The following is a 57,671-nucleotide window of genomic DNA, read 5'->3' on the forward strand; positions in this document are numbered from 1 at the left end:
AGGCAGTTATCAACCGTGAGAACGCAAACAGAGTTCCTACTGAGGAAGAAGTGCTGTTTCCGCAGGCTGACCTTGCAAAGTTCCTTGCAGTGCGTACTCTTTCCTCCGATGAGTGGGAGGATATGGCGTATCCGATGTTTGAGCGTGGGTATCTTGAAAAGCATAAGCCCAGCGACAAGGCGGCTTTCGGCTATCATCTGAGTGAGCCTGCGTTCTATGACCTTGCCCAGCGTTTCCATTATGGTGAGGATATTCGCCGTGAGCTTGCCCTCGGACTGTTAGAGGGCGGTACTGCTTCTGACATTGAGTTTGTCTTTGAGGACGGCAAGATTTCGGACAGAGTGTACTACTATGCTGAGAACCTCCGTCATTCCCTGCATTTAGAGAGGACTGAGGACGGATATAATTGCAGTTTCGGCGGTATGGAGCGTTTTGTTTCCTTTGAGGAGATCGGCCAGGCTTTCATAGACCGTATCCATGAGGAATTTGACGATCTCGCTTTATGGTGGGTGCGTGACGATATGCTCGATGCGATTCCCGATATGTCCGATGAAAAGATCGCTGACCTTCTGACTGCATTTGACGGTGCGGCTCTGCACGGTTGGGAGAACGGCGATAATATCCCGAAGCTCAACCGTATCAAGAAGGCTCTCCATGATATTCTCGGTGATGAAGCACTGACCGAAAAGGCTTTTGCTATCATCGCAAAGGAAAAGTATCATGTGAGCTTTGATGCAGAAACACCCGAAAAACAGCCGGATAGCCTCTCTTTCCATTTCGGTAAGGATAAGGGCGATGAATGGGTTAGCGAAAGCGACATCGTTCACGATTTTGCCCTTGCACACCCTGATTGCAGTTTTGCCCTCGGCAATGCTGTCCTTGAATACCTTGATGAGAAGCAGCATTCAGAGCGTACTATCCCTGATCTGAAAGCAGGCTGGTACAAAAAGACTGATTTCAGCATTACTGCTGTCATCGGCGGTGAGGAGTTCAACTATGACGGCCGCTTTGATATTGGCGACGGCAAGGGTACGGGCGGCGGTTCGCTGATCGACCATATCCGCACATACAATGAGGGTATCCTCGGTTATACGCAGCACCCGTTCAATCAGCCGGAGTATAAGGAGAGGGCGCAGAGAATGCTTGACATTTTCGTTCCTTTCCTTGAAGCACACTCTGAGCTGACTGCTGAGGAACAGCGTATTTTCGACGATTTCAAGGCGCAGCACCCGATCCGCACCTACGATAATGTGGAAAAGGCACAAGGGACTTTCAAAATCTATCAGCTTCCCGGTGGTGAGAAGTATCACGGCATTCGCTTTGAGGGTATGGAACAACTCAAAAAGGACGGTGTACAGCTCAACAAGGACGATTATGAGCTTATGTATGAGGGTGAGGTCGGAGAGTTCAGGGGCAATGCTACGCTTGAAGCACTTTTCACTCAGTTTAATAATGACCGTCCCGATGATTTCTTCGGACACTCTCTTTCTGTTTCTGATGTTATCGTCATTTCCGCTGACGGCAAGGATACAGCATATTTCTGTGACAGTTTCGGTTTTACGGAAATGCCTGAGTTTTTCAAGGAGAAGGAGCTTGTGCAGGAAAAGTCCGAAACAGCCAAAGTATCCGATCTCGCTGTTGGTGATATTATCATGTATGACGGCGCTCGCCGTGAGGTCGAGAAGATCAGCGATAAGAGTATTTCGCTGAAAGACCTTGACGCTCCCGATTATGGCGGTATTCTGCTCGGCACTTCTGATGTACTTGCCTACGACGGCTGGCAGCAAGATATGGAGGAAAAGGGCTTTGAGATCATCAGCAAAGGCGGACAGCAGGCTGAAAAGGCTGAACCCGAAGATAAAGGTCCGGTATCGCTCCGCAAGGCAGGCGATTTTTACGAGATGCACGGCAAAAATGCTGAGATCGGTGTGGAAGTCCTCGGACTGCAAATGCACTCAAAAAACGGGCAGCCTATGGTCGGATTTCCGGCTGAGGATAAAGACGAATACTCCAAAAAGCTCAGTGATGCAGGATATTCCGTCCTGATCGAACAGGCTTTTGAGCTGAATCCTCCGAAGCGTGAGCCTGAAAAGCTCCAGACTTTACAGCAGGTCGTTGATAAGTTCTTCGGCACTGACTGCGAATCTGCGGAGACAGAGCGCGGCACATGGAAACTTGCTATCGCTGACGGCGATAAAGTCGGTGAGCTGTTTTATGACGGTGATCCCGTCTGCGGTATCTATAACCGTAGCGATAAAATGGAGATCGAGCCGTACCGTGAGCTGACTACATTTCCGGCGCTCCTGCGTACTGCGATGCTTGAACATAATCCCGACAAACCTGTGGAGATCATGGACTTTCAGCGTACTTTTGAGACTCCGCTTGATAAGGCAAAGTTCTTAATTAACGACTTCTGCGAAGCAGAGTACCGTGAGAGTGCTGATTTTGATGATCTGCACAATGTCGGTCTGGTGTTTACCACTCTGACCGACGATGAGCTGCCTATTCAGGTGACGGCTGACCTTGTGGACTTCAAGATCACCTACGAGTTTGACGGCGAAGTTTACAATACGGAGCAGTATGACAGCATTGAGGATATGATCGAGAACGGTCTGACTGGACTTGATTTCTCTGACCTCATTTCCGTTCCCGATGAAGCTTAATTGCTTCTTTTGCGAGTGTAAAAGCTTCTTGGAACTGACCATTAATAAACGCCACTTTTGAATTAGATATAAACTCAATGAGTCTTTCATTTTGTATATCTGACATTTTATCACTCCATTCTCTTCTGGACTGTTTACGAATCATTATACGAAATGAACCATATCATATGGATAATATTGCTCATTTTTCAAATCGTCATCTATAAAACCAAGTCTTTTTGCAATAGCACCAGCTTCAAAACACCAATATCCATAATACTGATATTTATTCACCAGTTCATGTGTACCATACCAAGCACTATCTACAGAGCCTTTATACCATCCTCTCAAATATTTTAGAAAAGCATCTCTATCTTCATCGTTAATGCTTTTTACTAACTTTTTGTATGGACGAGGAAAGGATATTTTCGATGTATCAAACTCACTTTTATTTCCAATGAGGATAAAATCTAATAATGAATCATATGTTTCAGATTTCCTCAATTTATTTTTTATTATATTCAACTTACCATCGTCCAAATTCAGAAGATATGCTAAAGAAGCAAAAATAATATTGCTCTCGTATACTGAATCATCCCACGCTTCACCAAACAAATCTAAAGAAGATTCAAATTCTTTTTTTATTTCTTCAATTGAATCACCTTTTGAATACTTAGCGATTATTATCCCGATTTTTTTTTGTAAAATGTAATCTTTTACAAAAAGTATCTTGTCATTTAAGTATTTTCCAGCAGCAATACCCTCTTCAAATCTTTTGATTCCTTCTGACATTTTCAAAATATACTCATCAAAATACTCTTTTGATTTAATTGTATCTCGCATAATATTCTCCTTAATATCAAAAATTCTTGATGTAAATAATTGTCTACTTTAATGACTTAACACTAGTTGTAACATTTACTAAACCGTTATCGTTACTTACATTTACTCTGAACAATTCCTTAACAGTATCACCAGTTGCAAGTCCTTCGATTATGTCATCTGGGTCATCGACTATTTTTCCTATATTATTTTTTATCCATTTATCACCCATTTGCGGACCGCTCTTTTTGGTGTTACCTAACTGCGAAGAACCATACTTTGCCTCTGCTATGATAAATTTAGGATCTCCATTTGGATCCTTATTCTTATATACGCCATCTATACCATGATGAATTTTATCGTCCAGTGATTCAACACCATTATGCATTTTCTCAAATCCCTTGCTGTCATAGTGTTCATCCATCTTCATTTCACCATAGTTGCCTTTTTGTTTTTTTGTTTCCAGTTCTATTTCACCAGATTCGACTTTCTTTACACAGTCATTGTTATGAACCCAAATCTTGCAATTGCCAACAAAGTATGTATGGTAATCCTCAACTTTGAAGTTATAAACAGTTATAGGCTTCTCGCACTGCTCAATATCATGTGTTTCAACGATAAGATCTTTACCGTCAACACTTATGAGTTTATCACCTACGAAAAGACCTTCTGCCTTGATAAATCCTCTGCCTTGTACATAGAATGGGTGATTGTCAGTAGTTACTATCTTCTCACCGTTTATTGTAAGATGAACAAGCTTGTATACCTTACGTTCAAATGCTTCAAGAATGGTTTTCTCACCGACTTCAAATGACTCAGGATCAGCAGCTAAGACCTTATCACCAGCTCTAAGCTTTTCAATTGCAAGTAAACCAGCAGTTGTAAGAATCAATGTACCAGCAACAAAGCATGCCATATCTGAGAAGCAGCACCTGAGAACGAAGATACCAAGCTAACACCCATCTGGAACTTGTTGTATACATCGCTCTGGTGCATTTTGTTGTTCAGTTCTGTAATAGGATTGTTAGGATCTATCATTCCAAGTCCCAATGAAACCATGTCGAAACCATCCATACTATTGGAAATGGCTCCGCTGATTTTAGAGGTTGTCTGTATTGCGTTTCCTAATTTAGAACCGCAGGTTATGAATTTGCCAGCGATTCCACCTACGCCGCCCAAGGCACCACCCATTATGGCACCATCTAATGCGCCTTGGGCAAATCCTTCTAGGAATGACCCTCCGGTTAGCATACTGGTAATTCCGCCGATCAAGCCGCCGGTCAAAGCACCTTTTAAGGCTCCGATAAGAATACCAGTGCCTATACCCTGTAAGCCAGGAACGCAAAGGCAGACAACAGCCGCTACGATTTCAATTACAAGCACAATCTCTTTCCAGTGATCTTTACACCACTGACCGACCTTCTTTAAGCCTTCGCAGAACTTTTCCCAGTCGGTCTTCTCACAGTCAGGCTTAAGATAAGAGTATTGTTTGTAAAAGTTTATCTAACTTCTACCGTATCCACCAGGCATGCAGCACACACAAGGCATACCGCTTACACAACATGACATGAGGGTACATATAGTACAAAGGTTGTTGCAGAACTTTCCGCCGGTCGGCATATCCATTCCATATCCGGCACCTCTGTCCATGTACCACTGGCGTCCGCTCTTGATGGCCTCATATGCCTGTCGGTACTCCTGATTGCCCGGGTCAAGCTCCATGGCGCGCTTTATCATCTCCATGGCCCTTATCTGATTGCCAAGTCCGGCGTTGCACACACCACTGTAATAATGCCATCTGGCATCGTGGTTATCTATCTGATTGAGGACGTTCTTCGCCTCCTCATAGCTTCCGCTGTTCATGTAGTTCTTCGCAGCCTGAAAATATCTGGAATCCTTATCATTTGGATCGTAGTCATTCTGTCTCTGATATCCTCCAAAGCCAAATGGGCCAAATCCTCCAAAACCGCCAAATGGATCATCATACTGTCCGTAGCCTCCTGACGAACCGCCATAAGAGCTCCCACCATAAGATCTACCAGATCCATAACCGCCGCCGTAGCCCTGCGAGCTTCCGGTTCCATATCCACCAGCACCACCGTAACTTGCACGGTCGGCCTCACCACTCACAATGGACTTGTACGCCTGCTGTATCTCCTTGAACTTTTCCTCAGCCTCATCCTTGTGGGGATTGTTGATATTTGCATCCGGATGATACTTGCGGCTCAGCCTTCTATATGCTTTTTTCACTTCTTCTTCGCTGGCACCTCTTTTGAGTTCCAGTACCTCGTAAGGATCCTTCATAATCTGTTCCCTATCCTTTTCACCAAACCATTTATAATCGTCTTTGACTAGGCCTAGTGCTATAATCAAGTAATCTTCTATTTGATGACGTTTTATTTATCTGCATTTTCACCATCTGTATTTTTATCTTCTGCGCATCCACATCTTCTGTTCGTAGTTGCATAATACGCTTCCCATATCCCTGAGTATATTATATTCCTGAGTATTCCTACATTCTCAATAATAGGAAGCATCTCATACTCTTTTGCAAGTGGTGCCACCATCATCATCAGAACATCCTTCGTCCACTCTGCAAGTTCCTGCCATTTGCCCTGATCTATTGGGTTATCCACACCCACTGATTGTACCTCAACACCCAGCTCATGCGCAAGTCTACACACGAATGGATTGTAGTTTCCGGCACCTATATCCTTCTCTATATCGTCATACGCGTCCATTATGTAGACAAATTTGCCCAGATAATAGCCTATGGTGCGGAGATATGATTCCCACTCATCATGTTTCGGGGCACATATCTCTGCCATTATATTGCCAAAATGCCCCGACAATGCATCCATGTCATCAGATCCTGCCTCCTCCAGCTCGCTTATCGCCTTGAGGTTATCCACTATGCTGCGAATCTTCTGTGAATACTCTTCCTTGAGTCTCCTGCCATTTTTCCCGGCGAGCAGCACATCTGCATAAAGCTTCCGGGTAAACATATGCTCATCGTCCCAGTCATCTATACATTTATAATAGGTAAGGATCACGTTCATGTCAGCAACATAGTCTGTGTACTCATTCTGTACATAAGTATGCTTTGATGCCGGGTGTGCGATGCACCTTCGGCTGCCCGAAAACTTCTCCGGTTCATATAGCCCTGTCAGAAGAAGTACCAGAAATGTCATGTCGTAGCTGAGGCTGATCTGTCCTCTGGCACCATATCTGTCCTTCAGCGATTTGCACAGGCCGCAATAATACTTACGGTATTCATCATATTCTTTCATCTTAAGCTCAGGCTGGTTCACCACTATATATCCAAACATCTCTCAATCTCCACACTGTATTCCAATATACGACTTTATCAGTCTGCGCTGTTACTATGACTTCTTCACAAATCTGTTGCCGCACTTAGGGCATCTGATCTCTATCTTGCCCTTTCCTCTTGGCACTCTGATCATCTGCTGGCATTTGCTACAGACAAATATCTTGTATTCCTTGCCGGCTTCCTTCTGTTTCTTCGCGCGCTTGAATATATTTCTCACGCCCGCGGTATGCTCCATGAACCATCTGTTCTGCGCCGCGCGCTTGTCATAGTTCTTGGACATGATCCTGACATATCCATATATGAACATGAGAAGTCCAAGGAAATAAAATATCCCTGTCTTGATAAATGCATCCAGCACCATAAATATCAATCCGCCCCAGGTAAGGAATGATGACAACTGATCATTGCCATACCTGGATCTCATAAATCTTATAAATTTGTCTTTCATAATTCACCATTCTCCTCGCAAATTCTTACATTGTCTCCAGCTTCTCTGCAGATTCCTGGAGCTGTCTGTAGGCTTCCTTCATCCTGCCCATCTCCACGTCATCTACATGATTCATGTCAGTTCGTGTCACAAGCTTCTTCAGATACTCGCAGTCGCTCTTGATCCGTTTCATCTCCTTCTTGTCGAGCTGTGCGCCCCTGGTCTCAAGAAGATTCTCTACCTTATATACATACGACTCGGCCTCGTTCATAATGTCTTTGAACTCCTTGGCTCCAGCCACGTCATCCTCGTACTTCTTCGCATCCTCCCTTGCTCTGCGGATCTCCTCCTCCGAAAGGTTGGTGCTGGATGTGATCACTATATGCTGTTCCACACCCCTGCCAAGATCCTTAGCTGAAACCTTGAGGATACCATTTGCATCCATGTCAAATGTGACCTCGATCTGAGGAACGCCCGCCATGGCTCTCTTGATACCACTGAGTCTGAAGTTGCCTAGCAGCTTGTTGTCCCTTGTGAAATGCCTCTCGCCCTGGTATACCTTGATCTCGACATCCCTTTGGAAATTGCCCGCCGTGGTAAATATCTTTGATGCCCTGGTCGGAATGGCTGAATTTCTCGGAATGATGACATTTGCCACGCCTCCAAGGGTCTCAATGGACAGCGAAAGAGGTGTCACATCCATGAGGAGAATGTCATTCACCTTGTTCGACACGGTGAGCTCGCCGCTGAGCTTGCTTCCCTGGACCGCCGCACCCATGGCAACGCACTCGTCCGGGTTCATATTCTTGGATGGCTCCCTGCCGGTTATGGCACGAACCTTATCCACAACCGCCGGTATACGGGTGGAGCCACCCACCAGCAGCACTTTGTCTATCTGATTTCTCGTTATGCCCGCATCGGATAATGCCTGGTTTACAGGTCCCGCCGTTCTCTCCACCAGATCATAGGTTAGCTCGTTGAACTGTTCCCTTGTTATAGTCATATCCAGATGCACCGGCTGATTCTTCACTGTCGATATAAATGGCAGATTGATGTGAGCAGTCTGCGCGAATGAGAGCTCCTTCTTGGCATTCTCACAGGCTTCCCTCACTCTCTGGGATGCCGTGATATCCTTCGCCAGATTGACCTTTGTCTCCTTTTTAAAGGTCTTGATGACGTAGTCCAGCAGCCTCTCATCAAAATCATCTCCGCCTAGATGATTGTCTCCCGCGGTGGCAAGAACCTCTATGACGCTGTCCCCTATCTCTATAACAGACACGTCAAATGTTCCTCCGCCCAGATCGTATACAAGTATCTTCTGCGCCTGTCCATTGTCAAGACCATAGGCGAGAGCCGCCGATGTAGGCTCATTTATGATTCGAAGCACATTCAGTCCCGCTATTCTTCCGGCGTCCTTTGTGGCCTGTCTCTGGCTGTCGTCAAAGTAAGCCGGAACTGTTATGACTGCATCAGATACCGGTCCGCCCAGATAACTCTCAGCATCGCTCTTCAGCTTTGCAAGTATGATGGCGGATATCTCCTGCGGCGAATAGTCCTTGCCGTCTATCCTCTTTCTGTATGTTGTTCCCATCGCTCTCTTGATGGATGTGATAGTTCTGTCCACATTCACAGTCATCTGTCTCCTGGCAGCCTCACCCACCAGTCTCTCTCCATTCTTTGTGATGGCTACTATGGAAGGTGTGGTCCTGCCGCCCTCCGAATTCGGTATGACAGTTGGCTGATCGCCCTCAAGCACTGCCACACAGCTGTTTGTTGTTCCCAGGTCTATTCCTACTACTCTGCTCATATATGTCAACCTCTCTGTTATGGTATTCTGATCCACTCATGGGGACGGAGGGGACAGGTACCTCCGTCCCCATCTATCGTATATAATAACCATCACTTATGAACATAATTTGGACAAAAAATAAAGTAAGTATAAAGTTCGGTTAAGAGAGTATAAAAAAAGGGGACGGAGGTTTCTGACCCCTCCGTCCCCGGACTTAATATTCTACTTTGATGCTTTCTCTGCCTTGATAACCGCCTGGAATTCCTTTATATCCTTTGCGATCTCTCCGCTTAATGCCAGCAGGCAGATAAGGTTCGGAATCGCCATGAGCGCATTCGCTATATCTGAGAAGTTCCATACAAGATCCAGTGATATCGTCGCGCCTACGTATACAACGAGCGAGAACACTATCCTGTATATCATATTGTACTTGTGCGACTTGAACAGGTACTCGAACGCCTTCTCTCCGTGATACTCCCATCCAAGGATCGTGGAGAATGCGAAGAGCACAATTCCTATAGTTACGAGCCAGCCTCCCACCTTGCCAAGTGCAGAGCCAAATGACAGTATCGTGAGAGCTGCACCTTTTATAACAGTTGAGCAGGCAAATGTTCCATCCTCAGCAAATGTATAATGGTTTCCGGCTGCATCAGTCCATGTACCGGTAAGACTTCCTATGGCTGCCTGACTCTCCTCCACCGCAAGCTCACTTGCAAGCTTTGTATTCTCATCCTTGTTGAGTTCGTCGGATGGAAGAACTGAAAGCGTCAGGGTATTTGACGAATTGGATGTATCTGTCAGAATGAGCTGGTCATCTGTGAATTCATATGTATAATCCGTCGTGGTAGTCTTGTTATCAGAATCAACAGCCTCCACAGTAACCGCCGTTCCGCTCACCTGATAGCTGCCCTTTGTACTGTTCTCAGTAATACCAAGCACACCCGATGATGCAATACAGAGACCTGTGATGGTGCAGACTACTATAGTATCCCAGAATGTACCTGTCATATTGATGTAACCCTGACGGACAGGATTGTCTGTTGTGGCAGCCGCCGCCGTGATGGCCGCAGAGCCCATTCCAGCTTCATTTGAGAATACTCCTCTGGCAACACCGAATCTCATGGCGTTCATCATAGCTACTGTGATCGTACCACACAGACCGCCACCGACTGCCTTGACTGAGAATGCCATCTTGAATATCATGGCAACTCCTGCCGGAAGATTCTGGATATTGACGATTATTACAATAAGTCCGGCTACAACATAGAATATCGCCATCAAAGGAACAACAACTGATGACACCTTAGATATGGTCTTGATTCCTCCAACTATTATAAGAAGGGCAAAAACCGTAAGTATGATTCCTGTAACATATGTAGGCACGCTGAATGTACTGCTAAGAGATTCAGATATGGAATTGGCCTGTGTCATATTTCCTATTCCAAATGAGGCGATGACTGCAAAGAGTGCGAACAGCCAGCCCAGCACTGCGCCGAACTTCTTATGCTTGAATGCTTTCTTCATAGTGTACATAGGACCGCCGCTCATCTCGCCCTTGGCATTCACCTCACGGTACTTGATAGCAAGCATACACTCTGAGAACTTGGATGTCAGTCCAAATGCTGCGGATATCCACATCCACACCAGTGCCCCCGGACCTCCCGATACCATGGCCGTTGCAACACCAACGATATTTCCCGTTCCTATGGTTGCAGCAAGCGCGGTGGTCAGTGCCGAAAATGGTGACACGTCTCCGGTTCCTCTGCTCTTTGTCCTTGCCTCCTTGCTAAGTGTACTCTTCAGCGCATAGCCGAGATTCCTCCAGGGAAGAAACCCTGTTCTGATCGTCAGAAATATTCCCGTTCCAACCAGAAGCACCAGCATGACCGGTCCCCAGACAAATCCGTCCACCGCCGACACGATCTCATTTAACTTTTCCATACAACCGCCTCCTCTTTCCAGGTTATCCATACCATCCGACCCGGCACTCCCCTCATTTTTTGTCCCGAATCAGTTTATATACCCGTAAATTTACTTTATTTTTGCCACAAAGTCCAGAGTATTGTGGTGTTATGGTTATTTTCCTTTATTAATTAAGTTATGCGAGCGGTTGGCGAAATATTATGCGGTGTGGTGGTCATTTAAAATGCACCGTTATCGGACATATCTCCGCCTTGGTTCCAACCCGCATATCTGGGCCAAACACGCCGACTCCTGATGTCACTATGTTGTGCATGCCGTCAACATTCAGGTAACCGCAGGAATTTTCCCACATCATCGCCACAAGGATGTTGCCTGGGAACATTTGTCCATCATGGGTGTGTCCACACAGATCCATATCCACACCTGCCGACGACAGCTCCTCCAGCTCCTTTGGCTCATGATCAAGGACTATGATAGGTTTTGATTTGTCCATATTTTCCGTGATCTCGTCCGCGGATGCTCTTTCTGTAACTCCATTTCCCGGTCTATGGGCATCGCGGCGGCCATAGATGTATATGGAATCGTTTATCAGCACTCCCTCGTCGCGAAGAAGTGTGATTCCCGCCTTCTCCATAAACTCGTCCATCTCCGGGCTGCTGGTCTTCTCCTTCTGTCCGCCAAATGTAAATCCGGCAAGCACCTGCTCCTGTATATCGTGGTTGCCATAGCAGGCATACACTCCATACTTTGATTTGATCCCCCGGAGTATTTTCTCAAGCTCCTCCGGCTGGTCAACGGCTTCCCATTCGTTGTCAAATATATCACCCGCTATCAGCACCAGATCTGCGTCCTGCTTATTTATGGAATTCACTATTCTTTGAACCTGCCTGACGCCTATGTTGTATCCAAGATGAAGATCTGCAACCAGCACTATCTTCATGGAATCCATCTTCTGACCATTCTCATCCTGTGCTTCCTTATTGATGGTCACATCATAAGGCGTCACCCGCACAAGTCTCGCATTTACCACTCCCCAGAATGATATACACATGATAAGTGTTGCGCACGCACAGCCCACTATCCTGCGTACCCTCGGCACGCATATCTTATCTTTGCTCACTCTGAATACATGAAGCAGAAGGAATCTTCCAAGCTCAGCTATCACTATGAAAAATATCATATACAGCAGAACGCCCAGCCAGTAATTGCCCACCAGCTTCATGCCACGTCTGAACCTTCCCTGTGGCAGGAAGAATGCGATCACCAGCGCCGACGCCAGAAATGCGTATAGCACTATCGGGACTATCCAGCCCTTCTTGCCTTTGAGTTTCGGGAAATATGCCTGTACCCAACCCTTTATTCTCCAGAACAAATATATATTTAACGCTATGTAAAAAGGCGCAATAAAAATTGCTATCATCTTTTTTCTCCTTTGTTTTTCTGACTGGCCAATATACATATTGACGGCAGTCCTTTGTACGATTTATTCATACAATAATATACTCCCAACACCACACATACACAAACTTAATAAATCGTAATTCCACCGTCATCCCCTAATATCCAAATATATTTAAAGAAAGTACAAAATTTTCCTAAATCACATAAAAATAGCCCGAAAGATACAAAATCTTTAAGATTTGTACCTTTCGGGCCGTATTCTCTTGATCAGGGATAATTTTTTCCAAAATGCCTGTTTTAAACCCTAATATTATATCCCTTAGTCGTTCTTCTTCACTCCGAGAGTTACCTTCTCGCCGTTGATGTTCCACTCCTTAGAGTAACCATCAACTGAACCGGTGATGATCTCTGTTGCCATAACGTCGCCGATGATGGCATCTGCATTTGATGAAATGATGTCTTTTGCCTTCTGGCTTCCGTCTGCGTATACAGTGATCTTGTCCATAACCTCGAATCCAGCCTCTTTTCTCATAGTCTGAACCTTGGATACTATCTCACGGACAAATCCTTCCTCAAGAAGCTCCTCTGACAGATTTGTGTCGATGACTACTGTCACACCGCCGTCTGCCTCAGATACGAAACCGTCCATCTGAGCCATGTCGATCAGAAGATCAGCCTCAGTGAGTACGATCTCCTCTCCGTCTGCCTCAAACTTCAGAGCGCCCTCTGCCTTGAGCTCTGCCATGGCTGCGTTGCCATCCAGTGCTGACAGATGCTCCTTGATCTTGCCAAGGTGCTTGCCGTACTTAGGTCCGACTGTACGAAGCTGTGGCTTGAAGCTGTATGTTGTGTAAGCGCTTACATCATCATCGAACTCAACATTCTTCACGTTCAGCTCATCCTCGATGATAGCCTTCTCCTCGCCGAAAAGCTTCTTGTCAGCCTTGACATACATCTTGCCGATTGGCTGTCTGTTCTTGATATTTGCTGTATTTCTTGCTGCACGTCCCAGAACTACGATCTTCAGGATCTCGTCCATAGCAACCTCAAGCTCTGGATCGATCATCTTCTCATCCACCTCAGGGAATGAGCACAGATGAACTGAGAGAGGTGCATCCTTGTCTATATTTCTAACCAGATTCTGGTAAATATCCTCTGCCATGAATGGGAGCATAGGAGCTACTGTCTGTGCGATCGTAACGAGCGCTGTGTAAAGTGTCATGTAAGCATTTACCTTGTCCTGCTCCATGCCCTTTGCCCAGTATCTCTCACGTCCACGACGGACATACCAGTTACTCATGTCATCCACGAACTCCTCGAGAACTCTTGTTGTCTCAGGAATCTTGTATGCGCCAAGGTTTGCGTCAACTGCCTTGACTGTTGAGTTCAGCTTGGACAGAAGCCACTTATCCATAAGTGACAACTTGTCGTACTCTAGCTCATGCTCAAGTGGATTGAAGTTGTCTATATTTGCATAGAGTACATAGAACGCATATGTGTTCCACAGTGTACCCATGAACTTTCTCTGACACTCAACAACTGCATCCTCATGGAATCTGTTAGGAAGCCATGGTGCTGAGTTGCTGTAGAAGTACCATCTGATGGCATCTGCACCGTACTTGTTCAGAGCCTCCATAGGATCTACCGCATTTCCCTTGGACTTACTCATCTTCTGTCCGTCCTTATCCTGGACATGTCCGAGAACGATTACGTTCTTAAACGGAGCCTTGTCGAACAGCAGAGTTGAGATCGCCATAAGTGAGTAGAACCATCCTCTTGTCTGGTCAACAGCCTCACTGATGAAGTCAGCAGGGAAGTGCTTCTCAAATATATCCTGATTCTCAAATGGATAGTGCCACTGTGCAAATGGCATTGATCCTGAATCGAACCAGCAGTCGATAACCTCTGTAACTCTGTGCATCTGCTTGCCACACTCAGGACACTTGATGGTTACAGCGTCGATGAACGGACGGTGAAGCTCGATGTCCTCAGGGCAGTTGTCACTCATTGAGCGGAGCTCTTCCTTTGATCCGATGGCATGTCTGCAGCCGCACTCACACTCCCAGATGTTCAGCGGAGTACCCCAGTAACGATTTCTTGAAAGTCCCCAGTCCTGAACATTCTTCAGCCAGTCGCCAAAACGTCCCTTACCGATGCTCTCCGGGATCCAGTTTACAGTGTCATTATTCTTAACCAGCTTGTCTCTGACTGCTGTCATCTTGATGAACCATGTATCTCTTGCGTAATAGATAAGTGGTGTGTCACATCTCCAGCAGTGTGGATACTCATGCTCGAACTTAGGCGCATCGAAGAGAAGTCCCCTTGCGTCCAGATCCTTGAGTACCTCAGGGTCTGCATCCTTTACGAACATTCCGGCAAATGGAGTCTCCTCAGTGAGGTCACCCTTGCCATCTACAAACTGTACAAATGGAAGATCGTAGTTTCTTCCGACATTTGCATCGTCCTCACCAAATGCTGGTGCGATATGAACAATACCTGTACCATCTGTCATAGTTACATAAGTGTCACATGTAATGAAGTGACCCTTCTTGTGCTGCTTCTCACATACAGGCTTTACGCACTCATAGAGTGGCTCATACTCCTTGTACTCAAGATCCTTACCAACATATGTCTCAAGAACCTCGTATGCAGGAACTGCTGCCTGATCGTCTGCTGCTTCCTTTGCAAGACCGCCGAGAACCTTGTCTGCAAGCGCCTGTGCAAGATAATATGTGTAGCCGTCTGCTGCCTTAACCTTCACGTATGTCTCATCTGGATTTACACAGAGTGCTACGTTTGAAGGAAGTGTCCAAGGTGTTGTTGTCCATGCGAGGAAATATGCGTCCTCTCCGATAACCTTGAATCTTACTACTGCTGAACGCTCCTTGACTGTCTTGTATCCCTGTGCAACCTCATGGCTTGAAAGAGGTGTACCACATCTTGGGCAGTAAGGCACGATCTTGAAGCCCTTGTACAGAAGTCCCTGATCCCAGATCTTCTTCAGCGCCCACCACTCTGACTCGATGAAGTCATCATGGTATGTTACATATGGGTTGTCCATATCAGCCCAGAAACCTACCTTGCCTGAGAACTCTTCCCACATGCCTTTATATTTCCATACGGACTCCTTACATTTCTGGATAAATGGCTCCAGTCCGTACTCCTCTATCTGCTCCTTGCCGTCGATTCCCAAGAGCTTTTCAACCTCGAGCTCAACAGGCAGACCGTGTGTATCCCATCCGGCCTTTCTGACTACGTTATGTCCCTTCATTGTCTGATATCTAGGGATCATATCCTTGATTACACGTGTAAGAACGTGTCCGATATGTGGCTTACCATTTGCTGTTGGAGGGCCATCATAGAATGTGTATGTTGGCAGATCCTTTGTCTCTTCAACACTCTTCTCAAATACCTGATTTTCTTTCCAGAAGTCCAATACCTTCTGCTCTCTGTTCACGAATTCCAGTTTAGTCGAAACCTTGTCGTACATGTCGTCTTTCCTTTCTGTGATAAATATAAAAAAGCCCTTCGTCGTAATCAGGACGAAGGGCTTTGAGTTCGTTATACCACCTATTACTTACATACTAACATATGCGCTCCCCTTAACGCAGGAAATACGTCAGAGCCTACTTGAGCAAATCTCTTTTGGTCTGCAACTCCAGAGTGATATTCCGAAAGTCTCTACTGTCACCGGGCTCGCACCGCCCCCGGCTCGCTGCTGATCTCGCAGACTCCGTACTGTCTCTGTCATCGTTTTTAACTTATATGATCCAGAAAACCGCCTGTATAAGCCATTTCTGAACCTATCCATTCATTAGTATAGCAAGTATTTGTGGTTTGTCAATCGCAATATGCGCAAATAATTTACTATTCTACTTCTTTATAACCACATTCTTTGTTGTGCTCCATGCAGAATAGTAAGTTGTTTTTCCTACCTTCTTGAAGCTTCTGACTCTCACATAATATTTCTTCTTAGCCAATTTTGCTATTGTGACATTTGACTTTTTAGCTCCGGTCACTTTTACAGTCTTTGCCTTGGCAAAATTGCTCTTTACAGAATACTGTATCTGATATCCTCCTACCTTGGAATTTACCGACCACTTAACAGTCATCTTCTTTCCTGCCTTGTTCGTGGTCTTGGTAACCTTTGACGAAGTGATTCTCATAATGGTTTTCTGATTGCTGTCAGCCGCATTGTAACTTGTCTTGCCTGCCGTCTTGCACGCAACAATCTTATATGTGTATACCGTTCCATTTTTAGCTGACTTATCTGTATAGCTCAGTATTGTGTTTTTGTTTATATTGGCCAGCTTGCTGTACTTTCCCTTTCCAGCCTTTCTGTATACGATATATCCACCAGCTCCATTATTAAGATACATATAAAAATTTCTTACGTTTTTTATATTATCACCATGCATATACAAATACAATTTGTTTTTTATGCATATTTACTACAAAACACGTTCGTATTTATCTAATATATACAAAAATCTCATGAACTGAGAAATCAATCCTCAATCCATGAGATTTATTTTCTAATATACGTAGAGATCATAGTCTACAAGATACCACTTACCGCCAGTCTTTATAACTGTGTATATGATCTCGCCATCTGATTCGTCAGTAGATCCTTTTATCTTGACATCAAGGTCCACCTCGTAGCACTTGTCAACCGTCATGTCGACATCCAGCATGTCAAATGTATCATTTACATCCTTAAGCTTATCCTCGTCATATTCCTTCTCTGATCGGTCCTCGACCTTGATACTCTTGACCTTGCCTACCTCATCTACCATGTCGCTGACCTGCTCGTTGAATGTATCCTTGACATAGTCATCACTGCCTGTATAGCTTCTTATCCTGTTATACAGCTTGTAATATTCCTTGTCCATCAGATCAACCATGGCATCGGCATCGCCTTTTTCATAGGCTGTCACCAGCTTGTCTCCGACCTTCTTGGCACTTCTCTCACCGGAACCACCCGCCAGGATCAAAACAACGACTATTATCGCGATCAGGACTGCCGCTGCGATTCCTCCTATTATTGCTATAAGCTTCTTGTTCACCTTTTTACCCGGCTCCATAACACCCGGAGTCATGCCCGGCTGCTGGCTGTACTGTGGCTGACCATACTGTGGCTGCCCAAATCCTCCATACTGTCCACCTGTCGACTGGACATTTCCACCAAACTGCTGACCCTGACCGTACTGCGGCTGACCATACTGTGGCTGTCCAAATCCTCCATACTGTCCGCCCATCGGCTGTCCAAATCCACCCGGCTGCTGATTCTGCTGTGGCTGACCCGGGTTCGGCTGCCCTTGTGCACTGTTCTGCACCGGAGAAAATGCGCTCACTCCCGGAGTCGTGAGGACAGTAGTTCCCTCGTCCTCATCGTCGTCCATATCATTAAATCCATTTACGTTATTCTCGTCCATCTTTCTCTCCTTATTCTGCTCATCCCTTTTGCTGCTCTGGAACAATAATGTTCCCATAGAATCATGGTAGCATTTTATATCTGCCATGTCCAACTAAAAACATCACATTACCTCAAATTTTACACTTTATTACCTGTTTTCTTTCGCTATTATGTAATAAAAGGCGTTATGATGATGAACACACAGAATAAAAAAACAATCCGCCACGGATACAAATTGTATCCATGGCGGATTCTTCTATTTCTTTTGATATTATCTCTTCTTTATTACAACCGATTTCTTTCCACTCCATGCGGAATAGTAAACCTTACCATCAATCTTCTTAAAGCTTCGTACTCTGACATAATATCTCTTGCCCTTAGTAAGTCGTTTGATGGTCTTACTTGTAACTGAACCTCCGTTTACATTGGCCGTCTTTGCAGATTTAAACGATGCATTGTCTGCATACTGTATCTGATATCCGGTGGCCTTGGCTGCCTTATTATATGTAACCTTGGCTGTTCCGGCCGATGCACTTGTGAATTTCTTCAGCTTCACGGCAGGTACATAACTTCCTGTCTTCTCGCCGCCAAATGCCGAATTGTATGTCACATCGCCAAATGTCTTATAAGTTCTTATCTTATATGTATACTTTACACCCACATTTTTAGCTGTGACGTCCACGAACGATGTTGTCTCCGGATTCTGAACAACACCTGCTATCGTATATGCTTTTCCATTTACTCCTCTGTAAACAACATATCCCGATGCCGCTTTATACTTCTTCCAGCTCAACTTTATTCCATTTGCTGTGTTGTCAATGGACTCAACTTTTCTCACACCCATCTTGATGTCAAATGTGAGTGTCTTCTCCCCTTCATAGTCACCCTTGAATTTGATGACAACTTTGGCCTTGCCGATATTCTTGTTATTTGAATATGAAACGCTGTAATTTCCTGCGGCAACCTTTCTGCCCTTTGAGTCTTTGACCTCTACCGCAGGCTTCTTAGCTGTACCATCATACTCAACAGCGCTGTATGCAAGCCTGATACTCTTTATCCTGTATATACTCTGAGTTTCCTTGCTGGCTGACTTGCAGTTTTTGCACACATGCGCCTTATATCCGTCACTGGTCTGTGATGCCTTTTTCTTAACCATCCACACCGTCTGATAATCGTGAGGAACTGTGGTCTCATCGTCTATGATAGTATCCTTTTCTCCGCAGTTATTGTCACATTTTGCCGTCTTGGTTCCCTTCTGCGAACATGTGGCATTTCCATCTGACTCATACTTTGTGAAACTGTGTCCTGTAGCAGGGATCACCTCGGTCTCATATATATCCTCATCCTCAATATACCTTGTCTTCTCTCCGTTCTCAGTACATGTCGGAATCTTGGTTATGATCCATCCCTCGTCATCTCCATCCCCAAACTTCTGGGTCTTTGACTCGGCATACACCCATTCTGATGAACCCGTATTCTTATATCTGAGATCCAGAGTCACATCTGTGTATGTGTCATTTTCCACAACAGACATGATTCCCTGAATGATATTTCCATATGCATCAGTCCATCTTCCGCTGACAAATGGTGTCTTCTGGCTCTCATTATTTGCATATGTTATCTCTATATCTCCGGTTACACTGTATCCGTCCTCTGTCTTCTTCACCTTGCATCCTGATATGCTCACAGCGGAGATATCGTACTCGTTCTCTACCTCTGCCTCCACCTTCTCAGGAGTGATCGTCACGCTTCCTGTCTGCTGCGACGCAAGGCTGATCCTGAATGTATAACTGCGGTTCGCCTCAAATGTCCTGTCTATAATGAGTTGTCCGCCGTTCCGTGAGTATGTCTTTTCCAGAACCCCATCAGCATAGATTCTGGTGTATACTGTATTATCTCCGCTGTCCACCGTAAATCTGTACTCTCCGGTCTCCGTTGGGATAAATTCATACTCGATGCCCTCTCCGTCATAGCTTATATCCGCTGTTGTCTTCTGACCCGGTGTTATTTTTCCATTACCTGTCACATACGAATCGTGATATGTAAATGTTATCTGATCATCTTTCTCTCTCGCATAGAGTGCTATAATATAGCTTCCCTTTTTCAGAGAGAAAGCATCTCCACTGCTATATGTATCTGAAAAGCTGCCATCATCCTCAATGGTATATATACCCTTAAGCTCAAAGCCCTGTCTCTGAAGGGATACCACTCCATCTGACGCAATATCAAATCTGTACAGCTTTACATCCCCAGTGTTCTCAACACCTGAAAGCACCGCAGGCTCACCTGATATCAGGTACTCCAGATCATCCACATTCAGATCCACGACGTCAAATGATGCTCCCTGAACTTCACAATCGTCAGCCATTCCCCATATGGAAGGTATTATCTCATATGATCCGGTCTGTTCTGTTATCGTGTCGATGCTTAAATAGCTGCTCACCCTGCCGTTTTTCGTGATCGTATAGCTTGTATCATCGTCATCCGCGTCAAATGTTCTGGTACTTCCATCAGAATATGTGACAACGGTTTTTATGCTACCCTTAAGCTCATCAAATTCCCTCAGATATTCAGTCTTAGAAACGGTTGTGCTTACGCTTACAGCCTTGACGATCTCCTTCATTGTCACGCCGCATTTATTTACATTTTTTCCCGGATACACACATACATACAGATCCCCGCCTGCTGTGTCAAATCCCACACTGCCAAATCCATCAGATGAATAAGCCACGTTGTTAGTCGTTATCTCTGTTCCATTTGCATCCAAAATCCTGATGCCATCGATCTTCTCATCTGCGGATACCACATACGAACCCGCCTGGGCACTTACCTTATATATATGCACATATCTGTCGCCTGAAATATCAAGCGTCTTTGAGCTGTTCCATGTTCCAAGGCTCATGCTCTGTGCAGTCTTCACTGCAAATGGTATCTCAACCGTATCCATGCCATCCGCACCAGCGATTGCAAGTTCAACCATGTATCTGCCAGTATCAACCCTGCTGCCAAAGCCTGCGATCTCGACATACTTTCCAGTTTTCTCGTTATATCTGTACCATGTACTCGTGATCAGCTCATTATCCTCGCTGTCACCGACACTGGCCTCTTTTACACTGCCATCATCATATACAAACTGGAGAGTCTCTCTATCCAGAAGGTTTTTGATACCTGATAATTTCATATCTGGAAGGAATTCATAGGTTCTGTTATCTCTCAGCTTCCATGAACTGATCTTTGAATTTGACAAAGTTTCTCCCCTTGTCACATTCATGCTCCAACTGGTCTGCGTATCTCCCCACTTGTCCTCTACTCCGCCATCGAGACAGATATAGTATGTATTGCCGCTCTCAAGTGCAGCCTCGCCATCCGATACACTAAGTTTCTTCAGATCATACATTGTCTCATCGTCAGCGTCGATCTTGCTGTAGATCTCCATACCGCCCACTGGGGCAAATGTATACCTGGCAGATATCGAAGGCTTAAACGTATAGTATGCACTGCCATTCTCCGACATGCTTACCTGATTAGAGCCCTCCGCAAGACTTCCGGCAGCAACATCCTCTATATCCTTTATCTCTATGTCATATGCATAAGAGTCCTCACTATACAGTGTGTATATCCTAATCTGTGCCGCTCCGACAGGGCACTCATTTTCCATATCTGTAACTATCTCAGCACGTACCTCGTCTCCTCTGGAGGTTTCCACACTGTCCGAATCGTCAAATACCAGATCTTCTGTTTTTCCGTCAGCATATGAGATCTTTACTCTGGTGCCATCTACATAACTGCTGATATCCTTATCATAGCTGCCCATTCTGATAAAATCTGTGTTCTCGGGAACAGCAAGCATGTCTGTCACTTTTGGAATAAAACTGAGTCTCACATTTGTCTTGGAAGTAGATAACTCATTATACAGGCCTACGTAATAAGTGCTGCCTCCGGTAAGTTTTCCTGTAACCTCTACCGGGCCCTCATCACCGGACTCATATACACAATAAGGACTGTCGCTTTCTATTACCACACTTCCGTCAAATGGCATGACAAAACTGTAATAGGCCTTGTCATACTCATCCGTTCCGACACTCACATTGTTGTCACCTTCGGAGAGCTGTCCTGCGCTCAGCTTGTCTATGGACACTACCTTAAGCACTGCCGTGCCGAGCAGCTCCTGATCTTCCTCAGCCGCATTATATCCCACAGCTACTTTGTATTCGCCCTCTAAAAGAGTTACACCTTTTTCATATTCGTACTCTTTCCAGTTATCATCAGATGACGAATAATATACTGTATATCTGTTTCCATTACTGTATCCACTTCCACCGGTCAGATCTATGCTTTCCGTGGACTTATCATTATACTTTATTGTACTGCTCGCACCATTCATGAAGCTTATCGGCGTTCCGGCTGCCCATTCGCTCTTTGCCAGCTTCAATGTCACCCCTGAAGGTGCCGCATACTTCTTCGCCTTGAGCCTGACCTCATTCAATGTTTCATTGTCATCATCCGTTGTTCCTGAAAGTCTGACATAATAGGTCTTTCCCTTGACAAATGAATACCTGTCATTATCGGTCTCAACCACCGCCATGTCCGAATCATATACATCTATAAATGCAGTTGATGATTTATCTACTTCAAACACAAAGTCAGCAGTTGCAGATGGTATAAATCTGTAATACTCGTAACCGTCCACCCTGGTATCATATGCGTAGGTATCCGTCTCACTGATATTCCTTTTTCCTACAAAATATTCAGCAGGAGTCTGCACCTTTGCAGTGTACGAATCGTATATCTTGGTCGACTGGTTTGGCTCACTATCCATTTTATCTGTAAGCTGAACAGTATACGTACCGGCCGGAAGTTTTTCCGCATCCGCATACGATACCATATCCCCTTCATCGCCCTCATAATAATAACTTCCCTTGGAATCCTTCACCCACAGACTGTATGTAACTCCATCTATCTTACAGTCTGAGCCGCTGATACCTGAACTGCGCACCTTTCCACCGGAATAGGTTACCGTTGCGTACGCCGATGTTATGGAGTCTGGTGTTCCCTCCAGTATCGTTGTATTATCCGGCACAATTTTTATTGCCGCCACATCCGGAAGCTTTCTCACGCTTATATTTGCACTTTCGGAAACTGTATAAGAACGGGCATACTTAGACCCAAGAATGTATTTCTCCCCCGCAGTGCACTTGTATACCAGCCTGCAGCATCCACTGCCATCCTTTTTACCTGTAGCAAGGCGCTTACTCTTACTGTTATACAAGGTCTCCTGAAGCATCAGCCGTGACTGGCTTCCCTGCAATATTATCTCATAATATCCTGTCTCATCCGTGACAAATGATATTTTACTCTCCTTGCCATTAACTATGTTCACAACCCCATAGTCACCCTCAAGCTCTGAAATATCCTCTGTAGCTGCTGATATCTCAGCTTCATTCATCTGTACGGCATACGCTGTCATATTTGACAGTAAAGTCTGTGCCTGTGCAGTCGTCATCGGTATATGAATGCACGACGACACCATGGCTACAGTTACAGCCGCAGCCATTATCCCCTTCAATTTCATATGTAACCTCCCTTTTTCTCCCATACATATTCAGCACATTTATGCCGAATATATAAGCACAAAAAATTACAGCCTCATATTATCATGAAGCTGTAATTTAATACAATATAATTAATATTTATGTATAAATAACACAATATCACTTATGCAATTTTACTTTCTAACCAGGTGGATCTGGTAAGCATTGTACTCGCCGAACTTGAGTGGTACAGGAAGTCCTATCTGGTCAAGTCCCTGTCCGCTGTACTCTGCGCCGGTCTCCTCGTCAACATATGTGGCATCCACATCAAGTCCCTTTACTCTGACAAAAGGTACAGGGGCATTGCAGAAGCTCTCCACCGTCACGATATTGACAAGGGTCTCTGACTTATCCCTTGCCACAAATGACCATGCAGCCACACCTTTGCTCTTATCCGCATCCGTCAGTCTGTAGTAAAGTCCATTATGAAGAAGATCCCAGTACTTCTTGTAGTTTTCTACCTGAGCCTTTACCTCTTCCTTCTCCTCATCGCTGACCTTGTTCAGATCAAGCTCGTAGCCAAAGCTTCCTGCCATGGCAACAACGGCTCTTGTATTGAATGGAGTTGTCCTGCCTGTCTGATGATTTGGAACCGCTGATACGTGTGAACCAACCACCGATATAGGATAGCCAAATGAAGTTCCATACTGTATGTCAAGTCTGCAGATGGCATCTGTGTCATCACTGCACCAGATCTGAGGTGTGTAATACATCATTCCGGCGTCAAATCTTCCACCGCCACCGCTGCAACCCTCGATGAACATCTTTGGATATCTTGCCTGAAGTCTCTCCATGAAGTCATATACACCGAGTACATACTTGTAGAGGATAGTTCCATTGTTCTGGATTCCCTCAGTCATGGAGTATACATTTAAGATGCTTCTGTTCATATCCATCTTTATATAATCAACATCTATCTTGTCAAGCACCGCTGTCAGCTGATTAAATATACAGTTTACGACCTCTTTTCTTGAGAAGTCCAGATTGAGCTGGCTTCTTCCCATGACAGGCTTTCTTCCAGGGATCACAAATGCATAATCCGGATGCTCCTTGAAAAGCTCGCTCTTCTCGGATACCATCTCAGGCTCGATCCAGATACCGAACTTCATGCCGAGAGCCTTCACTCTTTTCACAACATCAGCCATAGGGCCGCCCATCTTATCCTCATTTACAAACCAGTCGCCGAGACCTGACTTGTCATCATTTCTAACACCGAACCAGCCGTCATCCAGAACCAGCATCTCAACGCCGAGCTCTGAAGCCTGCTTTGCTATGTTTACAATATCATCGCCATTGAAATCAAAGTATACCGCCTCCCAACTGTTGATGAGAATAGGTCTCCTCTTTGTCTTGTACTCGCCGCGGCAGATATTGTATCTCACAACGTCATGCATCTTATGTGACATGTCAGCAAATCCATCAGGTGAATAAACCATAACTACCTCAGGTGCCACAAACTCGCTCTCAGGATAGATCACATACTCAAACATCTCATCCTGAACACCCATATTGAGTCTCACCTGATCTGTCTGATCCTTCTCAACCTCACAGTTGAAGCTTCCGCTGTAGAGAAATGAGATTCCGTAGCAGTCGCCCGCATCTTCATTCGCATCCTTGCCTGCTATAACCACAAATGGGCTGTGCTGATGGCTTGATGTACCCCTTGTGCTTCCGATCTTCTTCACACCATGATTTATAGCTTCTCTCTCATACATGCGCTCCATAGCATGTCTTCCGTGGAAGTGGATGAGATCATAATCACCTGTCACAAAATCCAGGCTCACACTTGATGCCTTTGCCACAAATATATCCGCATCGCTTATATTTCTGACTATAGCTGATCTTGTGATCAGATCCTTATCCTCTATAATTCCATACAGAAGATCAACCTCCACTCCCACCTGAGGATCCTGAAGAACGATCTTAAGGGTCTCACCCTTCTCGCCGTCATTTGTGTAAGCAGCAGGAAGTCCCTTGAGACTATACTTACTGTCCATCACCTCATATGAAACATATCTGAGATCACATCCATGTATTCCCTCTATGTCCTTTATGTTGAATGCCGGAGTCCTGAAATCTCCGTTGCCGTAGCAGCTATATTCCAGTGGAATGTTGTCCAGAGAGAATTCTCTGTGCTCCTGTGCTTCATAAGGATTGCCTGAGAATCCTCTATCGTAATGAGTTATGACATATGACATATCCCCGTCCATTTTCTTGCCATAATACAGATGAGCCAGATACCCATAGTCGATCACCTTCATCTGATATGTAGTATTTTTGGTGTTCAATGTGAAAAGCTTTTTCTCTTCATTTATCAATATTGCCATGCCCAAGTCCTCCTTTTCGTGATCTCCAGTTTCTCTACAGCCAAATTTCATTTGACTGGTCTTTCCTCATAATTTATCTACAACCGGCTCCGCCGGATTGTATTCCAAGTTCCACCATGTAGTCCACAAATTTCTCCACATATCCATAATCCGCCGCATATGCTGACAATCCAATATATGCCTTGCCATCTGTGTACTCAGTAAGTCCTGCCGCCTTGTATCCTTCAGATACATCTATTCCGACAGGTATCTTCTTCCCCTCTTCATCCTCGTAATAAATTATCCTATCCTTATACTTATCATATATATCGCCGACCTTCTCATCCGACAGGTCTGCAAGTCTGCCGCTCTTCGCCAGACCTATGAGATTGTCATACTGGCACAAGACTGCCTGAGCAGTGTCCGCCTCAAGGTATGCCAGCACCTTCATATAGTAACTGTTCTTATAATCTGAGTTATTTGCCAGATTAAAAAATGCATTGTTGTCAAATGTAACCCTTCCCGGGAGATTTTCTTCCCCTACATACGACACAAATCCCTGTGTCAGCCTGCAGTCCTCTGAAACATCATCGTAGTTGTTCACAAGGACGACATCCAGTATCGGCTTGTCCTCCCTCGTTGCAAACACAACAGTGAAATACACTACAAGTCCCACGAGAACGACCGCACCGATTATCCAAAGCTTGTAATAATCCCAGATATATCCTATTTTTTTGCGTATGGAGTCCATCTCTTTTATCTTCTGTTTTTCTTCTTCTGTGATTATCGGCTTTTTCATAGACGTCCTCCTTTTGTTTCGCACTTACGATATATTTTGAAACAGACGCATGAGAGGCGCTTCGCGCGGCGTCTGCAGCATCGTAAATACTTCGTATTTACGATATATTTTGGAGTGGACGCATGAGAGGCGCTCCGCGCGGCGTCCACGGCATCGTAAATACTTCGTATTTACGATATATTTCACAAGGGTGGCGTCAGTAACCGACGTCACCCTGTGGTCATATATAATATCTTCTTTAGAGCTTTCCACCTGATGTTGCAATACCTTCTACGAACTGCTTCTGGAATATCAGGTATATAACGATCATTGGTATACATGATATAAGAGATGCAGCCATCAGCTGTGGATAATTGGACTGATACTGTCCCTGCATTGTTGCAAGAGCTGCTGAGAGCGGCATCTTGTTTGCACTGCTGTTTACAACCAGTGGCCACATCAGATCCTTGAATGCGAACACTGCTGTGAATATACCGAGGGCAACCATCGATGATCTTGCAAGCGGAGCCATAACAAACACGAATGTCTTTGGAATGTTACATCCGTCAAGTCTCGCTGCCTCCTCGAGATCTCCAGGAAGTCCCATGTAAGCCTGCTTGAGCAGGAAAGTACCGAACGCTGTTACAATTCCCGGGAATACCAGAGCAAACATTGTATTTGTCATGCCCATCTTACTGATCATCAGGAACTGTGGGATGATGAATATCTGTGAAGGAATCATCATCTGGAAAAGTATCAGGGAGAACATAAAGTCTCTGCCCTTGAACTTAAGTCTTGCAAATGCATATCCTGCGAGTGTTGCTGTGAGACATGCACACACAACTCTGAAGAATATGAGCAGTAATGTGTTCTTGTAGAGAACAAGGAAGTTCATGTTATTCCAAACAGTAGTGAACGCGTCTGTACGCCACTGTGATGGGAATATTACGAATGGACTTACCGAAGTTGCCTCTGTTACTGTCTTAAATGCTGTGAGTGTCATCCATACAAATGGCACTATCATAATGATTGAGAATATGATCAGAATGAGGTGAATCAATAATCTCTGCATTCTTCTCTTAAACTGTACGCCTCTTGTCATATCGATTCCCCCTTCCTAGTTATAATGAACCCACTTCTTCTGACCGATCATCTGGAATACTGTAAGTACCATGATGACTGCGAGAAGAAGAACTACTATTGCTGATCCATAACCCTTGTTACCATTCTGGAATGAGTACTGGTAGAACAGATATACGATGGATTCTGTCTTCTTGAGGGCCGGATTGGAAATATCCATTACCATGTATACAAGGTCGAATACCTGAAGTGCTCCGATTACTCTTGTTACGAGTACGAAGAATACTGTAGGGGAGAGAAGTGGAAGAGTGATCTTGAAGAATGATCTTACTCCTGATGCTCCGTCAATATCTGCTGCCTCGTAGTAATCCTTAGGTATCTCCTGAAGTCCTGCAAGGAACAGAACCATGTTGTAACCAATGATCGACCATACACCGATGATTGCAACTGAAATCCATGCGATCTTTGGATTGGATATCCACTCGATCTTTGCACCAAGGATGTGGTTTAACAGACCGAACTGTGAATTGTATAACCATCTCCATACCATGGCTACGGCTGCTGGTGCAACTACCATTGGCAGGAAAAATATTGCTCTGTATATTGTTCTTCCATGCATCTTACGATTCAGGAATACTGCAAGTATAAGTGCAATTGCAATTGAGAATGGAACCTCGATGATCGCATACTTGAATGTATTGAGAAGTGACTGCCATACCTCAGGGTCAGCAAACATCTTCTTGTAATTTGCAAATCCTGCAAATGATGAATCTCCGAATGATCCAACCTTACAGAATGACTGATATATTGTCTGTACTATAGGCCATAAGTTAAGTACGATGATTCCTATCATTGTTGGGAGGATGAATGCCCAGCCCCATTTGCGCTGGTTTCTTTCCCATGTTGTTGACTTCTTTTTCTTGAACTCTTTATTTTCTGCTGCTGCCGGCTTAACTGTCTGTGTCTCTGTAGCCTGAATTATCTCAGCCGCTTTTTCTTCAACTTTCTTGTTGTTATCTGACATAAAATCCCTCCTCTTATCATTTATACTGTAATTAACACCCCATTGTTTCTGGTAAGCAATGGGCAGGACCTTCATCCTACCCACTGTTATGTTATCTTATAAATGCTCTGTAGGATTACTTGTCTTCCTCATCGATGTACTGGTTCATCTGAACTGCGAAGTCCTTACATGACTGCTCCATCTTTGATGGATCTGCCCATGCATCTGCGAAAAATGTCTGTGCTGCCTGTGACCATACTGTTGAATTGTATGTGTAAGGTCTGAGCACGAGCTCATTTGTAACACCTGAAACTGTTGAATCCTTTGTGATGTCAAGGTAAGCGTTGAGGTTGAACTTGTCTGTGCAGTTAACCCACTTGTCTGATGTGTTGTTGTAAGCTGACATTGTTACACCGAGCTCAGCCTGCTTCTCCTGCATCTCCTTTGAACCTAACCACTCGATAAGCTTCCAGCAGTCATCTGGTCTCTTTGTGTCTGCTGATGCAGCCCATCCAAGTCCGTTACAGATAGAAGTTCTCTTACCTGTTGTCTTGTCGTATGGAAGAATTGCTACGTCACAGTTCTCAACGAGATACTCGTTGTCAAGGAATCCTGCTGTCATCCATGAACCCTGTGTGATCATTGCTACTGTACCTGACTGGAACAAAACGTCTGTACCTGTCTCTGACATTGTTGTTGCCGGTGGGCAGCAATCCTTGAGGAGCTTTCCTACATAATCCATAGCCTTGATAGTGTTGGCATCGTCATATCCTGACTTTGTGTGATCATCATTTACGATGTAACCGCCCATTGAGTAAACCATGTTGTAGTATGTGTCCTGATCGTTTGATGTGTTCATACAGAAACCGTACTTGTCGCCAGTTGTGAGCTTCTTAGCTGCCTCATAGAGGTCATCCCATGTCCAGTTCTCATTTGGATACTCAAGTCCTGCATCATCGAACATCTTCTTGTTGTACCAGAGAGCGATTGTATCGTAATCCTTTGGTACTGCGTAATATGAGCCATCATATGTGTAGAGCTCTGTGATCTCTGACATGTAGTTGCTCATATCAACCTTATCGCTCTTCTCAATGTAGTCATCGAGCTTTAAGAGCTTGTTGTTCTTCATGTACATCTGTGAGTTGTTGGAGTGCATCCAGAATACATCCGGCATATCTCCACCTGATGCTCCAGCCTCAAGAAGTGTCCAGTATGAATCCCACTCCTTAACCTGTACATCAACCTTGATGCCTGTCTCTTCTGTGAAGAGATCACATATCTGCTGCAGACCCTTCTGCTGGTTGTTATCCCAGATAACTACCTCAAGTGAATCCTTGCTGCCGCTCTTGCTTCCGTCGCCGCTTCCGCCACATGCGCAAAGTGAAAATGCTGTTGCTGCTGCAAGTCCAACTGCTACTGTTTTCTTTAATGTTCTTCTCATAAAACCTTCCTCCTTTTTACATCACCGGCAGGATTTACGACACCCACATTCTCTTTCATACCCTGAATTCTGCGTCCTGTTCTGCCGGTTCGCCTTACGGCGTTCTGTGTGCTTTCTATGATTGAATTATAAAATTTTGGTGAACATTTTCACATGGAAAAATGTCAAAATATCATGGGTTTTTGTCACAAATGTATATTTTTAAGTAGTTAAGTTCGCTGTTTTTGTGCTATTTTATGGTAAATTGTAGAATACATATGGTAAATTGTAAAATTCGCTATATATTGGCATACCTTTTTGTGCTATAGTTAAACAAACGATATTATCACTTTTTACATCAGGAGGAATTTTATGAACATTTTCAACAGTGACGGCTGGTTTTCCAGATTTTTTGGAACGCTCGGCGATATTATAATAGTGAACATTCTATTTATATTGTGTAGTATTCCCATAGTCACCATGGGAGCTTCCATGAGCGCAATGTATTTCACTCTGTTAAAGAAGCAGAGGACAGGCGAAAATGGAGGTGTAGTGAAATTATTCTTCAAAGGCTTCAAGGATAATTTCAAACAGTCAACGATTTCATGGCTGCTATTCCTTCTTATATCATTTATATTCACTCTGGATTTCAACCTTTTTGGCAAGGGTGGTCCACAGGAGAACAAGCTCATGTACTACACCAGTGTCGTGCTTATGATATTGACATGCTTCATCGCAATTTACCTGTTCCCTGTCATAAGTGCATTTAAGAACACATTGAAGAACCTTCTCTTGCAGTCCATTTACCTGGCGGCCAAGAACTTCATATTTACAATAGTGATCATGGTTCTCTACACTCTGCCTGCATATGTTCTGCTATCCAGCACTCAGGTATTCATGGTAGGTATATTCGTGTTCATAGTATGTGGCTTTGGCCTTATAGCATATGTATCATCATTCATGTTTTTGAAGGCATTCACCCCATATCTGGATGAGGTCACAAAGAAGTACACGGACGACGATCCTGCTTCATGGATGCACAGCGATGACCAGACATCTGAATCAGATGAGGATAATCCCGAATCCACAAAGGTGACCAAGAAGCTTATCGTTGACAATTCATATCATGGCAGACAGTAGTTTTTACCGTATATCGTAAATACAGCAAAGGCGGATGTGCGACAAATCGCACACCCGCCTTTTGCTTAATTCAAATTTTTTGATTCAATTATATCTTACAGCTTCGAAGCCTCATGTCCAAACTTGGCATCCTTCGTCTCAAGCTCAACCTCAAGATTCCTGAATGACTTAGGACTCATTCCAAACTTCTGCTTGAATGCTTTGGAGAAAGAAAGAGAATCCTCATAACCACACTGATATGCGATTATATTGATCTGTTCCTTTGATGACCGGAGAAGACTTGCAGCTTTCTCCAATCTGAAGTTGATAAGATACTCCTGAGGAGATACACCCATCTCCTTCTTGAAGCTTCCTGTCAGATGACTTCTGCTGATTCCTATGAAATCCGCAATGTCATCGATCTTGATCTTGTTCATGTACTTCTCTGTTATGAAGTCGACAGCAGCCTTTACATATATCTTACTTGGATACTCAATGTTATCATCTTCCTGCGCATCGGAGGCATTATCCTCCATAATGGTTGCGAAGAGAAGCATCAGTGCACTCATTCTCTTCACCTCGTTTATACGTGTGATCTGGGAATATTCGAGCATCTTGTTGATACATTCTGCACACGTATCCATCTGCTCTATCTTGATGATAGGTGAGCCCTTTACATACCCCATCGCCTCAATAAAATCTTCAGCTCTGTAGCCATGAAATCCAACCCACATGTAGCTCCATGGATCATCATCGTCAGCCCTGTAAGTAGTCTCCTCACCAGGTCTGATGATAAACGCCTGTCTAGGTCCCAGTTCATAAGTCTTCCCTGCAATTGTAAATGTACCCTTGCCCTTCTTTACCATATGGATAACATATGATTCTCTGACGTATGGACCAAACTTCCAGCCTTTTATACAATCCTCTCTTCCACAATAGTCCAGACTGATTGCGGTACCCCACATATAGGAGTTCGACAACTGTAGATCTTCCAGACAAGCAAAACCAACACTGTCAGTTAAACCAACCTTTCTTACCATAACCCGTCCTTTCCTTTACCATATCTTTGCCACCCTTTTATATAAGTTAACACCAAAACACCTTTATATTTTAACAAAAGCAGACAAACCTGTCAATTTTCAGATCTGTCTGCTTCCTGTAAAATATCTATAAATTATGTCTTACCAGTGACGGTAACCAAATACTGTTGCAGCGTTCTTGAAGTAGCTGAGTACCTGCTCTGCACATGTTGCGCTGTCACTGAATATCTTTTCTGCGATGTTATCTATAACAGTGATGAGGAATACTGAGATAACTATAGCAGCGATAACTGCAAATATCTTTGAGTTGTCATTTGTCTCAAGGTTATCGAATAACGCATGAGCTGCGATCACGATTCCGCAAAGGCTTATTCCGAGGAAGAGTATGTATCCAAAGCCTCCGATGATTCCGCTGAGGAAATCAACCTTGTGGAAGAGTGCTGAGATGATCTCAAATATGATTCCTGCAACCATTGCTATTGCCTCATAAAGTGCAAATACACCAACGGCGTTAAGTGCTTTTCCAAATGTGATTCCACCCTTGAATATAATTCCTCCGGCGATAAATACCGCTGCTGTCATGATGACTGCTGCGATTATAGTGAAGAAGAACATGTAGAATCCCTTTGCTATTGAATCGCCAAAGTCAAATCCCATTATGAGGAATCCGACAGTTACAAATATAAGTGAGAGGATGGCATTTACTCCTGCAAGTATTCCGCCAGGAACCATGTTGTCACTCTGAACCATCTCACCCGCTGTATCTGCAGGGCTCTTGAAAAGACCTATCACATTCTTGAGAAGATCATTTATCATATTGCCCGCTGCTGATGGCTTCTTCGGCTGTGGCTGTACATAGCCCTGCTGGCCGTACATCTGCTGGTTCATCTGTGGCTGGCCGTAGCCCTGCTGACCATACATCTGCTGGTTCATCTGCTGACCGTAGCCCTGCTGATTGTATGCTCCCTGGTTCATCTGCTGGCCATAACCCTGCTGATTATACATCTGCTGGTTCATCTGCTGACCGTAGCCCTGCTGGTTGTATGCACCCTGCTGGTTCATCTGCTGGCCGTAACCCTGTTGATTGTATGCACCCTGCTGGTTCATCTGCTGGCCATAGCCTTGCTGATTGTACACTCCCTGCTGACTCATCTGCGGCTGGCTGTAAGCCGCTGCCTGCTGATCTGCCTGTGGCTGGCTGTTCTCCGCCGCCTGCTGATTTGTCTGTGCCTGATCTGCCACCTGCTGTTCTCCCTGTGGCTGACCAAACTGCTGATCCTGATTCTCGTTCATTCCTGTTACCTCCAATTCCTTTCCCTGTGTGAAAATATATCAAAAATATGATACCAAATCCCCCTGGTTTTGTCATCATATCATTGCTCTATAAACTTCTGTGCGATATCGAAGGATCTGACTCAATCCTTATAATATCCATCGAAATAGTTAATCGGGCTGTGGCTGTCATACTTTGCATGATACACAAATGTAGTATAATCAACGTATTCCGCTTTCTTCTCCTCATTCTGTCCAATATTGTTGGATCTTACAAGAGCAGAAATCACTATGGATACCGTTAAGCATATCCCGCACACGATACCTATTGCAACATACAAAAATACTATCGAACCCATGTCTTATCCTGCCTTTCCTTAACGTATTCTATAGTGCCATAGCTTCTGAATCTGTGAATATCTATCCTTGATCTGTGAAGCTTGTTGATCGCACGCCAGAAGCTCACCAAACTATATATAACTCCAGCCACATACGCGGAAAATACCATAAAAGCTCCACTTGAATCACCCACACCTGCACTTATCCTATACAGATCCGTCATAAGTCCCCCAACAAATACAGATACATATGTACAAAGCACAACCATCACTGTCATAAGTATCGCTATGGATGCCCCAACCTTAAATCTGTTGGATGGGACATTTCCCACGACCTTGCCGGTCTGCCCATTCACCGCCACGGTATAGAGTATTCCCTGATAACGAAAAGTCATGAACCACGCTGGCAGCAATGCATACTCGATATCTGTCATCTTTATATCCGTTTTTTCCTCAGTAATCCGGGCGTTTTTCGGAACATCGCTCATCATTTCTTCCTTCACCGCATCATTGCTCTTTCTCTTTGCAACGGCTGCGATCTCGGCAGCTGGTACATCGTACCTGTCCGTGTAAAATCCGGACAGATATTCTGGAGAAAACGTCAAAGCCTTCTCTAAATCATAAGGCTCCAGTCTTGCCGAAATGTGATCATTCAATCTTCTTGTTGCATCACCAGGTACCCTTGGAACTGTACACTCACAATCTCTCATACAATTGTGTGTGACTGTTTTGTCTGCAGTTTTCTGTGCAACTGCTGCTATAGAACCAAAGCATTTTTCATAATTACTAACGCGCTCGCCTTTTTCATTCTCCTGAAATACATACTTGAGCTTTTTTCTAACATGATAAGATGCCAGCCAATATGGTATATATATTCCTCGTATCTTATCAATCTCAAATTTCTTTATCTCATCCGGAACAAACCACCCCTTACAGAACCTGTCACGTATAAGCTGTTCTGCTCTCTTCTGAGAAATTCCAAATGGAATAATAAGGTCCGGCTCCAGTTCATCCTTAACTCTGTCAACCAATATCATCGGCTGCCCACAATACGCACAGAAACTGGAAGTTTCCGTGGATTTCACCATAAGTCTTGCACCACAGGATGTACATTCATATAGATTCATATCCATATACCTTGGTGATTCATCATCCTTTCCAATATTGATCTCGTCCAATGTGTATATCGTATCCGTGGCATCAGTTATGTATCTTTTTATTCTGGCAATCTTCTGAATTGCCTTATAGCTTCTCTTATCTACAAGCTCTCCATCCTCATTCCTGGTCATGGCAGAGTTTTCTTCTCCTATGCCTCTGCTGATCACCGAATCACACTGCGTACACTGCAGCTGCCTCGTCTTAGGATTCAGTACCACAACACCGCCGCAGGATGGACATTTTACTGTAAGATTCATTGCATGTTACCCCCATGTCTACCAAACATAAGCCCCATTTGACTAAAACAGTATCATCTAAATTATAAGCTATCAAGTAGTCAAATTACAACTATATGTACCTGTAACGGATGTAAATATTACATAAAACGTCTTATCATCCAAATAAAGCTGTATCATAACCATTCCATCACAATACAGCTTCATAATGTTATCAATTTATCTTATTCACGTCGTCTTTATTGGTGTCGGAAATTATATAATGTGGTCTTCCCTTGGTCTCCATATATGTCTTGGCGATATATTTACCCATTATTCCTATGCACAGGAACTGGAGTCCTGATACAAACAGTATGATGCACACAAGTGACGGCCATCCCGCAACAGGGTCTCCCCACACCAGCTTTCTTATGAAGAAGAACAGCATCATGACGAATGCGACAAATGTACAAAATATTCCAAATCCTGAAGCTATACTCATCGGCGCCTCGGAGAAGTTGATTATTCCGTCCAGTGCGTATTTGAAAAGCTTCCAGAAGTTCCACTTCGTCTCGCCCGCAACTCTCTCCACATTCTCGTATTCCAGCCATTTTGTCCTGAACCCGATCCAGCCAAATATTCCTTTGGAAAATCTGTTGTACTCGCACATCGACACGATGGCATCCTTCATCTCTGCCTTCATAAGCCTGAAATCCCTGGCGCCATCCACGACATCGGCGTCGGATATCTTGTTGATGATCTTGTAGAACATCCGCGCAAACCAAGATCTTATCGGCGGCTCGCCCTTTCTGGTGACTCTTCTGGTCGCCACACTGTCATATTCTCCCTGCTCAAGTATACCGAGCATCTCCGGGAGCAGACTTGGCGGATCCTGCATGTCGGCATCCATCACCGCCACGTAATCCCCATCTGCATTGCAGAAGCCCGCATACATTGCAGCCTCCTTACCAAAGTTTCTGGAAAATGACAAATACTTGAAATAATCGTATTCCTCTGAGATCTTTTTCATGGTCTCAAGAGTCTTATCCGACGAACCATCATTTACCATAAGAACCTCAAAATCATACTGTCTGAGTTCCTGTCTCACCTTGTCCAGCTCCCCTGCAAATATCGGAAGAGCCTGCTCTTCGTTATAGCATGGAATTATCAAACTAACTTTTTTCATTTTGTTTCACCTGCTTTAAATTTATAAATTCGTATTCCTGAAAATCTGTATTCTATAGATTTCTTTGTATACTTTGTTATCTCTGCTATTTTCTCAGTCATCTTGTGTATCTTTTTCTCTTCAAATTTTGGATCATTGATGACCGCCACATATATCTCATCGCCGCAGTCCTTCACCAGATCAGCGATGCTGTCTATATCATCCTCGTACACATACCGGCATCTTCCCATCTGGGAAAATACGTTCATTCCCGCGTACACGTTGTTCCATTTGCCATCTCCGTGACACAGTATGATACAGTCCTGTCCCTTCATCTCCTCCAAGGCTGTGCTCCAGTCGCTGTAGCCCATGTACTGCCAGTCTATACCCTTTACAGCTATACTGCCTGCACATAATACCAGGCATATGACAGCGGTTACAACTGCACATCTCTTCCTGGTTATTACTGGAACCAGCTTCATCATACACCATATCATAAACACAGCCACTATAGGAAGTGCCGAGTAAATATATCTTGCATTTACAAGCTCGGACCCCTGTATTCCCACAAATGCAAGAACGGCGTCAGCCACGATAACCCCCGCCAATAACAGTGAGCGTGACTCTATCCTTCCTGTTCTGTCCGCATCTATATCTCTCCTGTGTATACATACTCTGTAGGATAATCCATCATTTTCCCTGACCAAGGATATCTTTATATCCACAAATGAAAGCACTATCCTTGCCACGATGAGCACCAGTGCCACAAGCACGATCAGCGGAAGCAGTCCTGCAAAATACGACCTGTTTATATAACTGATATAATATAAGAATTTGTGACCGGAAAGTCCTATCAGATTATCGGTAGCATAGCTTCCCCTGTAACCAAATATGTGCTTTATCGTCGCGGGAAATACCGCTATTGCCGCACCAAGTCCAGCAACAAGACTAAAGCCATACGCAAACATCTGCTTTACCTTTCGCATATACAACAGGTATATACATACACACAATCCAAGTCCGGCAACATAGAAGTAGAAATAATAGTGTGTGAGTCCGCCGAACATGACCGCCAGTGCCAGCAATATAAAATACGGCACGGTCATCTTCTTTTTATGTCTCAGTATATATACATGAACCGCCGTCAGCAGCAATACATTCAAGGTCTGAAGAAGATACATCCGTATGAGCATACAGTTGCTTATGCCCACCGATGATACGCCCCACAGAGCTGCCGCCATCAGTCCATACCATCTGTTTCCAAGCAGATATGCCGCCACATACAACAGAAGAATATCCACAAATATCAGGAGTATGAGGTTGAGCACTATTCCCGGAACTGCACTGTATCCCGCTCCTTTGAAAAAGTAGCACACCGTATGCAGCAGCATATAATATACCGGCGGGTGGACATCATTTTCCTGATTTCTGTATGCCGCACTGTAGTTGAATGAATCATCGTTATAATTCATATAGTTCTCAAAATATGACCCCGTCACCCACTCATCAAGTGGCGTGTTGTCCTCTCCCGGATGGAGAAAAGTCTTGTCCGTGGAGTTTGCAAGGCCATAGCTGTACACCTCATCGCAAAACAGATACTGTCTCTTAAGCCCGTAGTGGATGCACAGTCCATACTGCAGTAACACCAGCACTATGCATGCGATCCAGAAATACCGATTTGTCCTGATTTCTTTATTTTTCTTTACACTCTCTGTCATAATCTATTCTCCCACTGTCTTTGCCCATATAATAAGAGCAGTTTACCTCCTTTGTATACTTAATTTATTTTAAAATAAAAAACGGACTGCTACATTGTGACCGTATATTATACGTCACTGTAACAATCCGTTTGTTTATGATTATTTTTCTTTATTACTTTTCAAGTATATCGTAGATAAGATCCATGACCTTGTCACCAAATGCTGCTGACTCCTTCTGTGCCTCATCGTATGATGAACCCTTGATTCCGTAGTAGAACTTGATCTTTGGCTCAGTTCCTGAAGGTCTTACCGCAAGCCATGCATCGTTCTCAAGCTCGTAGTAGAGTACATTGGCATTCGGGAATCCGGTAGGCTTAACCTCACCTGTCTCGATATTCCTTATATACTCAAGACGATAATCACGTACCACTCTGGTCTTGTATCCTGCTACTTCCTCAGGTACATTTGCACGGAGGATATTCATGATGTGTCCGATCTTCTTTGATCCCTCAACACCCTTGAGTGTTACGGTCTTGATGTCATCTACATAATATCCGTACTTCTCGTACATATCCATCATTGCATCCCAAAGAGTCTTGCCCTGACCCTTGTAGTAAGCTGCTGCCTCGCAGAGAGCCATAGTTGCAACAACGGCATCCTTGTCTCTTGCGTGGGTTCCGATCAGGCATCCGTAGCTCTCCTCAAATCCGAAGAGGTATGTTCCCTTGCCTGTCTGCTCAAATCTGAGGATCTCACGGCCAATGTTCTTGAAACCTGTGAAACACTCGATGAGATCTGTTCCATAATACTTTGCTATAGCATCTACCATGTTGGTAGTAACGATAGTCTTGATGATTGCTCCGTCTGCTGGAAGGCTGCCATTCTTCTCCTTCATCTGGCTTACCTCATACTCGCAGAGTAAGCTTCCTGACATGTTACCTGTGAATACCTTGTACTCACCTGTCTTGGAATCCTTGGCGTAGCATCCGAGTCTGTCGGCATCAGGGTCTGTTGCCAGAACGAGATCTGCATCGACTTCCTTTGCCAGCTTGAGTGCCAGTGCAAATGCTTCCTTTGCCTCTGGGTTTGGATACTCAACTGTTGGGAAATCTCCATCCGGAAGCTCCTGCTCAGGAACCACGTACACATTCTCAAATCCGATCTCCTTGAGAATCCTTCTTACAGGGATGTTGCCTGTTCCGTGAAGTGGTGTGTACACGATCTTGATATCCTTGCCATACTTGTCAATTGCATCCTGATTGAGGATGAGCTTCTTGAGCTCGCCCATGTATGCGTCATCAACCTCTGAACCGATAGTTACAAGAAGCCCCTTCTTCTTTGCCTCTACCATGTCCATGGTCTTTGTATCTGCGAAATCTGTGATGGCCTTTACCTCGGCCATGATTCCCTGGTCATGAGGTGGTGTGATCTGTGCGCCATCCTCCCAGTATACCTTATATCCATTGTACTCTGGTGGGTTATGTGATGCTGTTACATTGATACCAGCTACACAGTCCAGATATCTCACTGCAAATGAAAGCTCAGGTGTCGGTCTAAGTGACTCGAATCTGTAAGCCTTTATGCCATTTGCTGCCAGGCAGAGAGCTGCCTCCATAGAGAACTCAGGTGACATTCTTCTTGAATCATAAGCTATTGCCACACCTTTGTCCTGCTTGCCCGCCTTGATGATGTAGTTTGCAAGTCCCTGTGTAGCCTTGCGCACTACATATATGTTCATTCTGTTAGTACCAGCTCCGATGATGCCTCGAAGTCCGGCTGTTCCAAATACAAGATCACAATAGAATCTTTCTTCTATCTCTTTCTCGTCGTCCTTGATCGCTAAGAGCTCATCCTTGGTTTCCTGACCAAACAAAGGATTGTTCACCCACTGCTCATACACGTCCTTGTAATTATAATCGCTCATCATTTTGCCTCCTGTGAAATCTATTGCTTTATGTTACCCATAGAGCATCCTACAAATGGAAAACACACACACGAAAAAACCATCTGTAAAATACATCACAATTCAGTATCACGTGTCTAACTCAATTATTATCCACGCCCCAACATTATACTCTTAATTTGTCAGCTTGTGAAGTCCATAGGTATCGTTAATTTCACTCAAAATTTTGAGCTTTTCTTGGTCATCTTCGATAACTTTTTGGAGTTTTTCCATCAAAACCGGGGATATGTAGCTCTTTCTGGTGTTCATATACCGGTTACTTATCTTCCAGAACTTCTCCGGGAAACTGTACATAAGATATATGAATTCATAATCCTCATGTTCAAGATAATTGATCTGACTGTACGCACTCAGAATGTCCTTCGCCATGGTGATATCATACCTGTTCTTCTCCATGGCTTTGCGGAGAAACTGGTACAGATCCATGAGCTGGTATCCCACATGGAACCGGTCAAAATTTATGGTTGCTATGTATCCATCACAGAACATCACGCTGTGATAATTATACGAGCCGTGACAATAGCCAAGCCATTTGTCGTTGTATGTGAAATTATCCTGAAACAGCGACAGGCACTTCTCTGCCTGGCTGTAAAAATAATCAAATGTCTTTATGTACAGCATCTCAAAGTCATTCTTCAGGGTTCTCCTGCTGACAAAATTTCTTATCCTGCGAAGCTCATTTACCTTTCTATCCAGATTTCCCGGAGTTTTTTTTGTGTATGACGTATTCTCCTCCATGTACAGTTCCCTTCCGGCTCTGTGAAACCACGCCAGATTTATAACTGCTTTCTCAAGATCCCTTATGCTTGATGCATTACACTCCCGCCCTTGGAAATATTCCCTGCACACAAATGGATTTCCATACCTGTCGCAGGTCACCAGCTCGTCTTCTCTGTTGGCCACGACCCGGTCTATATTACAGAAGCCCTTTTCATATATCTTATCCTTAAATTCCTTCTCCTGCTGAAGCCTCTCGTCAGTTCCATTCAGGGATGACACCTGTCTGACCCCCTTGTCCGTCATCAGAATCACAGCACCTCTGCCTCTGCCCGTTCCCTGTACTTCCATATCGTATGCTTCATACACTTCACCCATTTTTTCAGCCAAATAAAAACCCCCTCCTACAACCATCTCTTGGCAGCATAACTGCCTGCTAAGTAATTGTATGAGGGGATGTTAAGTTTCATTCTTAAGTTGTAACTTTTTATTTGTCTGTTTTACGACGGGTATCGCTGATGCCTACATCTGCTTTACCTGATCCAGCAGATATTCCCTGCCGTTCTTCTCCGGGTCTTCTATAACCATATCCAGCAGTTTCTGAAGTATCTCGCCCATCTGAGGTCCCGGCTTTATTCCCAGCTTTATGAGGTCTCCGCCATTTACCTTGAGGTCCTTGATCCTGACGCAGTCAGCATCTGCCACGATCTCTTCATATTTCTTCTCAAGCTCCGCAAGCTGGCTCTGTCTCTCCTCCAGCTTGTAATCGCTCTGGGCAGCCATATCGGCTTTCTTGATCTCGATTATATATGGGAAGAAATCCTTTCCAACCTCTCCGAGAAGCTTCCTGATGGTATTCTTCTTCGGAACGCAGCCCATGCCAAAGTCATGCCATCTCACCAGCTTGCACACGTCCTTGATGGTATTGTTGTCAAACTTCAGTCTTCTGAGAACCGCCTCCGCCAGTGGAACTCCTGCGATCTGGTGGTCGTAAAAGTGATCTGTTCCATTCTCGTCCACAGTGTGTGTGGATGGCTTGCCTATATCGTGGAGAAGCGCCGCCCATCTCATGGTGACGTCAGCTCTTATATTCTTAACCGCCTCAATGGAGTGTACACCCACATTGTATCTGTGATACTGGTTGTTCTGTGGCTGCTCCATCATCTTGTCAAATTCAGGAAGGATATATGCAGTGATCCCTGTAACATAGGCCTCGAGCAGCTTGTCCGGGTGATCTGATACAAGGAGCTTTGTGAGCTCCACCCTGATCCTCTCCGCACTTATATCCTTGAGGTAATGTGCCTGGATGATCATGGCCTTTCGGGTATCCCTCTCTATGTCAAATCCAAGCTGTCCCGCAAATCTTATGGCTCTGAGTATCCTAAGTGCATCCTCATCGAATCTGTCCCTTGCCACACCGACAGCTCTTATAACCTTGTCATTCAGATCCTGCACACCGCCAAACATATCTATTATGCCCTTGCTGTGGCTGTACGCCATGGCATTTATGGTGAAGTCTCTTCTCTTCAGATCCTCCTCAAGGCTGGCTGTGAACTCCACCTGATCCGGTCTCCTGTGATCACTGTACTCTCCATCTATCCTGTACGTCGTGACCTCATAGCCTTCCTTGCCCATCATGACTGTTACGGTTCCATGCTCTATTCCTGTATCTACGGTTCGCCTGAATATCTCCTTGACCTGCTCAGGTCTGGCAGATGTGGTGATATCCCAGTCCCCCGGCTCTCTTCCGAGTATGCTGTCTCTCACGCAGCCGCCGACTATATAGGCCTCATAGCCTGCTGCCTCAAGACCCTCTATAACTTTATTTGCTCCCTCTGGAATGTCTATTCTCATATATCTTCTCTCCGCATCTTTATATCTGTAAAATAATAACTTCTCCAGCAAAATGCTGAAGAAGTTATTATACATGATTATTATCTATATTTTAGTATGCTCTTCCGAAGTATACCATCTTCTTGGCCGGCTTGCCGCAGTGTACACATACATCTGAAAGATGCTCCTGTGCAAATGGCATACATCTTGTGGATGCTCCTGTCTCATCCTTGATAGCCTCCTCACAAGCTGTCTCGCCACACCACATAGCCTTTACAAAGCCCTGCTCGTTGTCGATGATATTCTTGAACTCATCCCAGTTAAGCGCTGCATGTGTATGTGAATCTCTGTGAGCCTTTGCTCTCTCGAACATATCCTTCTGGATAGTCTCAAGAAGCTCTCCAACCTTTGTATCTATCTCATCAAGTGATACTGTGATCTTCTCTCTTGTGTCACGGCGTACCAGAACTGCCTGATTGGCCTCGATATCCTTTGGTCCGATCTCAACTCTGATAGGAATACCTCTCATCTCCTGCTCTGAGAACTTCCAGCCTGGGCTCTTGTCGCTGTCATCGACCTTTACTCTGAATGCTCCAAGCTTCTCACGGAGCTCTGCTGCCTTCTCAAGCACTCCTGCTTTCTTCTGCATGATAGGAATGATCATGACCTGAGTTGGAGCAACCTTTGGAGGAAGTACAAGACCTGAATTGTCTCCGTGAACCATGATGATGGCTCCGATAAGTCTTGTTGTCATACCCCATGATGTCTGATGAACATACTTGAGCTTGTTGTCCTTGTCTGTAAACTGTATTCCAAATGCCTTGGCAAATCCGTCTCCGAAGTTATGGCTTGTTCCTGACTGGAGCGCCTTGCCATCGTGCATAAGTGCCTCTATTGTGTATGTTGCCTCTGCTCCTGCGAACTTCTCCTTCTCTGTCTTCTGTCCACGGATAACAGGCATAGCCAGTACATCCTCACAGAAGTCTGCATACAGATTCAGCATCTGTATTGTTCTTGCCTCAGCCTCCTCAGCTGTTGCATGAGCTGTGTGACCCTCCTGCCACAGGAATTCTCTTGAACGAAGGAAAGGTCTTGTCTCCTTCTCCCAACGCATTACTGAACACCACTGATTATATACCCTTGGCAGATCACGATATGACTGGATATCATTCTTGTAGAAATCGCAGAACAAAGTCTCTGATGTTGGTCTTACACACATACGCTCTGTGAGTGGATTGAGTCCGCCATAAGTAACCCATGCTACCTCAGGTGCAAATCCCTCAACGTGATCCTTCTCCTTCTCAAGAAGGCTCTCTGGAATAAGCATAGGCATGTACACATTCTCCACACCTGTAGCCTTGAATCTCTCATCAAGCTGCTTCTGTATAAGCTCCCAGATTGCATATCCTGCGGGCTTGATAGCCATACATCCCTTCACGTTGGTATATGCGATAAGTCCTGCCTTGAGGACAACGTCAGTATACCACTGTGCAAAATCTTCATCCATGGAAGTAATAGCTTCAACCATCTTCTTATCGTTTGCCATCTTATTTATCTCCTTAATTCTAAAACATTCTATATCTGCTGCATAGCTGAACTACCTAATGCATACACTCTTTAATCTACAAAATTTCAGGACGTATGTCAACACGAAACATGCCAACATCCGCCCTGTAAATACCATTTTAACTAAAACTCATCCAGATCCAGAATGGCAAATGCTCCGCCCTCCGGCTCATGCTTGAACACCATGTGTTCCCCTGTTGTCGGATGGTCAAATTCCAATCTGGACGCGTGAAGTCCTATCTCTTTATATTTCTTCTTCGTCTTCTGGAACTTAGGGTTGTACTTCGTGTCACCCCATATTCCGCACTTTCTCTTCGCAAACTGAGCCCTGATCTGATGATGTCTTCCAGTTATGAGTTCAACAAGTATATATGACAGAACTCCCTCGTCCGTATCCATGACATCCAGCACCTCATATTCCAGCTCGGAATACTTTGCTCCAGGTGTGTCCTTGTCCACGACCTTTGTCACATTGTCCTTAGTATCGTGAAGAAGATAATCCTTCAAAACTCCCTGGTCATTTGGAAGCTCACCAGTGAGGATCGCCTGATAATACTTCATCATAGAACCATCCTCGCTCTGCTTTGAGAGATTTGCAGCCGCCTCAGGAGTCTTGGCAAATACCATAACTCCGCCTACAGGCCTGTCCAGTCTGTGTATAGGCACAAGATATGGTTCCTCTTTTCTGTTCTCCTTCTCGTATATCCTGAGCTTGAGCATACTCACCATGCTCTCTGAATTGGTCTTGTCCGGCTGAGTTGGCACACCACATGGCTTTACAGCCACGATTATATCATTATCCTCATGTAAAATGTTTAATTTCATTTGTTTTCTCCTCATTCGCCGTCTGGGGCTTATTATAATTGTGATAAGAAAGCCTTACGATTACTTCGCCACTTCGTGGCTCTCGTAATCGCACATTCATTCGCATTCCTGCCTATCGGCATACATGCTCATGAATATCTGCCCATCCGATGAACATGCAGAGTTTCATGCAAGCATGAACGCTGCATGTTCGCCGTCTGGGGCTTTCTTATCACATCCTAAACCTGTAGCCCACGCCCCACACAGTCTCTATGTACTGTGGATTCGATGTGTCAAATTCAATCTTCTCTCTGATCTTCTTGATATGAACAGTAACCGTGGCTATATCTCCTATGCTGTCCATATTCCATATCTTGCTGAACAGCTCATCCTTGGAAAATACCTTGTTTGGGTTGCTGGCAAGGAAGCACAGTATATCGAACTCCTTATTCGTAAATACCTTCTCCTCGTTATCAACATACACTCTTCTGTCCGTCTTGTCTATCTTAAGACCTCTGATCTCGATGACGTCATTCTTGAGTGCCGTTGAACCAACAAGTCTCTCGTATCTGGATATGTGCGCCTTGACTCTTGCCACCAGCTCACTTGGACTGAATGGCTTTGTGACATAGTCGTCAACTCCCAGACCAAGACCTCTGATCTTGTCTATATCATTCTTCTTGGCTGTTACCATGATGATCGGAATATCCTTCTTCTCCCTTATCTGTCGGCATATCTCAAATCCATCCACCTCAGGGAGCATGAGATCCAGAAGGATAAGACTGTATTCCTCATCCAATGCCTTCTCAAGACCCTTAAGTCCATTTGTCTCTATCTCTACCTCGAAATCATTGAGCTCCAGATAATCTCTCTCAAGCTCTGCAATACTAAGCTCATCTTCTATGATCAATATCTTACTCATCTGTATCTCTCCTTTTCTTTAGTGAATTTATGATCTGCAATGATCCTTTTCTCTGACCATCCTTTTTCTGATTGTCTTTTCTCTGATCATCTTTTTTCTGTGTATCCTTTTTTACATTTGCCTGCTGTTCACCGCTGGCGTCAGAAGTATCACCCTCGATCTCCTCAACCTTTGGAATATACTTCTTCAGGGTAAATACTATCGTTGTTCCGACACCAAGCTGGCTTGTGGCATATATGTTGCCACCGTGCTCCTCAACGATCTTCTTGCATATAGCAAGTCCAAGACCACTTCCGCCTCTTGACTGTCTTGCGCTGTCAGCTCTGTACATTCTGTCAAATATATGAGGCAGGCTCTCTGAATCTATTCCACGGCCATTGTCGCTTATGGATACCTTAACCTCCGCGTCATTGTCATATATGTTGATATCTATCTGTCCATATTCCTTATCGGTATACTTGATAGCATTTGTAATTATGTTGTTGATGACCCTCTTGAGCTGGTCAGGATCAACTATGACCTTCACATCGTCATCACAATAGTTCTTGTATGTGAGCGTCATGTTCTTGGAAAGGAGCGTCGTATATACCTCCTCCATACAGTCATCAAAATAATCCTTCACCGATACCCTGTGGAACTCATATGGTATGGCGTTGTTGTTGATATTCGTATACAGTGAAAGCTCATTGATGAGGCTGTCCATCTCATTTGCCTTGCTGTATATCATCTTCAGATATCTCTCCTGCTTCTCAGGGGTATCTGCAACTCCATCCATGATTCCCTCCACATAACCCTTGATGGTCGTGATAGGAGTACGGAGATCGTGTGATATATTGCTTATGAGCTGCCTGTTCTCTTCCTCATATCTCATCTTCGCCTTGGTAAAGTCTGACAGTTTCTGTCTCATATCCTCAAATGACTCACAGAGCTCACCAACCTCATCGACTCTGTTATCGCCAAAGTCTATCTTCTCGTCAAGGTTGCCTGAGCCCATACGCTCTGCTGCCTCCTTGAGCTTGACAAGAGGATTCACAAACTGCTGGTATACAAGGAATGCCACGACACCGCTCAGGAGCATCATCATTAGAACCATCAGTATGGAATAACCCATGATGGTTCCCCTGAACTTCGCCATATAATTACCATAGTATGTGAGCATGTAAATATCTACCTGACTTCCATCCAGCACATATGATACCTGGTTGCACAGATAGAATGACGGCTGGGTTATGAGATATTCCTGAACCTTTATATCACTGTTATTTCCGGTATCAATCGAATCACCATCTATCGCATTGATATTCGAACTGTTATCATTTCTCTTTAACTGCTCCTTCAGGCTCTCAGAAAAAGGATCAACGGAACTATATATGTACTCTCCATCCTTCTTCACTGCTATATGAGTATTTAATACCGAGCTCTTTTCATCCAGGGCATCTGCATTATCCTGGGTTGTATAGTATGAAGGATCCTTCTTCACCTTGCTTATAACTTCCTCACGCAATGTGGACAGAGATTTGTACACATCATTGACCGGATCGTCCTCCGAATATAAAAGCTGCAGTGAGTGATTACGGCCATAAGTTCCAGTGATAAAATATCGCCCTATGATAGCCGTACCTATAACCATGGACAATATCGCTGCTATCCATATAAAAATTATCGCTATCTTAACTTTCTTAGTAATCTTCATTCGTGTTAACTCCCATCTTACTAGCGCTAATTATAGCATTAATCCCTATTGTTAGTGTGTGAAGTTTTTATAAACTCTCTCTCTGTTTTCTTCTGAAAATGCCCTTTTTCTTCCTCTTTATCTCCGTTGCCGCAACCTCCTGTCTGGTCTGCTGAAGTTCTCTTATGGTGGCGTCAAGCTTTCTGTATCTCGCTTCCTCCTGATCCTCCTTCTCCTTCATCAGCACATCCATCTGTTTTACCACGTCATCGGACACCGCAGCGGACACTGACTGTGTTATCACCTTAAGGTTGTCCTTTATGGAGTTGCTGATTATCTTGTCCATGATATTCTGGAATTGTGCCATCTTGAAATCAACTATTCTTGAATCATCCCCCACATCGCTGCTCACCCTTATGGTTTCTATGGTCTTCTTCTCTGTATTTTCTCTCTCTGCGATAAGCTCCGTCACCGCATCATCCGCATTTTTTTCCTCTGTGCTCTCTCCCTCGTCAAGAAGTTCATACATTCTGTGAACCATATCCTTTATCGCCTTGAGCTGTATCCCCTTATCCTTCAAAGTCTTAACCCTCTGAAGTATCTTTACATCCTTCTCACTGTAGCACCTGTGACCCATGTCATTTCTCTTGATATCGATCTCAAGCTCTTCCTCCCAATACCTAAGCACATGTGACTCAACCTCAACCTTGGCTGCTGCCTCACTTATACTGTAAACTCTCTCTGTCATCGTGTATATCTCCTCCTTGTCTCAGATCAGGTTCTGTCTTAAGTTATTTCCTGTCCTGATACAATTCTAAGGACTTTGATACACAGTCTCAACGCGAATCGTCCTCTAAATTTTCCCACTATACTTGTTTATTCTCCCATACTTATCACATTCTGAACTTATCCGTGGCAAATAGAACTTTTTCAGTATTTTTAAACAGAAAAATCCCCTGCACATATCAGTTTGCCCTTATGCGCAGGGGATAAATATCAGTTATTTATTTTTGTGATGACAAACTGTCCATCGTCGTTCAGTCTGAAATGTACATTTTTATAGTTTGTTCCAATTACATATTCGGAGCCGTCGTTGGTTTTTCTCAGATTATCCAGTGCATTCTCATCGTTCAGAGCCTTCATAAGAATGTCAGTGAACAGCGCCTTCTTATCAACATTCAACAGCTCATTTTCATTTGCTATGGACTGTCCACCACTTGTCTCCTGAGGATATAAAACCATATCCTTCATGGTCTCAAGATCTTCATCATTGAACACCTTCACGATCTTCTCAGCAAATGCTCTGCTGTCCGTCTCTATCTGCTGCTGGACATCAGCCCTGTCCGTATATCTGTTCTCAAATACTATATGTGACAGCACTTCATTGAGTACCTCATCACTGGCTGTGACGTATATATATAGCGAATAGTTAATTGTTCCATCGCTCCAGAAAGCTATACGTCCGGGATTCAGAGTGTAATAAGTAGCACTGTATCCCTGGATGTTGCCGGTTATCATGTCACCATTGCTGGTGTTCTCAACGCCCGCCAGATCGTACATCTCGTATTTGCAGGAGCCTCTGAGTTCAACCTTCACTCCGCTGTACCTGAAACTCACGATACCTATGTCACCGGATATCTTGTACTTCACATCCGTTATCTCGGAACTGTTCTTATCCACATCGAGATACACTCCTATCTGAGCCATATCCTCCGCGGATTCAACATCACCGCTCTTTATCTGGATACCGGTACTCTCCTCCTGACCGTCATCCACCTTCCCGCATCCCATGCAGATACCTGCAAAACAGATGACCGCAATCATAAATAATATATATTTTCTGCCCATGTCCATCCACGACGCTTTTTTCATATATCTATTCTCTCCACATTGAACACGATATTACCATGCTATTCCCTTATGACATCCGTTCTCTCTACACTTGTATGCCATGGTTGGATCTGTAGGATCCCATGTATGGCTGTAATCAAGCTGAACTGATGTAGGCTTAGGGAACGGGCCGCTCTTATTGCTCTCGAATATAGTTACCTTTGTTCCAAGATCGCAGTTGTCATATATCCACTTTGCATCTCCTGCCTTAAGTCTTATACATCCGTGTGAGCATGTCGTTCCGAGCATGTTATAAGCGCTGACTGATAATGTGGTAGGATCCTCCTCTCCGTAATACACAGAGTGGAAAAGTATATCACCTGTTATAAGTGTATCCCACTGTCCATAGCATGGCCCCATCAGTGTCCACCATCTTCCCTTTGCCGGGGTACAGAATGTTCCAAGAGGTGTTGTGTCACCGCCTGAACATACAAATGCCTTTACCGGAATGATATATCCCTTGTTGCCATCCTTTGCATATACAGTCACAACATTTGTGGTCTTGTTGACCTTTATCTCATAGGAATCCTGTTTTCCGAGGATCTTATCAACATCTGTGAGTCTCTTGCCACCTCTGTTGAAATAGAACTTATATCCATTCGCATATGCCCACTTGCTTCTATACATGGCACCGCTCTTACTGAAGTAATAGTATGCTCCATCCACATATCTGTATCCGGTGAGTAATGTTCCCTTGACGCTTACGAAGTAACGCTTGCCGTTGTAATATTTCCAGCCTCTGCCCTTCACCAGTGCACCATTCTTGTCAAACAGATACAGCTTGCCATTTACCTTCTTAGGTCCTTTGTATGCAACACCTGAAGCGCTGTAATACTGTCTGTTTCCAAGCTTTGTAGTATACCATCCTGTATATGGCTTTCCATTGGAACCAAATCTGTATGTCACGCCATTTATCTTTCTGACACCCTCCGCAAGATAACCATTACTTGAGAAATTATAGTAATACTTGCTATTCTTTACCTTATGTGCACCCTTATAGGCTTTTCCATCAGAACCAAAGTAATACTTCTTACCCTTTATTTTCTTCCAGGTATTCACCAGTGCCTTGCCATTTGTTCTGAAGTAATAGTAATTATTCTGGATCTTGTTAAGTCCTCTCACCATGCGGCCATATCTGTTAAAATAATATTTGTCGCCCTTGTATGTAAGGAACTTGCTCTTTAACGCCTTGCCGTTCTCATCGTAATAATATGTCTTACCGTTCTCGGTATACCAGCCCTTCTTATTCTTCACAGTGGCAGTTGCATCCGTCAATGTCGCAACACTCTCTCCGGCATCAGCCTGTGCCTCCGCAGCGTACACCGTGTACTGTCCGCCGACCCTGCTTTCTGACAGATTTGAGATTCCTGTCGCACAAGTTGACAACAATACTGCTGCCATTGTCAAAAACGCAATTTTTCTAAACTTTACCATATACTACCTCTCTTATTCCTCACATGGATTTTATTCATTCAAATGCTTCTGATACACTCTTCTCGTCTGCTGCCTTCTGATTCCTATACACATACCACACTCGACCATGGTCATGAGAAGTGCGGAACCTCCCGAGCTTATGAAAGGAAGAGTGACACCTGTATTCGGAATTACATTTGTCGCAACGCTTACGTTGATCACTATCTGACATACAAGGTGTACCATCACACCTATGACCATCATGCTTCCAAATACGTTCGATGACTCTTTAACTATAACATACATCTGGTATAACAGATAGCCATACAGAAGAAATAACATGATTGCTCCTGCCACACCAAGCTCCTCGCAGATTATCGCGAAGATCATATCATTCTGGGCCTCCGGTATAGCCGAAAGCTTCTGTGTTCCATTTCCAAGTCCTTTGCCGAAGAAAGATCCGCTTCCTATGGCATACAGCGACTGTATGACCTGATATCCTGCACTCTTCTCATATTTCTCTGTGTACAGCCATCCCAGGATTCGCTTTGCACGGAAGTTGTCATTTGACAGAAGTTCTTCCTCCGTAGGCAGGTAGCTCGTGGCTACCTTCACATAGACCACCGCCACCACCACAGCTATCAGCAATATTCCCAAATGCAGTTTCCAGTTCTTGCTGGCTATAAATGTTGAACAGTAACATATTCCAAGAACGACCAGACACGAACTCAGGTTTGTGGATATGACGAGCAGAAGTCCCGCCTGGAGTCCCACAAGCACCCACAGTATTATGACAGTCTGCCACTTGTGCATCTCTCTCCATTTGCTGCTTATAAATGAAGCTATGAATATGATCATGAGAGTCTTCACTATATCAGCGATCTGGATTCTGAATGGTATGTGAGGGATCTGGATCCATCTCGTCGCACCATTTACATTTACTCCCAATGGCGTGAGAAGCAAAAATGTCAGTATCAATGACAGAAAATATGCAGGCCATGTAAGCTTCTTATACAGACCGTATGGGAAAAACGCCAATCCCCATATTGCCAATGCTCCGAAAACGATAAACACCAACTGGCTTCTGAAATTGCTGGCAGCCGTGCCGTAACTGGATGCGCTGAATATCATTATCAGTCCAAATGCCAGAAGGAACGTTATAGCAATTATCATCTTATATATGGTTCCCGATGTATATCTGCTTTTTTCTTTGCCCGTGGAGTTATCCACAACTGATGTATCACTCATATACAAATCTCCATCTATCTGTTCATTATCTCTTTTATAAATTTATACGCACTTATCACATCTGTGTCAAATATATCCAGGCTGTCCCTGTATTCCGGTTTCTCTATCGCTCCTGAATCACAGCCGATATGCATGCTTCCATCACTGTCCCCGCTCCACGCAAGATCAATGCTGTTACCCTTATCATATCCGGTGATCTCCGCATTTTTTCTGAACACGGCATCTCCAACCTGTATACCAAGAATTGCATCACTTCCAGACAATCTAAGCTCCAGCGATGCACTTATACTGACAGGCTTCATGGAATCCATGAGATCGGCTGCCGATATATCCACATCAAACACCACTCCTGTCTCTCCGTCACTGCTCACATCCCTCTTTTTTATCACAAGATGGTTGTCAGAATTGTCAGTAACAGTGAACTCATACGACTGTGCTGTATATTTGTCTCCGTAAAATGTCAGCGACATGCTCATATCCCTGTCGGACACATGATCCGCATACAGCTTGACCAGCTCATTTTTACTGTTCACAGCAAAATAGAGCGTGATATCCCTGCCGTCTAACATTTCATCCACAAATTGCTTTATATCATGTACCAATTCTGCCGTATTGTCAATGGTATCTATCTCCGGTATGTATTTGTCAAGCATGTCATACACTTCCTGAAGATCTATATCATGTGTGCCAAAACAGTCATCCAGATAACTATAGAAATCATCCACATTGAAGATGACCGAGTACACCTTGCAGTCCTGTGCACTATCCCCAGTAACCACAGTCTGTTTTCCCTCACTCGTACCCTCCATATTGAAGAAATACTTAAGTGTCTTCTGGATAATATCTGTCTGGATATCGTCACCGTTGATGTCCGCATAATTATTTGCAGCCATCCTCATACAGTTCTCATAGGCAGTGCCAAATGAGTACACTGTGTCGCTGTCTATCCCAAGCAGTGATACCACCTGAGAATTGCTCATGTTCGTGATGAGATTGTCAGCGTACTGTATTCTGATTGCCATATCATCTATATATATGAGAGAAGTCCTCTTATTTGCATAGAGCTTGAATGTCTTGTCATCAACTCCTGCCTCCGCAAGAAAATTGTGATCCGAAGCACTTCTCTTCAGCGATATGTCAACGCTGTGATCAGAATTATCCTCAAATGAAAAGCTCTGACTGCCATTTATCATGTTCATACCCATGTCAAATGTGCCATACTGCTGATTCATCTCCGACTCTCTGGAAGAATTGATGGTATTTACCATGGCCTCCACAAGCTTTATCTGAGGTTTTCTCATAAGATGAAAAAAAATAATTGCAACAACTGCTGCCATCAGAATGATGACAGTCGCTGTTATTCCAATTATTCTTTTAAGTAGTTTACTATTGTTTTTTTTGTGCATATGTATCATGATTTTCATTCAACCAGGCTATGGCCTCACACAATCCTTCCTCGGAAAAATCAAACTGCTTCGATCCCTTCTGTTCATCCGGTGTGACCTCAAAACAGAATGGCTCCGGCCATATAAATGCCGTGAGTACAGTCTTTGTCTCCTTCGGTGCATCTTCCTCTGTCTGATCTTTTTCACCCTCCGGCTCAATCTCCACAACATCCTTCTGTATCATGTAACGGATACCCTTGTCACTGCCCTTAAAAGGCCGCGACTTGTAGAATTCCAGAGCCAGCAATTCAGGTCTGTTTATCACATATATCACCCTGTCTCTTTACTTTATTGTGAACGGATATACCTCTATGATCTTCTTGGTCGTCTCGTTCTGAAGATACAGATATGTTACACCCTTAGGTGCACTGTCACCTGATATCTTGACCCATGTTGACCAGCCGTCAACCACAGGATCTGAGAATGTTATGACGTCAGACTTGTTTCCATCCGCATACACAACGTATCCCGATATCTTCATAGAGTCATCACCGTCAAATCCAAATGACGTATGAATATATATATCTGATCCATCCTTTGTCTTGATGCTGTTAGATCCCTTATCAAGATCTTTTTCACTGCTGTTTACAAATGATTCTATATTCCACTTCACAAGCTCTGAATACAGCTTCTGAGCCTTCTCGTTGCCGTCGTATCTGAGTTCTCCGAGATATGTCATTGTAGTCTCATTGGCTGCGTTCTTATTTGCATTTGCAAATGCAAGCTTTCCATTTGCTATCTTCTTGGACACATCAGTCTTGACTACCTTCTCATAGTAATCAACTGACTTCTTGTATTCCTTGTCCTTGTATGCCTGGGCTCCAAGTGCCTGATAACACTTGTCTTTCTCAGCTACACAGTCCTTGTAATCCTTGTCCACCTTATCATAGCTCTTGATGGCATTCTCGTAATCCTTGTTCTTGTAATACTGCTCTGCCTTCTTGTATGTACACTCACTGGCCTTGTTCTTGTAGTCATTAAATTCTGACTTCATGTACATATCATACGCATCGTCATATTTGCCGCTGTCGAGCAGCTCTGATGCCTTGTTGTAATAGCACTTTGCAAGAAGAGTCTGGGAATCGCTGTACTCCTCTATGGTTGACAGAATACTGATGGCGTCATCGTACTTCTTGGCTGTTATAAGTGCCTCCGCCTTCTTATATGTACACTCGATAACCTTGTCCGATGCATCCTTGTATGAGCCTGCATTGTTGAATGCATCTATGGCTGCATCGTAGGATGCCGCATTCATCTGATCCATTCCCGCATTGTAATAACACTGATAAGCCTTATCAAATGCGTCATCGCTGCTGAAACTCTCCTCGTCACCGTCAGATGACTTGCTGTAGTTCTCTGCAGCCTTTCTGCTGTTGCCTGACTTCTTATAATATTCAGCCGCCTCAAGGTTCTTGCCTTCTTTTTCAAGACCCTCGGCATACTCATAATAAGCGTCTCCGTTTGCCTTTTTATAGGAATCCTTGAATTTTCCAAGATCCTTATACAGTGTCACGGCCTCTTCAACCTTTCCCTGGTCCATGAGGTCGTTGGCCTCGTTATACTTTCTAAACTTTGGAACAAATATAAATGCAAGGACGCCTATAGCGATGACGATAACCACTGGTATAGCTATGAGTGCGGCCTTTGCACCCTTGCTCATACCCTTCTTCTCGCCCTTTTTCTTTATCATTATATCGGCGCCTTCCTGTGGCATTATCTGAGGTTGTGGCATTCCCATCTGAGGCTGCTGCGGTGGCACAGGATTACCCTGTGGCTGCTGCATCATCTGAGGCATGCCCTGTGTTCCGCCTGTCAGGACAGTTGTGCTGTCATCGTCCTCATCGACATCCGGCTCACTTGTAAGCACAGTTGTGCTGTCGTCAACTTCCGGCTCTATCAAAGGAAATTCTTTTCCACAGACAGGACACTTTCTTACGTTCTCCCCCAATTCACAACCACAATTATCACAATACATATCTCTTCCTCCATCTTGAACTCCAGCCATTCAAAATTTGCCTTCGGCAAATGGCTGGAGCTACATGTCAAGTTTTCATAGAAAACTTGACACATCCCTTACGGATCAACCTGATTTATTACATTTATCGAACTCCATATTTAAGAATTTATCCTGAATATGAACTCCTCGTTTGAAAGCCTTATCACACTGTTATCAGGGATAGCCACATCAACATTGCTGTACACCTGAGTTCCGTTCAGGAATGTATGGTTTGTTGAGTTGTTATCTCTCAGATAATGTGTTCCATTGATACTGGTGATATAGGCGTGTCTTCTACTTATAGACTTGTTTCCTGTTACCTTATAGTCAACACCCTGATCAGCCTTGCCAATACAGAATACCTGTTTATTAATCTGAACGCTCTCACCCGTAGTCTTTCTGGTGAGGGTCGGCTTGCTGCCTGTGACAAGTGTTCTGTTGCTGAACAGTGTTGTAGGTGGCTCCTCATCCGGCTGCTCGCTAAGTCTCTTGGCTTCCTCCGCCTTGAGCTTTGCAAGGCCTGCCTGTCTCTTAGCCTCCTCAGCATTCTTGCGGGCTGCAAATTCTGCCTGCATTCTAGCCTCCTCAGCATGCATCTCCTGCTCTCTGGCACGTCTTATCTCATCTGCATACTGCGATGAAACCTTCTCTGCCCTGATTCGCTCCTCCTCGGCATTCCTGAACATTTCTTCAGCCTTAAGCCTCTCACTGTCATCGGAATTGCCCTGATATGAGTACATATCCTGAGCTGTGAGTACCGCTGTCTGCTCATAATCCTTTGCCTCAGCAGTGACCTTCTGTCTCCATATCTCGGCTTCGACCCTTGCCGCCTCGGCCTTCATACGGGTCTCCTCTGCCTGTCTGGCAACTTCCGCCTGATACTTTGCTTCCTCTATCTGTCTCTTTACCTCATTCTCGGCCTGCATTCTTGCCTCTTCAGCCTTTCTGGCTGCCTCCTCGGCTTTGTGGATTGCAAGCTCTTTATTATTGTCATTTGAAGTGAGTACCTTACTCTTGCCCTTTTCACCCTGTATTATAAGGAGCTGACTTGATGCTCTGAGATCTGACACGAATTCATTGAAATGAAATGCATCAAACTCCCTGTGATCGTTGAAATAATCAACTATCTGGTTAGCACATTCTATGGCTGGTGTGTGTGCATAGACAAATCCTGACAAGATGCTCTTCACGAACTCCCCAATGTCCTTCTTGTCAAATTTGCTTTCAAATGGAAGATACAGAAGCTGTATGGAGAAGTCACTAAATCTCACATACATATAATTCGTATCCCACACTACCTTCTCGGGTGCTAGTCCATTCTGTATGACTGACACAAGCTGCTTGCTTATGCTGAATATGTATTCCACCAGTTCATCCCTGAAAACCGGTTTCTGCATTATCTTACTAAGACTCATATCCCCATCTATTGAGAATTCGAGTTTTCTTTCCCCCTTAACAAACACTTCCCTGCACATGCTTGTGTTGCCTGCAAAAGGCACATTATAGGCATTCATTTCATATTTGCTAATAGGAGTAACCTGATCAAGTTTGTATTCAATTTTTATTGAATCTTTTAAAATTTGAGTCATACCCCACCTCCTACTATTTCAATAGCCAATATACCTCTACAGTATAACAGACAAAAAAAGCATATTCAAGGTTACAAAAAAAGGAAGATATATATTACATATATCTTCCGCTTGAGAGGTGCGAGCCGGATTTGAACCGGCGATGACGGTGTTGCAGACCGGGGCCTTACCACTTGGCTATCGCACCATATTATTTAATTAAAGCTCCCCGAGTAGGGCTCGAACCTACAACCCCTCGGTTAACAGCCGAGTGCTCTACCATTGAGCTATCGAGGAATAACGTCATAAGCATCTCCAAAAAGGAAACGCAGAAGGAGGGATTTGAACCCTCGCGCCGCGCAAACGGCCTACACCCTTAGCAGGGGCGCCTCTTCAGCCACTTGAGTACTTCTGCAAAATGCCTAAATAAAAATCTCCTACCAAAGAGTATTTAATTTTTGACGCTTGTTTATAATACCAAACCTGGCAGTGAATGTCAAGGAGTTTTTACAAGAAAATAATAAGCCAAAAATCGACAAAAAGGCGGATACTTTTTTGTATCCGCCCTCTTATCGTTTTGTAGATGTTTCTTACTATCTTATCTATAGTAGTAACTGCATCTTATATACTCACAAGCCTGTCCTCTGTAGGTCTTTCCTCTTACCTTGACAACAGGGATAACATATACTCCAAATGTA

42 protein-coding genes and 3 tRNA genes (2 of these 45 running past the window's edge) are annotated in these 57,671 nt (G+C 44.3%); 2 read left to right on the forward strand and 43 right to left on the reverse strand.

Translation table 11 applies throughout. The features are described 5' to 3' along the window. Nucleotides 1-2,663, forward strand: the 3' portion of a protein-coding gene (locus tag ABUA31_RS07050; protein WP_349818663.1) for a YodL domain-containing protein. The gene continues 2,578 nt to the left of window position 1, outside the view; 2,663 of the gene's 5,241 nt are visible here — the last part of the coding sequence; its start codon lies off the left edge, out of view; the stop codon is at nt 2,661-2,663. Nucleotides 2,664-2,807: 144 nt separating this feature from the next. On the opposite strand, the gene ABUA31_RS07055 is transcribed toward ABUA31_RS07050, so the two are convergent. The 18 genes from ABUA31_RS07055 to ABUA31_RS07140 all read right to left on the reverse strand — a co-directional run bounded on the left by ABUA31_RS07055 (nt 2,808) and on the right by ABUA31_RS07140 (nt 29,950). Continuing rightward, nucleotides 2,808-3,485 carry a PoNe immunity protein domain-containing protein gene (locus ABUA31_RS07055; protein ID WP_117904541.1) on the reverse strand — a complete coding sequence of 226 codons (678 nt, stop codon included), beginning with the start codon at nt 3,483-3,485 and terminating at the stop codon, nt 2,808-2,810. Between the two features lie 43 nt (nt 3,486-3,528). Continuing rightward, nucleotides 3,529-4,380 carry a polymorphic toxin-type HINT domain-containing protein gene (locus ABUA31_RS07060; RefSeq protein ID WP_243147826.1) on the reverse strand — a complete coding sequence of 284 codons (852 nt, stop codon included), beginning with the start codon at nt 4,378-4,380 and terminating at the stop codon, nt 3,529-3,531. Continuing rightward, nucleotides 4,353-4,847, reverse strand: coding sequence for a hypothetical protein (locus tag ABUA31_RS07065; RefSeq protein ID WP_349818664.1), 495 nt, complete (start codon nt 4,845-4,847; stop codon nt 4,353-4,355). Before ABUA31_RS07065 ends, ABUA31_RS07060 begins: the two co-directional genes overlap by 28 nt. Nucleotides 4,848-4,967: 120 nt before the next feature. Then, the gene (locus ABUA31_RS07070; RefSeq protein ID WP_044998253.1) at nt 4,968-5,768 is read right to left on the reverse strand and encodes a J domain-containing protein; all 801 of its coding nucleotides are present in this window, start codon (nt 5,766-5,768) and stop codon (nt 4,968-4,970) included. Between the two features lie 92 nt (nt 5,769-5,860). Then, nucleotides 5,861-6,793, reverse strand: coding sequence for a DUF5685 family protein (locus tag ABUA31_RS07075; protein ID WP_161171430.1), 933 nt, complete (start codon nt 6,791-6,793; stop codon nt 5,861-5,863). 54 nt (nt 6,794-6,847) lie between these two features. Then, nucleotides 6,848-7,243 carry a hypothetical protein gene (locus tag ABUA31_RS07080; RefSeq protein ID WP_015534466.1) on the reverse strand — a complete coding sequence of 132 codons (396 nt, stop codon included), beginning with the start codon at nt 7,241-7,243 and terminating at the stop codon, nt 6,848-6,850. A 25-nt stretch (nt 7,244-7,268) separates the two neighbouring features. Then, on the reverse strand, nt 7,269-9,029 hold the full coding sequence (dnaK, locus tag ABUA31_RS07085) for a molecular chaperone DnaK (protein WP_349818665.1): 1,761 nt from the start codon (nt 9,027-9,029) through the stop codon (nt 7,269-7,271). 204 nt (nt 9,030-9,233) lie between these two features. After that, complete coding sequence (locus ABUA31_RS07090; protein WP_173795578.1) at nt 9,234-10,952, reverse strand: alanine/glycine:cation symporter family protein; 1,719 nt, start codon at nt 10,950-10,952, stop codon at nt 9,234-9,236. 196 nt (nt 10,953-11,148) lie between these two features. Next, nucleotides 11,149-12,354, reverse strand: a complete 1,206-nt coding sequence (locus ABUA31_RS07095) for a metallophosphoesterase (protein WP_173795577.1) — start codon at nt 12,352-12,354, stop codon at nt 11,149-11,151. Nucleotides 12,355-12,654: 300 nt separating this feature from the next. Then, complete coding sequence (gene ileS, locus ABUA31_RS07100; RefSeq protein WP_349818666.1) at nt 12,655-15,825, reverse strand: isoleucine--tRNA ligase; 3,171 nt, start codon at nt 15,823-15,825, stop codon at nt 12,655-12,657. Nucleotides 15,826-16,207: 382 nt separating this feature from the next. Continuing rightward, nucleotides 16,208-16,714 carry a fibronectin type III domain-containing protein gene (locus ABUA31_RS07105; protein ID WP_055272037.1) on the reverse strand — a complete coding sequence of 169 codons (507 nt, stop codon included), beginning with the start codon at nt 16,712-16,714 and terminating at the stop codon, nt 16,208-16,210. 156 nt (nt 16,715-16,870) lie between these two features. Then, nucleotides 16,871-17,857: an RNA polymerase sigma factor gene (locus ABUA31_RS07110; RefSeq protein WP_349818667.1), complete on the reverse strand. Its 987-nt coding sequence runs from the start codon at nt 17,855-17,857 to the stop codon at nt 16,871-16,873. A 165-nt stretch (nt 17,858-18,022) separates the two neighbouring features. Further along, on the reverse strand, nt 18,023-23,323 hold the full coding sequence (locus ABUA31_RS07115) for a hypothetical protein (RefSeq protein ID WP_349818668.1): 5,301 nt from the start codon (nt 23,321-23,323) through the stop codon (nt 18,023-18,025). Between the two features lie 153 nt (nt 23,324-23,476). Continuing rightward, a complete protein-coding gene (locus ABUA31_RS07120; protein ID WP_349818669.1) occupies nt 23,477-25,669 on the reverse strand; it encodes an alpha-galactosidase in 2,193 nt (730 codons plus the stop codon). A 73-nt stretch (nt 25,670-25,742) separates the two neighbouring features. Next, on the reverse strand, nt 25,743-26,447 hold the full coding sequence (locus ABUA31_RS07125) for a hypothetical protein (protein WP_015534458.1): 705 nt from the start codon (nt 26,445-26,447) through the stop codon (nt 25,743-25,745). Between the two features lie 238 nt (nt 26,448-26,685). Next, the gene (locus tag ABUA31_RS07130) at nt 26,686-27,528 is read right to left on the reverse strand and encodes a carbohydrate ABC transporter permease (protein ID WP_004852646.1); all 843 of its coding nucleotides are present in this window, start codon (nt 27,526-27,528) and stop codon (nt 26,686-26,688) included. Between the two features lie 15 nt (nt 27,529-27,543). Continuing rightward, the gene (locus tag ABUA31_RS07135; RefSeq protein ID WP_201859062.1) at nt 27,544-28,530 is read right to left on the reverse strand and encodes a carbohydrate ABC transporter permease; all 987 of its coding nucleotides are present in this window, start codon (nt 28,528-28,530) and stop codon (nt 27,544-27,546) included. A 115-nt stretch (nt 28,531-28,645) separates the two neighbouring features. After that, a complete protein-coding gene (locus ABUA31_RS07140) occupies nt 28,646-29,950 on the reverse strand; it encodes an ABC transporter substrate-binding protein (RefSeq protein WP_349818670.1) in 1,305 nt (434 codons plus the stop codon). 351 nt (nt 29,951-30,301) lie between these two features. Between ABUA31_RS07140 and ABUA31_RS07145 the strand changes: the two genes are divergently transcribed. Next, nucleotides 30,302-31,069 (forward strand): YesL family protein, encoded by a 768-nt coding sequence (locus ABUA31_RS07145; protein WP_015534455.1) that lies wholly within the window; start codon nt 30,302-30,304, stop codon nt 31,067-31,069. A gap of 95 nt (nt 31,070-31,164) precedes the next feature. Here ABUA31_RS07145 and ABUA31_RS07150 read toward each other — a convergent pair whose 3' ends face one another. The 25 genes from ABUA31_RS07150 to ABUA31_RS07270 all read right to left on the reverse strand — a co-directional run. Further along, nucleotides 31,165-32,088 carry an AraC family transcriptional regulator gene (locus ABUA31_RS07150; RefSeq protein WP_349818671.1) on the reverse strand — a complete coding sequence of 308 codons (924 nt, stop codon included), beginning with the start codon at nt 32,086-32,088 and terminating at the stop codon, nt 31,165-31,167. 141 nt (nt 32,089-32,229) lie between these two features. After that, the gene (locus ABUA31_RS07155; RefSeq protein ID WP_015534453.1) at nt 32,230-33,381 is read right to left on the reverse strand and encodes a YIP1 family protein; all 1,152 of its coding nucleotides are present in this window, start codon (nt 33,379-33,381) and stop codon (nt 32,230-32,232) included. Between the two features lie 122 nt (nt 33,382-33,503). Next, nucleotides 33,504-33,719: a hypothetical protein gene (locus ABUA31_RS07160; RefSeq protein ID WP_015534452.1), complete on the reverse strand. Its 216-nt coding sequence runs from the start codon at nt 33,717-33,719 to the stop codon at nt 33,504-33,506. Beyond that, nucleotides 33,707-35,113 carry a TFIIB-type zinc ribbon-containing protein gene (locus ABUA31_RS07165; RefSeq protein ID WP_117874351.1) on the reverse strand — a complete coding sequence of 469 codons (1,407 nt, stop codon included), beginning with the start codon at nt 35,111-35,113 and terminating at the stop codon, nt 33,707-33,709. The genes ABUA31_RS07160 and ABUA31_RS07165 overlap by 13 nt, the downstream gene beginning before the upstream one ends. A 193-nt stretch (nt 35,114-35,306) precedes the next feature. Continuing rightward, nucleotides 35,307-36,257 (reverse strand): glycosyltransferase family 2 protein, encoded by a 951-nt coding sequence (locus ABUA31_RS07170; protein WP_015534450.1) that lies wholly within the window; start codon nt 36,255-36,257, stop codon nt 35,307-35,309. Continuing rightward, on the reverse strand, nt 36,254-37,954 hold the full coding sequence (locus tag ABUA31_RS07175; protein ID WP_055222362.1) for a glycosyltransferase family protein: 1,701 nt from the start codon (nt 37,952-37,954) through the stop codon (nt 36,254-36,256). The genes ABUA31_RS07170 and ABUA31_RS07175 overlap by 4 nt, the downstream gene beginning before the upstream one ends. Before the next feature lie 154 nt (nt 37,955-38,108). Next, complete coding sequence (locus tag ABUA31_RS07180; RefSeq protein WP_022217368.1) at nt 38,109-39,860, reverse strand: phospho-sugar mutase; 1,752 nt, start codon at nt 39,858-39,860, stop codon at nt 38,109-38,111. A gap of 153 nt (nt 39,861-40,013) precedes the next feature. Beyond that, on the reverse strand, nt 40,014-41,006 hold the full coding sequence (locus tag ABUA31_RS07185; RefSeq protein WP_243105811.1) for a YutH/CotS family kinase-like spore coat protein: 993 nt from the start codon (nt 41,004-41,006) through the stop codon (nt 40,014-40,016). A gap of 132 nt (nt 41,007-41,138) precedes the next feature. After that, a complete protein-coding gene (locus tag ABUA31_RS07190) occupies nt 41,139-42,470 on the reverse strand; it encodes a CCA tRNA nucleotidyltransferase (RefSeq protein WP_349818672.1) in 1,332 nt (443 codons plus the stop codon). 91 nt (nt 42,471-42,561) lie between these two features. Beyond that, the gene (gene proS / locus ABUA31_RS07195; RefSeq protein ID WP_022217371.1) at nt 42,562-43,995 is read right to left on the reverse strand and encodes a proline--tRNA ligase; all 1,434 of its coding nucleotides are present in this window, start codon (nt 43,993-43,995) and stop codon (nt 42,562-42,564) included. 143 nt (nt 43,996-44,138) lie between these two features. Then, the gene (locus ABUA31_RS07200) at nt 44,139-44,840 is read right to left on the reverse strand and encodes an RluA family pseudouridine synthase (RefSeq protein ID WP_022217372.1); all 702 of its coding nucleotides are present in this window, start codon (nt 44,838-44,840) and stop codon (nt 44,139-44,141) included. Nucleotides 44,841-45,051: 211 nt separating this feature from the next. Next, a complete protein-coding gene (locus ABUA31_RS07205) occupies nt 45,052-45,741 on the reverse strand; it encodes a response regulator transcription factor (protein ID WP_022217373.1) in 690 nt (229 codons plus the stop codon). Next, the gene (locus ABUA31_RS07210) at nt 45,734-47,434 is read right to left on the reverse strand and encodes a sensor histidine kinase (RefSeq protein ID WP_055145925.1); all 1,701 of its coding nucleotides are present in this window, start codon (nt 47,432-47,434) and stop codon (nt 45,734-45,736) included. Before ABUA31_RS07210 ends, ABUA31_RS07205 begins: the two co-directional genes overlap by 8 nt. Before the next feature lie 67 nt (nt 47,435-47,501). Beyond that, nucleotides 47,502-48,161 carry a helix-turn-helix domain-containing protein gene (locus ABUA31_RS07215; RefSeq protein ID WP_055280380.1) on the reverse strand — a complete coding sequence of 220 codons (660 nt, stop codon included), beginning with the start codon at nt 48,159-48,161 and terminating at the stop codon, nt 47,502-47,504. 248 nt (nt 48,162-48,409) lie between these two features. After that, entirely contained in the window at nt 48,410-49,285 is an 876-nt protein-coding gene (locus ABUA31_RS07220) for a hypothetical protein (protein ID WP_349818673.1), read from the reverse strand. 30 nt (nt 49,286-49,315) lie between these two features. Next, the gene (locus tag ABUA31_RS07225; RefSeq protein ID WP_349818674.1) at nt 49,316-50,737 is read right to left on the reverse strand and encodes a L,D-transpeptidase family protein; all 1,422 of its coding nucleotides are present in this window, start codon (nt 50,735-50,737) and stop codon (nt 49,316-49,318) included. A gap of 30 nt (nt 50,738-50,767) precedes the next feature. Next, nucleotides 50,768-51,964, reverse strand: coding sequence for an FtsW/RodA/SpoVE family cell cycle protein (locus tag ABUA31_RS07230; protein ID WP_015534440.1), 1,197 nt, complete (start codon nt 51,962-51,964; stop codon nt 50,768-50,770). Nucleotides 51,965-51,978: 14 nt separating this feature from the next. Then, nucleotides 51,979-53,379 carry a hypothetical protein gene (locus ABUA31_RS07235; protein WP_349819992.1) on the reverse strand — a complete coding sequence of 467 codons (1,401 nt, stop codon included), beginning with the start codon at nt 53,377-53,379 and terminating at the stop codon, nt 51,979-51,981. Beyond that, on the reverse strand, nt 53,351-53,674 hold the full coding sequence (locus ABUA31_RS07240) for a hypothetical protein (protein ID WP_022217377.1): 324 nt from the start codon (nt 53,672-53,674) through the stop codon (nt 53,351-53,353). The genes ABUA31_RS07235 and ABUA31_RS07240 overlap by 29 nt, the downstream gene beginning before the upstream one ends. Before the next feature lie 18 nt (nt 53,675-53,692). Next, entirely contained in the window at nt 53,693-55,384 is a 1,692-nt protein-coding gene (locus tag ABUA31_RS07245; protein WP_022217378.1) for a hypothetical protein, read from the reverse strand. A gap of 140 nt (nt 55,385-55,524) precedes the next feature. After that, on the reverse strand, nt 55,525-56,994 hold the full coding sequence (locus ABUA31_RS07250) for a DUF6382 and FHA domain-containing protein (protein WP_055222369.1): 1,470 nt from the start codon (nt 56,992-56,994) through the stop codon (nt 55,525-55,527). Between the two features lie 116 nt (nt 56,995-57,110). Continuing rightward, nucleotides 57,111-57,181 (reverse strand) — tRNA-Cys (locus ABUA31_RS07255). A gap of 17 nt (nt 57,182-57,198) precedes the next feature. Further along, nucleotides 57,199-57,270 (reverse strand) — tRNA-Asn (locus ABUA31_RS07260). Between the two features lie 30 nt (nt 57,271-57,300). Beyond that, nucleotides 57,301-57,388 (reverse strand) — tRNA-Ser (locus tag ABUA31_RS07265). A 183-nt stretch (nt 57,389-57,571) separates the two neighbouring features. Beyond that, nucleotides 57,572-57,671 carry the end of a fibronectin type III domain-containing protein gene (locus ABUA31_RS07270; RefSeq protein WP_015534436.1) on the reverse strand. 1,169 nt of this gene lie beyond the right edge of the window, so 100 of the gene's 1,269 nt are visible here — the last part of the coding sequence; its start codon lies beyond the right edge, outside the window — the gene reads right to left on this strand; the stop codon is at nt 57,572-57,574.

This window comes from Coprococcus sp. RTP31081st1_H1_RTP31081_211007, assembly GCF_040227275.1.
Lineage (GTDB): Bacteria > Bacillota > Clostridia > Lachnospirales > Lachnospiraceae > Coprococcus > Coprococcus aceti.

Coding starts and splice junctions, on each gene's coding strand:
- ABUA31_RS07055 (WP_117904541.1), bottom strand. CDS start 3,485: ATGCGAGATACAATTAAATCAAAAGAGTATTTTGATGAGTATATTTTG.
- ABUA31_RS07060 (WP_243147826.1), bottom strand. CDS start 4,380: ATGGCATGCTTTGTTGCTGGTACATTGATTCTTACAACTGCTGGTTTA.
- ABUA31_RS07070 (WP_044998253.1), bottom strand. CDS start 5,768: ATGAAGGATCCTTACGAGGTACTGGAACTCAAAAGAGGTGCCAGCGAA.
- ABUA31_RS07075 (WP_161171430.1), bottom strand. CDS start 6,793: ATGTTTGGATATATAGTGGTGAACCAGCCTGAGCTTAAGATGAAAGAA.
- ABUA31_RS07080 (WP_015534466.1), bottom strand. CDS start 7,243: ATGAAAGACAAATTTATAAGATTTATGAGATCCAGGTATGGCAATGAT.
- dnaK (WP_349818665.1), bottom strand. CDS start 9,029: ATGAGCAGAGTAGTAGGAATAGACCTGGGAACAACAAACAGCTGTGTG.
- ABUA31_RS07090 (WP_173795578.1), bottom strand. CDS start 10,952: ATGGAAAAGTTAAATGAGATCGTGTCGGCGGTGGACGGATTTGTCTGG.
- ABUA31_RS07095 (WP_173795577.1), bottom strand. CDS start 12,354: ATGATAGCAATTTTTATTGCGCCTTTTTACATAGCGTTAAATATATAT.
- ileS (WP_349818666.1), bottom strand. CDS start 15,825: ATGTACGACAAGGTTTCGACTAAACTGGAATTCGTGAACAGAGAGCAG.
- ABUA31_RS07105 (WP_055272037.1), bottom strand. CDS start 16,714: ATGTATCTTAATAATGGAGCTGGTGGATATATCGTATACAGAAAGGCT.
- ABUA31_RS07110 (WP_349818667.1), bottom strand. CDS start 17,857: ATGGCAGATATAAAATGCTACCATGATTCTATGGGAACATTATTGTTC.
- ABUA31_RS07115 (WP_349818668.1), bottom strand. CDS start 23,323: ATGAAATTGAAGGGGATAATGGCTGCGGCTGTAACTGTAGCCATGGTG.
- ABUA31_RS07120 (WP_349818669.1), bottom strand. CDS start 25,669: ATGGCAATATTGATAAATGAAGAGAAAAAGCTTTTCACATTGAACACC.
- ABUA31_RS07125 (WP_015534458.1), bottom strand. CDS start 26,447: ATGAAAAAGCCGATAATCACAGAAGAAGAAAAACAGAAGATAAAAGAG.
- ABUA31_RS07130 (WP_004852646.1), bottom strand. CDS start 27,528: ATGACAAGAGGCGTACAGTTTAAGAGAAGAATGCAGAGATTATTGATT.
- ABUA31_RS07135 (WP_201859062.1), bottom strand. CDS start 28,530: ATGTCAGATAACAACAAGAAAGTTGAAGAAAAAGCGGCTGAGATAATT.
- ABUA31_RS07140 (WP_349818670.1), bottom strand. CDS start 29,950: ATGAGAAGAACATTAAAGAAAACAGTAGCAGTTGGACTTGCAGCAGCA.
- ABUA31_RS07145 (WP_015534455.1), top strand. CDS start 30,302: ATGAACATTTTCAACAGTGACGGCTGGTTTTCCAGATTTTTTGGAACG.
- ABUA31_RS07150 (WP_349818671.1), bottom strand. CDS start 32,088: ATGGTAAGAAAGGTTGGTTTAACTGACAGTGTTGGTTTTGCTTGTCTG.
- ABUA31_RS07155 (WP_015534453.1), bottom strand. CDS start 33,381: ATGAACGAGAATCAGGATCAGCAGTTTGGTCAGCCACAGGGAGAACAG.
- ABUA31_RS07160 (WP_015534452.1), bottom strand. CDS start 33,719: ATGGGTTCGATAGTATTTTTGTATGTTGCAATAGGTATCGTGTGCGGG.
- ABUA31_RS07165 (WP_117874351.1), bottom strand. CDS start 35,113: ATGAATCTTACAGTAAAATGTCCATCCTGCGGCGGTGTTGTGGTACTG.
- ABUA31_RS07170 (WP_015534450.1), bottom strand. CDS start 36,257: ATGAAAAAAGTTAGTTTGATAATTCCATGCTATAACGAAGAGCAGGCT.
- ABUA31_RS07175 (WP_055222362.1), bottom strand. CDS start 37,954: ATGACAGAGAGTGTAAAGAAAAATAAAGAAATCAGGACAAATCGGTAT.
- ABUA31_RS07180 (WP_022217368.1), bottom strand. CDS start 39,860: ATGAGCGATTATAATTACAAGGACGTGTATGAGCAGTGGGTGAACAAT.
- ABUA31_RS07190 (WP_349818672.1), bottom strand. CDS start 42,470: ATGAGAATAGACATTCCAGAGGGAGCAAATAAAGTTATAGAGGGTCTT.
- proS (WP_022217371.1), bottom strand. CDS start 43,995: ATGGCAAACGATAAGAAGATGGTTGAAGCTATTACTTCCATGGATGAA.
- ABUA31_RS07200 (WP_022217372.1), bottom strand. CDS start 44,840: ATGAAATTAAACATTTTACATGAGGATAATGATATAATCGTGGCTGTA.
- ABUA31_RS07205 (WP_022217373.1), bottom strand. CDS start 45,741: ATGAGTAAGATATTGATCATAGAAGATGAGCTTAGTATTGCAGAGCTT.
- ABUA31_RS07210 (WP_055145925.1), bottom strand. CDS start 47,434: ATGAAGATTACTAAGAAAGTTAAGATAGCGATAATTTTTATATGGATA.
- ABUA31_RS07215 (WP_055280380.1), bottom strand. CDS start 48,161: ATGACAGAGAGAGTTTACAGTATAAGTGAGGCAGCAGCCAAGGTTGAG.
- ABUA31_RS07220 (WP_349818673.1), bottom strand. CDS start 49,285: ATGAAAAAAGCGTCGTGGATGGACATGGGCAGAAAATATATATTATTT.
- ABUA31_RS07225 (WP_349818674.1), bottom strand. CDS start 50,737: ATGGTAAAGTTTAGAAAAATTGCGTTTTTGACAATGGCAGCAGTATTG.
- ABUA31_RS07230 (WP_015534440.1), bottom strand. CDS start 51,964: ATGAGTGATACATCAGTTGTGGATAACTCCACGGGCAAAGAAAAAAGC.
- ABUA31_RS07235 (WP_349819992.1), bottom strand. CDS start 53,379: ATGATACATATGCACAAAAAAAACAATAGTAAACTACTTAAAAGAATA.
- ABUA31_RS07245 (WP_022217378.1), bottom strand. CDS start 55,384: ATGTATTGTGATAATTGTGGTTGTGAATTGGGGGAGAACGTAAGAAAG.
- ABUA31_RS07250 (WP_055222369.1), bottom strand. CDS start 56,994: ATGACTCAAATTTTAAAAGATTCAATAAAAATTGAATACAAACTTGAT.